This is a genomic window from Streptomyces sp. NPDC005576, assembly GCF_042871745.1.
Taxonomy (GTDB): domain Bacteria; phylum Actinomycetota; class Actinomycetes; order Streptomycetales; family Streptomycetaceae; genus Streptomyces.
The window spans coordinates 151,280-207,699 of record NZ_JBIAJC010000014.1 but is presented as its reverse complement, the minus strand read 5'-3'; the positions used below and the strand labels follow the sequence as shown (position 1 = coordinate 207,699).

Genomic DNA, 56,420 nt, shown 5'->3' with positions numbered 1-56,420 from the left:
CCCGGCCGCTCAGTGCGACAGGGGCGGTGGCCGGTCGGCCCCACTGGGTCGGCGTCTCCGTGAGCGGGCTGGCCTTCCGCATGACGGGAATCGGCTGCACGGCGAGCTTCGGGGGCAACCTGAGCGGTCACTACGAGAACGACACCGGGCGTCTGGTCATCGACGGTTCCACCATGAAGGTGAGCGCCGCCAACTGCCTGGGCCTGCTCCAGGCGGGCGATCCGACCCACCTCGATGCCGGATACGCCATCTCCCCGCACCAGACCATCCAGGTCTCGTAACGGGAGGACACGTACGACAGTGGGGCCACCCTCGATTCGAGGGTGGCCCCACTGTCGTACGTGCATGCGGGGAGGGTCAGGGCTGCCCGGATCGGATCGGACCGGTCCGGACCCGGCCCGGCCCGGCCCGGTCCGGACGAAGGACCTGAGGGCCTTCCGTCCGGTCAGGCCGGGCTCGGGCGACCCGGTGCCCCGATCCGGACGAATGGCCCTACTTCACGGCCGAGTGCCAATACCGGGCGAGGTCCTTGCCGGCGTTCGGCGCGGCGGCGCCCGGGTCGTTGATGGTGACGACGTTCGTCTGCGCGTTGGTCAGCGTCAGGCTGTTGGTGCCCGCGGCGGCGGGCAGGCCCGTCTTGAGGTTGACGGCCCAGTTGAGCAGCCCGAGACCACAGCCGTTGGCGCCGGGGGCGGCGAAGGTGGTGTCCGACTGCGTGGCTCCCGCGAGCTGGATGCGGCCCAGTACGCCCTCGGGGTTGTCGGAGCCGTCTCCGTTGAACTGGAAGGAGCCGACCGTGGGCAGGGTCGCGTTCTTCGGGCGCAGCAGGATGGGGGCGGACGAGCTGCCGATGTAGCACTTGTCGCCGAGCAGCGGGTTGGTCAGGTGGATGCGGACCGGCAGGGTGATGATCGGCGTGGTGGTGCCGAGGCCGGCCAGGAGCTGGAAGTCCGAGGGGTTGTTGACGGACTCGATGGTGGCGGTCACCCGGTTGAGGTTGACGTCGGCGAGGCTGTTGCAGATGCCGGTGATCACGAAGATGTCGCTGGGGCACATCAGGCCGAGGAGGCCTCCGGGAATGTCGGCGGGCGCGGCGACCAGCGCGCCGCCGGCGGGGGAGACCGCCGTCGAGGTGTTGTTGGGGTGGGTCACCACGCCGAGCTGGAGGTCGCTCGCACCGAACGGCACCACGGTGTTGCCGAGCTTGATGGTGCCGCTCGCGGAGTGCGAGGAGACGCAGACCGCGGTGTCCGTGTCGCCGTCGGCGGCCAGCATGGCGGGCGCGTCGACCGGGCAGCGGGTGAAGGACGCCCAGTTGCCGTTGAGGCTCGTGGCGGCCGTGGCGGACCCCATGGACGCGACGGCGCCCAGGGCAGTGAGTCCGGCCAGCAGTCCCATGCGCGTCCGGTTCGATGTGGCTCTCATGTCATCCCCTTTGACGGCAGCCGCCGTACGGACGGCGGCATGCGCGGAGTTGCTCGGAAAGCGCCCCGGAACGGGCGCCGAGAACGGGCGTTGCGTCCGCCGAGGGAAGCGGCTCCGGCGGCGACGAGAATGGCGACGGTGAAATGAGCGCTGAATCGGTTTGCTCTGCTCCCGAGTGGCTCCGCTCTTATCACCGAGCCGTGACGTTACTGGCGGGTCACACCCGTGCACAATGGCAGCGTTTGACAATCCTCGAAGGTGGCCCTGTTCTCGTTCTCAGGTGAGTGCTGATTCGGCCATTCTTGTCAGATGGTGAGTGGGGGGCGTCCCCGGGGAAATACGGAGTCCGGGTCTCCGCTTGTAGGTGCCGGTCGGCCGGCATGAACCGCGCGGTCCGGGTGTGACGTGCGCGGATGTCGTCGGGTGCGGCTCGGTGAGCGGGAGAAACTGTCACCGGCGGACAATCCCGAGGGCGGTTCTGCTCAATTTCTGAGCAGAAATCAAGGGCCTCAGGCTTACCTGGGAAAACTTGGACAGCGTGTATTGCCTGCCAGGTTACTCGCCCGTAGCCTCGCCCCGTGAGCACCCGGCCGACACCGCGGGTCTCCGCCTTCACGTGCGGGATCGGAAAACCGGGGCGGCTCGTCGCAGCGGACTTCCGTCCCGAGAGCCCGCCGTCCCGCCACCCCCTGCGGCCCGGACTCTCACCCCGGGAGCCTCCACGGCTCCGGCCCCACCCGGGTCAGAGCCTCCCGCCTGCACCGACCGTGGTGAGTACGCAACAAAGAACAAGTCAGCCGCCGGAAGTTGTCACTCGATGACAAGTGTGCCGATCTTTGGCCCCTTGGCCGTCCGAGGGCTTGTCCTGGCGGTGCTGGTGAACTTAACGTGCGCCCCGCGGCGCATTTCTGTCACTTCGTGAGTGCATGCAGGAGGTGGGATGGGAATCGAAGTCGTTGTCGAAGGCCTTACCAAGTCTTTCGGCAAACAGAACATCTGGCAGGACGTGTCACTCACGCTTCCCGCCGGTGAGGTCAGCGTCATGCTCGGGCCGTCGGGCACCGGGAAGACCGTGTTCCTGAAATCCATCATCGGGCTTCTCAAGCCCGAACGGGGACGCGTCCTCATCAACGGTGTCGACATGGTGAACAGCCCCGAGCGGGACATCTACGAGACCCGCAAACTCTTCGGTCTCATGTTCCAGGACGGCGCACTCTTCGGCTCGATGTCCCTCTTCGACAACATCGCGTTCCCGCTGCGCGAGCACACGCGCAAGTCGGAGTCCGAGATCCGCCGCATCGTCATGGAGCGCATCGACATCGTCGGCCTCCTCGGGGCCGAGGGCAAGCTGCCCGGGGAGATCTCCGGCGGCATGCGCAAGCGGGCCGGCCTCGCGCGCGCCCTGGTCCTGGACCCGCAGATCATCCTCTGCGACGAGCCGGACTCCGGCCTCGACCCGGTGCGCACCGCCTACCTCTCGCAGTTGCTGATCGACCTCAACGCGCAGATCGACGCGACGATGCTGATCGTGACGCACAACCTCGACATCGCGGCCACCGTCCCCGACAACATGGGGATGCTCTTCAGCCGCAACCTTGTCACCTTCGGTCCGCGTGAGGTCCTGCTCACCAGCGAGCTGCCGGTGGTCTCCCAGTTCCTCGCCGGGCGCCGGCACGGACCCATCGGCATGTCCGAGGAGAAGGACGCCGCCCTGCTCGCCGCGGAAGCCTCCGACGGCCACGGCGGCTACGCGGACCAGGGCCCGCGCGGTGTCGTCCCGCAGCTCGAACCCTCGCCGGGGATGCCCGTACGGCAGGGCGCGCTGCGCCGCCGCGAGCGGGTCGCCGCGATGATGCACCAGCTGCCGGTCGCCGCCCAGCACGCCATCCTGCGCAGCCAGACCCCGGCCGCCGGCGGTGCGCGCCCGTGACCGCCGAGATACCGGTGCGGCCGGCCGAGCCGCCCCAGAAGCCGCCGCCCGCGCCGACGCGTCCCGTACCCGTACAGCGGCAGCCGACCCCGCTGCTCGCCCCGCTGCGGGAGACCGGGAAGCTCTTCGCCCTAGGGATCGCGGTGACCCGGGCGGTCTTCCGGCGGCCCTTCCAGGCGCGGGAGTTCATCGAGCAGTTCTGGTTCATCGCGAGCGTCACCATCCTGCCCGCCGCGCTCGTCTCCATCCCGTTCGGCGCGGTCATCGCCCTCCAGGTCGGCTCGCTCACCCAGCAGCTCGGCGCCCAGTCCTTCACCGGCGGCGCCAGCGTCCTCGCGATCATCCAGCAGGCCAGCCCGCTGATCGTCGCGCTGCTCATCGCGGGCGCCGGCGGCTCCGCCATCTGCGCCGACCTCGGCTCCCGCAAGATCCGCGAGGAACTCGACGCGATGGAGGTCATGGGCGTCTCGCCCGTACAGCGCCTCGTCGTCCCGCGCGTACTGGCGACCATGTTCGTCGCCCTGCTGCTCAACGGCCTGGTCTCCGTCGTCGGCACCCTCGGCGGCTACTTCTTCAACGTGATCATGCAGGACGGCACCCCCGGTGCCTACCTCGCCAGCTTCTCCGCACTCGCCCAGCTCCCCGACCTCTGGATCAGCGAGTTCAAGGCCGTCATCTTCGGCTTCCTCGCCGGCATCGTCGCCGCCTACCGGGGCCTGAACCCGCGCGGCGGCCCCAAGGGCGTCGGCGACGCGGTGAACCAGTCCGTCGTCATCACCTTCATGCTGCTGTTCTTCGTGAACATGGTCCTCACGGCGGTCTACCTCCAGATCGTCCCCGCGAAGGGGGGCTGACCGATGTCCATGCTCAGCTGGCTCGACCGCTCAGGTGATCAACTCACCTTCTACGTACGTGCGCTGATCTGGATCCCGCGCACACTGCGCCGCTACACCAAGGAGGTGCAACGCCTCCTCGCGGAAGTCGCCTTCGGCAGCGGCGGCCTCGGTGTCATCGGCGGCACCATCGGCGTGATGATCGCGATGACGCTCTTCACCGGGACCGTCGTCGGCCTCCAGGGGTACGCCGCCCTCAACCAGATCGGCACCTCCGCCTTCACCGGCTTCATCTCCGCCTACTTCAACACCCGTGAGATCGCGCCCCTGGTGGCCGGACTCGCGCTCTCCGCCACCGTCGGCGCCGGCTTCACCGCCCAGCTCGGCGCGATGCGGATCAACGAGGAGGTCGACGCGCTGGAGGCGATGGGGGTGCGCTCGATGCCCTACCTCGTCACCACCCGGATCATCGCGGGCGTCGTCGCCATCATCCCGCTCTACGCGATCGGGCTGCTCTCCTCGTACGTCGCCTCCCGCTACATCACCGTCCTCTTCAACGGCCAGTCCGAGGGCACCTACGACCACTACTTCAACCTCTTCCTCTCCCCGGACGACGTGCTGCTCTCCGTCCTCAAGGTGCTGATCTTCAGCGTGCTGGTGATCCTCGCCCACTGCTACTACGGCTTCCGCGCCGAAGGCGGCCCCGCCGGGGTCGGCATCGCGGTGGGCCGCTCGGTGCGCAACGCGATCGTGCTGATCAGCGTCACCGACTTCTTCCTCTCGCTCGCCATCTGGGGCGCCACGACGACCGTGAAGGTGGCCGGCTGATGAACGCGCAGACGGTACGCCGCAGAGCCGCCGGGGTCACCTTCCTGCTGGTGCCCGCCGTCCTGGTGTGGGTCTCGGTCTCGGTGTACCAGAAGGACTTCCAGGACGACGCCACCGTGACCGTACGCACCGGCTCGGTCGGCAACGAGATGCACGACAACGCCGACGTGAAGCTGCGCGGCGTCGTCGTCGGCCAGGTCCGCTCCATCGCGGCGGACGGCGACGGAGCCCGGCTCACCCTCGCCATCGACCCGGAGAAGCTCCACCAGGTCCCCGCCGACGTCACCGCCCAGATGCTCCCCACCACGCTCTTCGGCGAACGGTTCGTCGCCCTCGTACCGCCGCCGGTGCCCTCCGGCGAGCCGATGCGAGCCGGGGCGGTGATCCCGCAGGACCGCTCCAGCAACGCCATCGAACTGGAGCAGGTGCTCGACAACGTCCTGCCCCTCCTCACCGCCGTGAAGCCGGAGAAGCTCTCCGCCACCCTCACGGCCGTCTCCCAGGCGCTCGAGGGACGCGGCGAGAAGCTCGGCGACACTCTCGTCACCCTGGACGCCCACCTCAAGAAGCTCAACCCGCAGCTCCCTACGCTCAACCGGGACATCCAGCACCTGGTGAAGGTCAGCTCGGTCTACGCGGACGCGGCGCCGGACGTCGTCGACGCGCTCACCGACTTCACCACCACCAGCGGCACCATCGCCGACCAGCAGGCCGAACTCGCGGGCCTCTACGGCACGACCACCTCCGCGGCCCAGGACGTCACGGCCTTCCTGCGGAAGAACAAGGAGAACCTCATCCGGCTCTCCGCCTCCGGCCGTCCCACCCTGGAAGTCCTCGCGAAGTACGCCGACGAGTACCCCTGCACCCTGCGCACCATGGCCGGCATGGTGCCCGCCATGGACAAGGCGCTCGGCAAGGGCACCGACGAGCCCGGCCTCCACGTCACCCTCAAGACCGTCCCCTCGAAGGGCAAGTACGTCGCCGGCCGGGACACCCCGCGCTACACGGCCACCGGCGGCCCGCACTGCTACACCGTGCCGTACCTGGGAACCACCGCGCCCACCGCCGTCGCCCGGGTGGCCGCCGACGACAGCGGGCCGGCCGCCGCCGACACCACCGGAGCCGCCGGATCCACCGACGCGGCCCCCGGCGAACGCTCCCTGGGCATCGCCAACTCCCCCGAGGAGAGCGAGCTCGTCAACGAACTCGTCGCTCCCACACTGAAAGTCCAGCCGCAGGATCTGCCCGACTGGAGCAGCGTGCTCATCGGTCCGGCCTTCCGCGGTGCGGAGGTGAAGCTCAAGTGAAGCGCCGCTCCCTCGCGGGACCCCTCACGAAATCGATCATCTTCGTCCTCGTGACGACATTGGCGACCACCGTGCTCGCGCTCTCCATCGCCAACACCGGCGTGGGGGACACGACGTCGTACAAGGCCCGGTTCACCGACGCCACCGGACTCGTCGTCGGTGACAGCGTCCGCATCGCCGGGGTCAAGGTCGGCCAGGTCGAGTCCATCGGCGTCGCCGACCGCAGGGTCGCCGAGGTCCGCTTCGCGGTCCGCAAGGGCCGTACGCTCCCCGCCTCGGTCACCGCGTCCATCAAGTACCTCAACATGGTCGGCCAGCGCTACATCGACCTCGACCAGGGTGCCGGGCCCGTCGGCCAGACGTTCGCGGCCGGAGAGACCATCCCGCTCGCCCGCACCACCCCCGCGCTCGACCTGACCCAGCTCTTCAACGGCTTCCAGCCGCTCTTCGAGGGCCTCTCGCCGCCCGACGTCAACGAGCTGGCCGGCTCCATCGTCCAAGTGCTCCAGGGCGAGGGCGGCACCGTCGACAGCATCCTCGAACACGTCGGCTCGCTCACCACGACCGTCGCGGCCAAGGACAAGGTCATCGGCGAGGTGATCAAGAACCTCAACGAGGTACTGAAGACGGTCAACGACCGCGAGGCGGGATTCACCGAACTGGTCGACACCCTGCAGCAGTTGGTCACCGGATTCGCCGGGGACCGCCAGCCGCTCGGCGAAGCCGTCACCGCGATGGGCGCCCTCACCACGGTCACCGCCGACCTGTTCGAGGACGGCCGCAAGCCCCTCAAGGACAGCATCAAGCAGGTCGGCAGGCTCTCCGGCCAACTGGACCAGGCCACACCGGAGATCGAGAACTTCCTGGCGAAGACCCCGGCCAAGATGGAGGCGATCACCCGCCTCACCTCCTACGGATCGTGGATGAACCTCTACCTCTGCGAGGCCAAGGTCTCCGGGGTCACCACCAGCGACGGCAGCGCCCCGCCCACCGGCATCGCAATCACCGAACCGAGGTGCCTGGCGTGAACATCACCCCCATCAGGGAACGCAACCCCGTCGCCGTGTCCGTCGCAGGACTGGTCGTCCTGGGCCTCGTCGGGTTCGCCGCCTTCCACGCCGACGCGCTGCCGCTCATCGGCGGCGGTACGACCTACACGGCCGACTTCTCCGAGTCCGCCGGGCTCACCGACGGTGACGAGGTCCGCATCGCCGGGGTGAAGGTGGGCGAGGTCACCGACGTCGCGCTCGACGGTGCCAAGGTCAAGGTCAGTTTCCGGGTGAAGGACGCCTGGATCGGCGACTCCAGTACCGTCGGCATCGCCATCAAGACGCTGCTCGGCGACAAGTACCTCGCCGTCGACCCGCTGGGGACCACCTCCCAGGACCCGTCCCGGCGCATCGGGGCCGACCGCACCACCTCTCCGTACGACGTCACCCAGGCGTTCAACGGGCTCGGCGAGACCATCGACGAGATCGACACCGACCAGCTCGCCCAGAGCTTCGACGCGATCTCCGACACCTTCAAGGACTCCCCGGCCCACGTCCGCAGCGCCGCCGACGGCCTGTCCGCCCTCTCCCGCACGGTCTCCGCGCGCGACGCCGAACTCGCCACCCTGCTCAAGGCGAGCAAGCAGCTCACCCGGACCCTCTCCACCAAGGAGAGCTCCTTCGAGACGCTGCTGAAGGACGGCAACCTCCTGCTGGGCGAGATCCAGGCCCGCCGGGACTCCATCCACCTGCTGCTCACCGGGACCAAGAACCTCGGTATCCAGCTCACCGGCGTCGTCCAGGACAACAACAAGCAGCTGAAGCCCACCCTGGACGCGCTCGGCAGGGTCACCGCCGTCCTGGTGAAGAACGAGGACAGCCTCAACAAGGTGCTCTCGATGGCCGGCGACTACAACCGGCTCGTCGGCAACACCCTCGGCAACGGCCGCTGGTTCGACAACTACGTCTGCGGGGTCGTGCCCAGGAACTACCTGCCGGCCGACGCGACCCCGACGACCGGATGCATGCCGCCCAAACAGGAAGGGGGCAGCTGAAGATGAGACTCACGCGCGTCATCGGCATCGGCGCGGGACTCGCGGTCGTGGCCGTCGCGGCCACCTCCGGAGTGATGGCCCTCGACCAGGAGGGCGCCACGACCGTCACCGCGTACTTCGACCGGGCCACCGGCGTCTACCCGGGCTCCGACCTGCGCATCCTCGGGGTCAAGGTGGGCACCGTCACCTCCGTCGAACCGCAGGGCAAGGAAGTACGGGTCACCCTCCGCGTCGACAAGGACGTCAAGGTCCCCGAAGGGGCGCACGCGGTGCTCGTCGCCCCCAGCCTCGTCGCCGACCGGTACATCCAGCTCGCGCCCGCCTACGACGGCGGTGCCACCCTCGCCGACGGCGCGGTGCTCCCCGCCGACGGCAACGCCGCGCCCGTCGAGGTCGACCAGCTCTACGCGTCCATCACCGAACTCTCCACCGCGCTCGGCCCGGACGGCGCCAACGCGAACGGAGCGCTGGCCCGGCTCCTGGACACCGGGGCCAAGAACCTCGACGGCAACGGCAAGGCCATCGGCGACTCCATCGCGGAGTTCGGCAAGGCGACGAAGACCCTGGACAAGAGCAGCACGGACCTCTTCGACACCCTGTCCTACCTCCAGTCCTTCACCACCATGCTCAAGGAGAACGACGGCGAAGTGCGTTCGGCGGAGCAGCAGTTGAATTCCGTCACCGGATTCCTCGCCGAGGACAAGGAGAACCTCAGCGCCGCCCTGGCCGAACTGGGCACCGCCCTCGGGCAGGTGAAGACCTTCATCGAGGACAACCGCGAAGCGCTCAAGACCAACGTCGACGCGCTCGTGCCGCTCACCCAGATCCTCGTCGACCAACGGGCCTCGCTCGCCGAGTCGCTGGACACCCTCCCGCTCACGGCCGGCAACCTCGTCAACGCGTACGACCCGGTCAACCGGACCCTCGACGGGCGGGCCGACCTCAACGAGCTGAGCATGAGCGGCTACTTCCCCGACGTGACGGCGTCCGGCACCACGGCGTCCGGCTCCACCACGGCAGGTACCACGACGACCGGCAGCGGCACCGCGACCGGCCTGAGCGGACTCGCCGCGGTGGACGCCACCCGCCAGGAGGAACTGCCCGTACTGCCGCTCCCCGCCGTCGGCACCGTCTACGGCACGCCCGAGAAGGCGGCCACCGGTACCGAAGAGAAGGAGGCCGGCCGATGAGCAGGGCCGCGCACGGCCCCAGGAACAGGGTGATCGCCGGGGCGGCCGGAGTGGCCGCACTGGGCGTCGCCCTCGTACTCGTGGTCACCCAGGTCGACACACCGTCCTTCGACGGGATCGAGCAGCTCCCGCTGCCCGGCGGCGCCGACCTCGGCGACCACCCGTACGAGATCACCGCCGAGTTCGCCGACGTACTCAGCCTCGCCCCCCAGTCCTCCGTCAAGGTCAACGACGTCGCGGTGGGCCGGGTGACCGACATCGCACTCGGCCGGGACGGCTGGACCGCCAAGGTCACCATGCGGATCAACGGGAGCGTCGACCTCCCCGCCAACGCCTTCGCCCGCCTCGAACAGTCCAGCCTCCTCGGCGAGAAGTTCGTCCAGCTCGCCCCGCCCACCGACGGCAGGGCCGAGGGCGCCCTCGCGAACGGCGACCGCATCCCGCTCGTCCGCACCAACCGCAACCCCGAGGTCGAAGAGGTCCTCGGCGCGCTCTCCCTGCTCCTCAACGGTGGCGGCGTGAGCCAGCTCAAGACCATCACCACCGAGCTGAACAAGGCGCTCACCGGGCAGCAGCCGGAGATCCGGTCGATGCTCCAGCGGGTCGACACCCTCGTCACCGACCTCGACGACCACAAGGAGGACATCACCCAGGCCCTCGACGGCGTCAACCGGCTCTCCGCCACCCTCGCCACCCGCAAGCAGGACGTCGGCACCGTCCTCACCGGCCTCAGCCCCGGCCTCAAGGTCCTGGAGGACCAGCGCGGCCAGCTGCTGACCATGCTGCGCTCGCTCGACACCCTCTCCGCCGTCGCCGTCGACACGATCAACAAGAGCAAGGCCGACATGATCGCCGACCTCAAGGCCCTCGCGCCCACCCTCCAGGCGCTCGCCGACTCCGGCGACGCGCTCCCCGACTCCCTCCAGGTGCTCGCCACCTACCCGTTCACGGACGAGGTGCTGCGCGGCGTCAAGGGCGACTACCTCAACGTCTACCTGGACATGACGGCCGCCCCCGGCAGCCAGATCATCCCGCCGTACGACCCCGACGCGCAGACCACCCCGACCACCCCGACGGCAGACCCGGCGTCCCTCGCCTCCCTGCCGCTGCCGCTCCCCTCCGTGACGGTCCCCGCGGCGTCCTCCAGGACGGCCCCCAAGACGTCCTCCGCGGCACCCTCCGAGCCGGGCACGGCGACGCCCTCGACCACGGGGAGCGACCGATGATCACCACGGCCATCCGCCTCAAGAACATCGCCTTCCTCGTGATCGCGGTACTGGTGCTCGCCTTCCTCGGCATCCGCTACGCCGACCTCGGCCGCTACATAGGGCTGCGCGACTACTACACCGTGACCGTGCAACTACCCCAGACCGGCGGGCTGTTCACTCACTCCAACGTCACCTACCGGGGCGTCTCCGTGGGCCGGGTCGGCCCCATCGAGCTGACCGACCAGGGCGTCGAGGCCCAGCTGCGCATCGACAACGACTCCCCGCCGATCCCCGACAGCCTCACCGCCGTGGTCGCCAACCTCTCGGCGGTCGGCGAAGAGTACGTCGACCTGCGCCCCACCCGCTCCACCGGCCCGTTCCTCGACAACGGATCGGTGATCGACCAGGCCGACACCACCATCCCCGCCCCGCCCACCGACGTCCTCGTCAGCGTCAACGACCTGGCGTCCTCGGTGGACCTGGAGTCGTTGCGCACCGTCGTCGACGAGTTCGGCACCGCGCTGGCCGGCCGGGGCGAGGACCTCCAGGTCCTCCTGGACACCGGCAGCGAGTTCGTCGACGCGGCCGACAAGGCACTCCCCGTCAACACCAAGCTGATGCAGGACGGCGAGACGGTGCTGCGCACCCAGGCCGAACAGGGTGAGGCGCTGAAGGGCTTCGCTGACGGCGCGAAGGATCTGGCGGCCGAGCTGAAGGGCTCCGACAGCGACCTGCGCCGGCTGATCGCCGCCACTCCCGGCGCCGCGACCCAGCTCAGCGCGCTCATGCGCGACCTCGACCCGAGCTTCGGCGTGGTGGTCGCGAACCTGCTCACCACCTCCGAAGTCGCCGTCACCCGCCAGCGCGGCATCGAGGAACTGCTCGTCAAGCTGCCGGCCGTGGCCGCCGCCGGGGCGAGTGTCGTCGACGAGGACGGCGCCCGGTTCGGCATGGCCGTCACCTTCTTCGAACCCCTGCCCTGCACCGCCGGATACGGCGACACCGTCCACCGCAACGGCCTCGACACCACCAAGGGCCCCGCGGTCAACACCGGGGCACGCTGCACCGCGTCCCCCGGCACCGGCATCAACGTCCGCGGCTCGGGCAACGCCCCGAAGGGCGGCGCGGTCCCCGACCCGGTGAAGCCGGGCACGACCCTGACCGGTTCCACGGCGGACACGATCCTCCCCGGCGCACTCTTCTCCGGCTCCGTCGCCTCCACCCCTTCCAGCGGGTCGTCCACCACCATGGCCGGGCTGCTCGGACTGGGGGCAGGAGCATGAGCGCGCGGGCGAAGACCCTCACCGGCTGGGCGGTCCTTCTCGCCGCCGTGCTCCTCTGCGCGCTGGGCGGCTGGTCGTACGCCGCGGCACGGGGCGACGGCTCCCTCGCGTACGCCAAGAGCAGGGACGCCGCGCTCGCCGCCGGCCGGAGCCAGCTGGCCCGGCTGAACAGCATGGACGGCACCGACGCCGCCCGGATCGACGCCGGGCTCGACGGCTGGCTGCGGGTCACCGCCGGGCCCCTCCACGACCAGCTGAAGAGCACCCGCGCCACGGACGCCGGCGCGTTCCGGACCGCGGGCACCAGCGCCAAGGGCACGGTCACCGACGCGGCGCTCACCGCCCTGGACGAACGCGGCGGAACGGCGGAACTGATCGCCACCGTCGATGTGCTGGTGACCCCGCGCACCGGCGAGGCCGGCACCGAACGCAAACGGTTCGAGGCCGCCCTGGAGCGCACGGGCGACGGCTGGAAGGTCAGGGCACTCACCGCGATCCCGGTCGGAGCGGCCACATGAGCGCGGCCCGGACGGACGCGGCGACCACGCACGACAGCGGAGAGGCGGCGGCGGTGAGGGTGACCGGCCAGGACGTGGAGGAACGGGAGGAGGGCGCCGCAGAGGCGCCCACCCCCACCGGGGAGAACACGCGCCCGGAGAAAGCGCTCCCGAAGGACGCCCCTGCGGAGGACGGCGCTGCGGAGGAGGCGGCGTCCGGGGTGACCGGCCGCTTCACCCGGTGGCGTCGAGTCCTCGCCGGCGCCCTGGCTCTCCTGCTGATCGCCGCCGGAGCAGCGCTCTTCGTGCGCGGGCAGCAGATCAGGGACACCCCCGCCTCCGCCAACCGGGCGCTGACCGACACGGCCGCGACCGACCGCGTCACCGCCGACGTCAGCAGCGCCCTCACGACGGTCTTCTCGTACGCGCCGGACACCACCGCCGCCACGAAGGCCGCCGCCCGACGGCTGCTGACGGGGCCGGCGCTCAAGCAGTACGCGGCGCTCTTCGGGCAGGTCGAGAAGCAGGCGGCCGACCAGGAGCTGACGCTCACCACCCACGTCGTGCGAGCCGGTGTCACCCGGCTCACCGGCGACAGCGCCCATCTGCTGGTCTTCCTGGACCAGGTGTACGAGCGCGAGGGCAAGGCGGCCACCTCGGCCCCCGCCCAGCTCTCCGTCACCGCCCACCGGCAGCACGGCGTCTGGCAGATCGTCGACATCACCTCCAGGTGACGAGGCACAGCGACACGGTGCCGGCCCGCACGGGGGCCGGCCGGGGAGAGGCAGCGATGGCACGGGCAGGCAGAACGACACATCCGCAGCCGCTGGTGAGGGCGGCGAGTGCGCTGGCCCTCGTGGCGGCGGTCGCCGCGGGCTGGGGCGGCTGGTCCTGGTACACGGCGGCGCACGACGACTCCGCCTCGTACGCGCAGGCCCGCGACGACGCCCTCGCAGCGGGCGAACAGGCCGTGCAGAACATGAACACCCTCGACCACGCCCGGCTCCAGGAAGGGCTGGACAGCTGGGAGGCATCCACGACGGGCGAGCTCCACCAGCAACTCGTCGAAGGGCGCGACGCGTTCGTGAAGCAGATCGACACCGCGAAGACGACGAGCACCGCGAAGGTGCTCTCCGGCGCGGTGACGGAACTGGACGAACGGGCGGGCCGGGCGAGTCTGATGGTGGCCCTGCGCGTCACCGTCACCGCGCCCGAGGGTGACCCGGCGGTGAAGGAGAGCCGGATGCTCGGCCGGCTCACCCGGACCTCCCAGGGGTGGAAGCTCAGCGCCCTGGGCCAGGCGCCCGTCGGCAACACGGCCGGCTGACGCCCCCGCTCCCTCCACCCCGCCCCACCCGAGAGGAACCCCCGGACATGTCGACGACCCGTCACCTCGTGAACCGGCAGCGCAGGCTGGCCACCGTCGCCGCCGACCGTGCCACCCCGACCACAGGCACCTCCCCGACGGCCGGCGATGCGGACACGGATGCCTCCGCTCCCGAAGGCGCGGACGGGGGCGATCCGCGGGACGTCGATCCCGCCGGTGACCCCGAGCCGTCCGGAGCCGCCGACGCGGACGGGCCGTCCCCGGCCGCATCCACCGAACCGGCCGCGGAGCGCCGCACGCGCCGCCGCCTCCGCATCAGCCTCCCGGCCCTCCTGTGCGTACTCACCGTCCTGCTCGGCGTCTTCGCCGCCTGGGCGTTCGCCTCCGCTGCCACTCTGCGCGACGACCCGAGCCGCCGGAACACCGCGCTCACCGACATCGCCCGCACCAGCGAGGTCAAGGGACAGATCACCGAGGCGGTCGGTGCCGTGTTCAGTTACGACTACGCCTCCACCGAGAAGTCCGACCGGGCCGCGAAGACCTATCTGACCGGCAAGGCGGTGCAGCAGCACCAGGACATGCTCGCCGAGGTACGGGAGCAGGCGCCCAAGCAGAAGCTCGTCCTCACCACGACCGTCACCGAGAGCGCGGTCGAACAGCTCGACGGAGACCGGGCGAGGCTCATCGTCTTCGCCGACCAGAGCAACACCCGTACCGGGGCCAAGGAGGAGACCACCTACGCGGCGGCCATGTTCGCGGTGGACGCGGTCCGCAAGAACGGCCGCTGGCGCATCGCGGCCATCGACACCTTCACCCAGTGACCCGGAGAGAGGGACAGATGAGGTTCAACGGCTCCATGCGTCGCGGAATCACCGGCACGGCCACGGCCTTCGCCGCGATGGCCGCGCTCACGGCCTCGCAGGCACCGGGTTTCGCGGGCGCCGCGCACCAGGACGAGGCGAAGAAGACGGCCACCGACGAGGTGGTCTGGACGGAAGTGCCCAACGACGACTCGTACCACACCGAACTGCCGCCCCTGAAGTCGCCGACCCCGCTGACCCTGCCGACGGTGACGGTGCCGGTACCTGGCGGGAAGGAGACCCCCGCCGTCACCGAGGCATGGGCCCAGGCGGGCATACCGTCGACCGTGCTCGCGGCGTACCGCAAGGCCCGGAGCACCGTCGCCCGGACCGACGCTGCCTGCCGGCTTCCGTGGCAACTCCTCGCCGCCATCGGCAAGGTGGAGTCGGGGCACGCCGCCGGCGGGCGGGTGGACAAGGCCGGTACGACGCTCTCCCCGATCCTGGGGCCCGTCCTGAACGGCGCCGGGTTCGCGAACATCCCGGACACCGACCACGGCGCGTACGACGGCGACGCCACCTACGACCGCGCGGTCGGGCCGATGCAGTTCATCCCGTCCACCTGGGCCCACTGGGGCCAGGACGGAAACGGCGACGGCCGCCGGAACCCCAGCAACGTCTACGACGCGGCGCTCGCAGCCGGCCGCTACCTCTGCGCGGGAACCCGGAACCTCTCGACCTCCGCCGACCTCGACCGCGCGATCCTCAGCTACAACCACTCGGACACCTACCTGCGCACGGTGCTCTCCTGGCTGGCGTACTACGACAGCGGGGCCCACCCCGTACCGGACGGTCAGGGCCCGCTGCCCACCACCCCGGGCGCGGGCGGCTCCGACGAACCGTCCGCCCCGGTCGGCGGCCCCGGCAGCTCGGGCGGCTCCATCATCATCGGCCCGCAGCCCTCCGGCACCCCCCGCCCGTCCACCTCGCCCACCCCCTCGCCGTCCGGAACGCCCGACCCGGGCGCCACCCCGGACCCGGGCACCACCCCGGACCCGGGTACCACGCCCGACCCGGGCACCACCCCGGACCCGGGTACCACCCCGGACCCGGGTACCACGCCCGACCCGGGCACCACCCCCGACCCGGGCACCACCCCCGACCCCGGCACCACCCCCGACCCGGAACCGACCGACACCGGCACACCCGGTCCGACGGACCCCAGCACCACCGACCCCACGGACCCGGCCACGACCGAGCCCACCGACCCGGCCACCACGGAGCCGGCACCCGTCTGCACGGACCCGGCCGCCGACCCCGAGGCCACCGGCGACCCGTGCGCCCCCGTGGCGGAGGAGGCCACGGAGTAGGGGCCACCACCCTCCACGCCGGTCCGCGCGCTCGCAGCCGGCGCGCTCCTTACCCGGACCTGTGCCAACTCCACCGAAGGACACGCACCGGATCCGCCCGAGCACGGCGACGCACGGACGATGGGCCCTCGCGGACACTCCCGACCGCGAGGGCCCATCGCTGTCCGGCCCGGCCCGGCCCCGCCCGCGCGGTCCGGGAATGACCGACCCCCGAAAAGCGCTGAAATGTCCGATGGCAGGGTCAGTGGCCCCGCTCGGTAGCCGTGCGCCCGGACACCTCATGGCGCGGGCGTCCGCCTCGGCGCCCCCAGGCTGTCCCGGGTGGAAACGACAGCGAACGGCCAAGAAGTCGGCGAGCCGCAGAGGACCCTGAGCACCCGGCCGCAGGCGGGGCGCGTAGCTTTTACTGATCGATCGAGATGGACGAGTGGAATCTTGGGAGGCTGATGTGGAGCGGAATCGACTGGGGCTCGCCGAAGTTCTGGCACAGGCGGAGGAAGCCGCGCCGGTGGATTCCCTGGACGTCGTCGCGGGCAACCTCCGGGACAGGTTCAACGCGCGCTATGTGTCGTTCCTGTTCGTGGACGTGGTCGGGCGGCGTCTGCTGCGGGTGAACGACACGGACGGCATGCCGCAGGAGCACCGGGCCGAACAGGTGCCTCTGGCCGGCAGTGGCCTCTACGACGAGGTCCTGCGTTCCCAGAAGCTGGTGCGGGCGCCGGAGGGCGGGCTGGGGTGGCGGGTGCTCGCGCCGGTGACCAACCGCGGTGACGCCATAGGCGTGCTGGAGCTGTTCCTCCCGGAGGTATCCGAGGACACGCTGGAGCAGGTCGAGGAGGCCGCGCACGCGCTGGCGTACATCATCGTCACCGACCGTCGCTTCACGGACCTGTACCACTGGGGCAACCGCACCACCACGGTCAGCCTGGCCGCGGAGATCCAGCGCCAGCTCCTGCCGTCGGCCGCCTCGTGCGAGGCCGACGCGTTCACCCTCGCCGGTGCCCTGGTGCCGGCGTCCGACATCGCCGGTGACACCTACGACTACAGCCTCGACAACGGCACCCTGCACGTGTCCGTCACCGACGCGATGGGCCACAACGTCGACGCGGCACTCATGGCGACGCTGCTGGTCAACGCCTCCCGGGGGGCCCGCCGCTCCGGACTGGACCTCGCCGAGCAGGCTCATGAGATCCACCGGTCCCTCCTCGACCACGGGAGGCGGACCTTCGCCACGGGCCAGTTGCTGCGGGTGGCCCTGGACGGGTCCGGAGCACAACTCGTCAACGCCGGTCACCCCCTGCCGTTCCTCCTGCGCGACGGCGAGGTCAGCGAGGTGCCGCTGGCGGTCAACATGCCCTTCGGGGTGGCCATGCAGGGCCCGTACCGCGTGCAGGACGTCGATCTGCGGGCCGGGGACCGTCTCGTGTTCCATACGGACGGCATGCAGGAGCGGGAGGCGGAGACGGTCGACCTGCCCGCTCTGATGCGTGCGACCGCGGACGAGCATCCGCGCGAGGTCGTGCGCGCCATGGTCGCCGCGGTCGCCGAGGCGTACGGCGGCCGTCCTCCGAAGGACGACGCCACCGTCCTGTGCCTGGACTGGCACGGGCCCCCGGCCGCGGGAGCCTGACCGGCCCGGCACATCACCTCCCCAGCCGTGCCCGAGGGGACCTCCGAGAGGTCGGGGCGCCCTCTGCCGGGGCCGCGGGTCACCGCTGCCCGAAACTCCGCACGATTGCCGATCCGGCCTGCCGGTCCGTCCGGATGCAGACAGGCCCGGACGATGTTGACCGGCGGTTCCGCCATCGCCGGCGCGCATCCGGTCAGCAGCCGGTCAGCAGCGCCGTTGGCGTCGACGATGTTCCAGTGGTCGTCCAACGATCGACACGTCGTCCCACGCGTGATCCCGGTAGCGCGGCGCGTAACCCGCCGCCGGCAGGAGGCGTTTGCGGCCCCGCAGCGGAACATTCAGGTTCTCGGAGAGATGCATGATCGTCTCGGGCGTCGGGTGCGCCCCCCGTCTCCACCCGTCTGAGGTGCGGGGTGGAGACCCGCGACCGGCTGGACCACTCCTGCCGACCGTAACGGCGTCGCTCGCGGCAGGTGCGCAACAGGGTTCTGAGCTCGGGGACTTCGGCGGCGATCGTCATGCTCAGAAGCGCAGAAGCCCAGAAACCGGTGTCCGGGGGCACCACGACCTCGGAGGTCATGGACCGTCCACCCGGTCCGGATCAGGATTCCTGGCAACCTGGAACGCGAGCGGTGAGGAGCGGGAGGAGCTGCTCCTCGCGCACGGGTCACCCGAGGTGACCTGCACCGATCCGCTGGACCCGTGCGAGTCCGCCCGGCTCCGCCGGCCGACTCAGGCCGTGCCCGACAGCACCTCGGAGAGGTCGTACCGCACCACTTCCGCCAACTGCCCGTAGGTGCAGCCGGAAGGGGTGCGGTCGGGGCGCCACCGGCGGAACTGCGTGGTGTGGCGGAACCGGTCGCCCTCCATGTGGTCGTACGCCACCTCGCAGACCCGCTCCGGGCGCAGCGGTACCCACGACATGTCCTTCTTCCCCGACCAGCGGCTGGGTGCTCCGGGCAGCCGGGCGCTCTCGTGCGCCTCGGCGTCCGCCCAGGCGCCCCAGGGATGGTCCGCGGCAGTGGTCCGCAACGGCGCCAGTTCGGCAGCGAGTTCGGCCCGTCGCTTCATCGGGAAGGATGCGCAGACGCCGACGTGCTGGAGGGCGCCCCCCTCGTCGTACAGCCCCAGCAGCAGTGAACCGACGACCGGGCCGCTCTTGTGCTCCCGGTAGCCCGCCACCACGCAGTCGGCGGTCCGCTCGTGCTTGATCTTGAACATGGCACGGGTGTCCGGCCGGTAGGGCAGGTCGAGAGGTTTGGCGACGATCCCGTCCAGCCCCGCGCCCTCGTACTGGTGGAACCACCGCTGCGCGACCTCCCGGTCCGTGGTGGCCGGGGCGAGATGGACCGGGGGCACCGCGCCGGCGAGCGCCGCCTCCAGTACCGTCCGCCGGTCCGCCTGCGGGGTGTCCAGCAAGGACGTGTCGTCCAGGGCCAGTACGTCGAAGGCGACCAGGGAGGCGGGGGTCCGTTCGGCGAGCGTCCTCACCCGCGATGCGGCCGGGTGGATGCGCTCGCTGAGCCGGTCGAAGTCCAGGCGCCCGCCGTGCGCGAGGACGATCTCCGCGTCGATCACGCAGCGCGGCGGCAGCGACTGAAGGACCGCCGGGACCAACTCGGGGAAGTACCGGGTCAGCGGCTTGCCGGTACGGCTTCCGATCACCACCTCGTCACCGTCACGGTGCACGATCGCCCGGAAACCGTCCCACTTCGCCTCGTACTGCATGCCGGGCGGGATCGTGGCGACGGATCTGGCGAGCATCGGCTTCACAGGAGGCATCACCGGCAGGTCCATGGTCCGATTCTGCGCGAGGGATCACCGCCCGTCCTTCGATGTGCGGCATTTGCGTACCCCGCCTACGGTGGCCGACATGGGAGCTGCGGTGGAACTCGACGTGGACGGGCGGTCCGTGCGACTGTCCAACCCCGACAAGGTGTACTTCCCGGAGAAGGGCTACACCAAGAGGGACGTGGCGGAGTACTTCCTCGCCGTGGGCGACGGCATCACCCGCGCGCTGCGCGACCGGCCCACCACCCTCCAGCGCTTCGTCGACGGCGTGGAGGGCGAGTTCTTCTACCAGAAGAGGGCGCCGAAGAACGTGCCCGACTGGATTCCCACCACCCGCATCTCCTTCCCCAGCGGCCGGCACGCCGACGAGATCTGCCCCGCCGGACTCCCGGCGGTGCTCTGGGCGGCCAACCTCGGCACCCTCACCTTCCACCCCTGGCCGGTACGGAGCACCGACACCGACCGCCCCGACGAACTGCGCATCGACCTCGACCCGCAACCCGGCACGGACTACGCCGACGCGGTCGAGGCCGCCCACGAACTCCGCTCCGTCCTGGAGGACCACGGGCTGCGCGGCTGGCCCAAGACCTCCGGCGGACGCGGCATCCACGTCTTCGTCCCGCTGGTGCCCGAGTGGACCTTCACCGAGGTCCGGCGGTCCGCCATCGCGGTGGGGCGGGAACTGGAGCGGCGGATGCCGGACCGGGTCACCACCGCCTGGTGGAAGGAGGAACGCGGCGAACGGATCTTCGTCGACTACAACCAGACCGCCCGCGACCGGACCATCGCCTCCGCCTACTCCGTACGCCCCTTCCCGCACGCCCCCGTCTCCGCCCCACTGCGCTGGGAGGAGATCGATGACGCGGAGCCCCGCGACTTCGACATCAGAACCCTCCCTCAGCGGTACGCGAAGGTGGGCGACGTCCACGCCGACATGGACCAGCACGCCTTCCGCCTCGACCTCCTGCTGGAGCTCGCCGCACGCGACGAACGGGAACACGGGCACGGCGACCTGCCCTATCCGCCGGAGTACCCCAAGATGCCCGGCGAACCCAAGCGCGTGCAGCCCAGCCGCGCCCGGCCCGAACGGCCGGACCGGCCCGGCCGGCCCGCGGACGAGCCGGGCGACGAGCGGGCGGCCGACGCGTGAGCGGCGAGCGGACACCGCCGGGAGACGGGATGGACGGCGCGCGGGACGTCCCGGAACCGGAGCCCGTCGCCGACCACCCGCCGGACCGCGCCCCGCACGGCGCCCACGGCAGGCCCTCCACCCCGCGCGACAAGTGGCACGCCTTCAAGGAGTCGCCGTACTTCCCCGCGACCGTGCTGGTGTTCATCCTCGCCGCCGCCGCGGGCCTCTTCGCCGGCTCGTACACCTACACCATGGCCAACCCCACCCCGCACCGGGTTCCGGCGGCGGTGGTCGGCGAACCCGCCTCGCCGCGGGGCGTCGCGTTCGTGGCAGGGATGGAGAAGGCCCTGGACTCCGCGCTGATCCTGCACGAGTACGGCACCCGGGCCGAAGCCGGCCAGGCGCTGGAGGAGCAGCGGGTCTTCGCCGTCCTGCGCGCCGGCAACGACCGGGTGCACCTCGACGTCGCGGGCGCCTCCGGCGCCACCGTGGCTCAACTCCTCACCGAGGCGGGGGAGAAGGTGGGCAAGGCGGTCGGGGTGCCGGTCACCGTCCGGGACGTCAAACCGCTGCAGAAGGGCGACCCGCGCGGACTCGCCCTCTTCTACATCTCGCTCGCCGCCGTCATCCTCGGCTTCGTCGGTGCCATCCAATTGAGCGTCCACGCCCGCACCCTGCTCCCGCTGGAACGCATCCTGTTCACCGTCGCCTACTCGCTGCTCGGCGGGTTCGCCATCGCCGCCATCGTGGACTGGGGACTCGGGGCACTGGACCTGCCGTTCTTCCAGTCCTGGCTGATCCTCGCGTTCACGTTGTTCACCTGCGGCATGGTCTTCACCATGTTCAACACCCTCATCGGACGCTGGGCGATGCTCCCGACGTGGGGCGTCATGGTGCTGCTCGGCAACCCGTCGTCCGGCGGCGCCGTCTCGTGGCCGCTGCTGCCGTCACTGCTCGGGCACATCGGGCGCTGGCTTCCCCCAGGTGCCTCGGTCAACGCCCAGCACACCGCCGTCTACTACCCGGGCCACCAGTACGCCTTTCCCTACCTGGTGCTCGGCGCCTGGGCCCTGGTCTCCTGCGCCGTGTTCTGGACCTGGCGCCACCGCCACCCCGGCGGCCGGCCGAAGCCCGCCGAACACGCGGCGCCGTCCGGCTGAAGACCCGGCGCCCCGGCCTCGGTTCAGTCGGACGCGGGGAGGGCCGAGAGTCGCGACTGCTCCTCCTCCACGATGAGCCTGGCCAGCGCCCCGTCCGACACGTCCACCGCCTCGGGCACCGCTTCGGCGACGTCGCTGCGCCGGGCGTACGCGTCGAACGCCCGGTCCTTGCGGGCGAGGAGCGCCATCATCCGCTGGTCGACGCTGTCCGCCGTGAGCAGCCGGTGCACCTGGACGGTACGTATCTGGCCCATCCGGTGCGCGCGGGCCACCGCCTGGTGCTCCAGCGTGGGCTTGATCTGCGGTTCGCAGAGGATGACCACGGAGGCGGCCTGCATGTTCAGTCCGGTGCCGCCCGCCTGGATCTGGCTCAGCAGCACCGCGTGGCCTCGCACCGCCCCGAAGGTGTCCACCAGCTCCTGGCGGCGGGCCGCCGGGACATTTCCGGCCACCGGTCCGAACACCCCGTCGCCGAGGGCCGCGCGTACGGTCGCCAGCACCTCGTGGAAGTACGAGAACACCACCACCTTGTGCCCGTTCCCGGCGGCCTCGGAGACGAGCTCCCGCAGCCGGGCCAGCTTCGCCGACGCCTCCGGCACCGCGTACGCCGCCCGGCGCATCCGCATGAAGTGGCCGTCGTCCACCGCCGCACGGTAGGCGCGCAGGTCCGCCTCGCTGAACTCCACCCACTCGTCCGCCCGCACCAGCGCGGGCAGTTCGGTGAGGACGTCCTCCTGGTTGCGCCGCAGATAGGCGGGGGCCACCGCGCGGCGGAAGGCGTGCGAGCCGGCGGCGCCGTGCGTGGTGTCGACCGTCGGCACGAGCTCCGGACGGAGCAGCCGGACCAGACTGCGGAACTCCGCCACCCGGTTCTCCATCGGCGTGCCGGTGAGGAAGAGGACGTGCTCGGCGCGGTCCACCCAGCCGGCCACCGCCCGTGACCTGCGGGTGTCGGGGTTCTTCACGTAGTGCGCCTCGTCCACGACGAGCATGGCCGGCCGCACCGCCGTGCCCGTCTCCGGCAGGGCGTGGAGCGCGTCGAAGGTGGTGAGCGCGACCCCGCCCGAGTGCTGCCACTCCGCGAACGCCTCGCTCCGGTCGGGGCCGTGGACCGGCAGCACGCTCAGCGTGGAGCGGGCGCGGATCTCACGCGTCCAGTTGATGAGGACGCTCACCGGGCAGACCACCAGGAAGTGGCTCTCACCGGCCGCCGCCAGGTGCGCGAGCGCCGCGATGGCCTGCACCGTCTTGCCCAGCCCCATCTCGTCGCCGAGCACCACCCGCTTCTGGGCGAGCGCGAACCGGGCCCCGAACGACTGGTAGCCGCGCAGCGACACCCGCAACCGCGTGTCGTCGAGCCGCACTCCGCGCACCCGGTCCGCGATCGTGGCCGGCAGGAACCCCTCGGCGGCGTCCCGGTCGGGGCCGGTGCCCGACAACTCGGCCAGCAGGCCGTAGTACTCGGCCGACCGCAGCTCGAAATCGACCCAGGCCGCCGCCTCCGGCTCCGGGGCCCGCAGCAGATCGACGCACACCTGGCCGAAAAGGAGCGGGAGCCGCTCCTCCTCGGCCCGGGCCAGCACCGTACGCACGGTCTCCACCGCCGCCGCGACCCGGCCGCGCGCCTCCCGGCCGAGAAAGAGGGGGCGCAGCCGCCCTCTGGCCGGCGCCGCCGCGGCCAGGGGCTCCGCCAGCCGCCCGATCAGGCGCAGCGCCGCCTCGCGGGCCCGCCGCGCGTCGGGGCCCGCTTCGACCAGTCGGTGCAGGGCGACCACGACGGCGGTGGTGGCGGCGTCCGGCGCGTCGGCGTCGAGGCGCACGGCGACCGTGTCGCGGACCGCGTGGGCGAGCCGCTCCGCCGCGGCCAGTGCCTGGTCGGCGGTGTGCGCCCCGACCCCGGGCAGCCGCCGGAGTTCGTACCGGGTCGCCGCGTGCACCGCGCCGACCGTGCGGAACCCGGCCTGTTCGAAGGCGGTGATGCGCAGCCGCCCCTCCGTCACGTCCCGGAGCCGGGCGACCGGGATCGCGTCCAGTTCCCGGCGCGTCAGGGAGTGGACGAGCGGGTCGAGGACGGAGCGTACGGACTCCAGTGCGCGGTCGTGGTCGGCGGGGACCGCGCGGGCCGCCGCCAGCAGCGCGTCCGCGTCCGCCAGCAGCGGCCGGACCGCCCTCCTGGTGTCCGCCCCGGTGCCCGTCGCGTCGCCGTCCTGTGGCATGTACGTCCCTCTGTCCCACCGCCCCGCCCGTCGCACAGAACCCAGGGTGTCGACGGGGCCCCATGATCCCACGGCCGGATGGCGGGAGGGCCGCACCGCTCCGCCGGCCTGCGACGCCCGGCCACCGGTGGCAGACTCGAATGGCCAGGGCTTCCCTGCGCGAGAGCACGTACACGTCCTGTACTCACGTCCACGTCCTGTACGCACGAGTCAAGCGGGGCACCCACGCGCCCGCTGGAGGAGCGCAGCGCCATGCTCGACCCGACCTTCCTCCCCGGCGCCCCCAACTGGATCGACCTCGGCACGCCCGACCTGGACGGGGCCACCGCCTTCTACCGCGGGCTCTTCGGATGGGACCTGGTCTCCGCCGGTCCCGAGACCGGCGGCTACGGGATGTACACGCTGGACGGCCGGACCGTCGCGGGGGCGATGACCGTCACCGACGAGCAGGCCAAGCCGACGTGGTCGGTGTACTTCCACTCGCCCGACGTGGACGCGACCGCCCGCGCGGTCCGAGCCGGGGGCGGGAACGTGCCGTTCGCGCCCATGGACGTGCTGGAGCACGGACGGATGGGAGGTTTCACCGATCCGGCGGGCGCCTACTTCGGCAGCTGGCAGCCCAAGCAGAACCCCGGACTCGGCGCGACCCAGGTGGTGGGCACGCTCATCTGGTGCGAGCTCTACACCCCGGACGTGGCGAGGGCGAAGTCGTTCTACGGAAGCGTCTTCGGCTGGGACACCGAGGCCACCGAGTTTCCCGGCGGCACCTACACGATGGTCCGGCCGGCCGGCACGGAGGGCGACGAGGCGTTCTTCGGCGGACTCGTCGCCCTGGACGAGGTGCCCAGTGAGGCACGGTCGGGGCCGCACTGGCTGCCGTACTTCACGGTGGACGACGTCGACGCGGTACTGGGCGACGCCGTCCGTCTCGGCGGGACCGTCACCCTGGGGCCGACGGAGGTGGAGCAGGTGGGAGTGACGGCGAACATCGACGACCCGTACGGGGCCTCCTTCGCCGTCATCAAGCCCGCCCCGATGGACTGAACACGGACGGAACACCCGCTTCCGCACCGGACGTGGCCGTGGCCGGAAGTGGGGCGTTCAACGGATGTTTATTGACGGACGGCATGCTGGGCGCATGCTGATGAACACCACCACCGAGGACGCGCTCGCCTGGCAGGAGTCGGCCCTGTGCGCCCAGACCGGTCCCGAGTTCTTCTTCCCCGCGCCCGGCAGCTCGACCCGCGACGCGAAGCGGCTCTGCTTCGCCTGCGAGGGCCGGGTGGCGTGCCTGGAGTACGCCCTCGCCCATGACGAGCGTTTCGGCGTCTGGGGAGGACTGTCGGAGAACGAGCGCGACCGGATGCGCCGCGACGGCCGGGACAGCGCCTGACCGGAGCGGCCCGGCCGGCGCCGTCGCGTGCTCAGGAGCCCGGGATGCGTAAGGTCCTTCCGTGCACCCGCCACTCCAGGGGTGCGGTCAGCCTGAAACCGACCTCGACCGCCGGGGCGGCTGGACCGCCGCCACGACCCCCGAGGTGGCCGCCGCCCCGAACCGGACCTTCACCATGCTGGCCACCGACGACACCGCGGACGACGCCGGCGCCGACCGCGACCGGCCGGGCCGCCGGCGCCTCGTCCACAGGGTGCGGGCGCTCGCCGGCGGACCCGTGCGGCCGACCGCGGCGGAGCTCACCGTGCTCGCCGGTGCGGCGGACCGCCTCGCCGGACACCGCGACACCGTGCCGCAGGCCGCTGCCTTGCTGGTCAGGGCCGAGGAGTGGACCGCACCGGAGTGAGCCCCGGCGCGGGGGAGTGCAACGGCAGAGCGAACCGGGCGCGACCGGCGCGCGCCTCAGCGTCCGCGCGCCCCAGTCGAGCGCCTCAGCGTCCGCGCGCCGCCACGCGGGCCTTGCGGGCCGCGAGCTTCTCGTCGAACTTCGACGCCTCGCTGTCGAGGCCGCTCATGTACAGGCCGAGCTCCTCCTGCGCCTGGAGCCCCTCCGGGCCGAGCCCGTCGATGTCCAGGACCTTCAGGTAGCGCAGCACGGGCTGGATCACGTCGTCGTGGTGGATGCGCATGTTGTAGATCTCGCCGATCGCCATCTGCGCGGCGGCGCGTTCGAAGCCGGGCATGCCGTGTCCGGGCATGCGGAAGTTGACGACCACGTCCCGGACGGCCTGCATGGTGAGGTCCGGGGCCAGCTCGAAGGCTGCGCCCAGGAGGTTCCGGTAGAAGACCATGTGCAGGTTCTCGTCGGTGGCGATGCGCGCCAGCATCCGGTCGCAGACCGGGTCGCCCGACTGGTGGCCCGTGTTGCGGTGCGAGACGCGGGTGGCCAGCTCCTGGAAGGCGACGTACGCGACGGAGTGCAGCATCGAGTGCCGGTTGTCGGACTCGAATCCCTCCGCCATGTGCACCATGCGGAACTGCTCCAGCTTGTCCGGGTCGACCGCGCGCGAGGTGAGCAGGTAGTCGCGCATCACGATGCCGTGGCGGCCCTCCTCGGCGGTCCAGCGGTGCACCCAGGTGCCCCAGGCGCCGTCGCGGCCGAAGAGCGAGGCGATCTCGTGGTGGTAGCTGGGGAGGTTGTCCTCGGTCAGCAGGTTCACCACGAGGGCGATCTTGCCGATGTCCGTGACCTTGGACTGGTCCGGCGCCCACGCCTCGCCGTCGTCGAAGACGCCCGGGAAGTTCCGGCCGTCGGAGAACGGCACGTACTCGTGGGGCATCCAGTCCTTGGCGACCTTGAGATGCCGGTTGAGTTCCTTCTCCACCACCTCTTCCAGCGCGTACAGCAACTGGGCGTCGGTCCAGGCCTTCGAACCGCCGGGGTGGGGAGAGGTGATCGTCACGGGGAGCTCCTGGGGACGGGAGATTTTACGGGGTATTTTACCTACGGACTCGTAGGTTACGTGTCCGTAGGTTAAGTGCAGGTAAGCCCTGCGCCAAGCCCGGACGGAGCCGAAGCCGCAGTACGGGGCGGTGCGGGCGGGCTCCGGGCTGACCGCCCGGGGGCGGTCGTGCGTCGGCCGCAGCGGGTCGTGCACATGCTGCGCTCAGTGACTGTCGCCCAAGAGCTCCGCCAGATCCCGGTCGAGGTCCAGGAAACGGTGCTCGTCGCCCTCCGGCACCAAATCCTGTACGCGCCCGAGGAATCGGCGCAACTCCGAGGTGCGGACGTGCACCATCGCGACCCCCTCCGCGGCATGGAACTCGAGCGCGGTCCGCTCCTCGGAGAAGGGCCGCACCCGTACGTCTCCGACGCCGACGGGCTCGTCCACACCCCGGGCCAGCAGATCCCGGGAGAACTCCCAGGAAACCTCCGTGCCCTCCAGCGTGGCCCGGGCGGGGAACGCGATCCGGACGGCGTACGGATTCTCACGGTCGTACCGCAGGGTGGCGGCCAGCGTCACCATCCGTGGAACGGCCGCGACCATCCGGGCCTGCACGGGCTGCTCGATAAGGCTGGACAAAACCTGCTCCCTCGCACGGCTGGACGAACGGGCTCCGGCACTGGAGTAGACGACGGAACGCCGTGATCCGTGCACCGGCCCGGGGCGTGAGCTGTGTCACCGCGGGTTCCCCCGGTGCTGATCAACTGCCCGGGAAGCGCCCGTCCATCCCGGCGGGCGGCCCGGGACGGCCAGGCAGCGAAGGTGCAGGAGCGGACCGCGCCGGGCCCGGCGCGGCCGGCCGTACGGACGCCGGCCCCCCGACGGGCCGACGAACCGCCCACCGGCGGAGAGTCGTGACATCGCGGTACACCTCGGGCGGAAAGCCCTCAGCAAGGGGCCGCCATGATCCGCCGGAACACGCGGTGCCCCGCCGGCCCCGGATCCGTGCCCATCCGGACGATCAGCACACGTCGAGCAACCCGTGCTCCCGTACGACCTCCAGCGACAGGGTGCGGTAGCCGACGGTCTCGAAGAGCACGGTCAGACTCCGGTCCTCCTCGCTCATCACCGAGCCCTCGCCCCAGTGCTGGTGCCGGACCCGGGTACCGGGACGGTAGGGATGCTCGCCGTCGGACAGCGCCTCGTCGGAGGGCGCGGGTATCCGCCCTCCCGTCCCGGCGAGAACCGCCGGACCGGGTACCGCGCCCTCCCGGGACAGCTCGGCCGCCTCGCACAGGTCGCAGGAGCCGCACCCCTCGGTCTCGCTCCGCACCTGCCCGAAGTAGCCGAGGAGGAAGCGGCGCCGGCAGCCGGTGGTCTCCGCGTAGCCGCGCATCATGTCCACCCGGGAGCGTTCCAGCTGCTGGTGGGCGTCGCCCAGTTCGACCGCCCGCTGCGCGGCGCGGGACGCGTCGATGTCCGGGGCCGGTTCCACGTCGCCCCGACCGGTGGTGCGTACCGCGTCGACCTGCTCCAGGAGGTTGACGACCGCCGTCAGCCGGCTCGCCGTCAGATTCGTCTCCTCCCGCAGCTCGCTGGGGCGTACGGGACCGTCGTGCTCAGCCAGCGTGCGTGCCACCTGGGTGACGGTGTCCGGGTCGGGGCGGCCCGCCGCGAAGAAACGCTGCATACCGAGGTCCTGCGGCCGGTACGCGAGGATCGCGCGGGAGGGTTCGCCGTCCCGCCCGGCCCGGCCTATCTCCTGGTAGTAGGCGTCCAGGGACCCGGGGACGGAGGCGTGGAGCACGAAGCGCACGTCCGGCTTGTCGATACCCATCCCGAAGGCGGACGTCGCGACCACCACGTCCAGCTCGCCCGCGAGGAAGCGGTCGTGCACGTCGCCGCGCTCCTGCGCGGGAAGTCCCGCGTGGTACGCCGCCACGTCCAGGCCCAGCAGGCTCAGTTCGTTCGCGTACTTCTCCGCCTCACGCCGCGTCGCCGCGTACACGAGGCCCGGTTTGGGCTCGGCCGCGGCGCGCTCGACCACCGCCCGCGCCTTGACCGCCGCGTCCCGGAAGGGGATCACCTCCAAATGGATGTTCGGGCGGTCGAAGCCGGTGACGACCTCCTGCACGTCCCGCATCCCCAGGTGCGAAACGATGTCGGCCCGTACCGGAGCGGCGGCGCTCGCCGTCAGGGCCAGCACCGGAGGGCGTCCGATCCGTTCGAGCACCTGGCCGAGGCGCAGGTAGTCGGGCCGGAAGTCGTGGCCCCAGGAGGACACGCACTGCGCCTCGTCGACGACGAAGAGCGCGGGCTCGGCGGCCGCCAGCTGCTCGACCACCTCGTCCTTCGCCAACTGCTCGGGCGCGAGGAAGAGGAAGTCGACGTCGCCCTCGCTGATCCGGTCCCACACTGCCGCGTTCTCGTTGCCGCTCTGCGTCGAGTTCACCGCGGCGGCGTCCGTACCCTCGCGCCGCAGCAACCCCTGGACCTGATCGCGCTGGAGCGCGATGAGCGGCGACACCACGACGGTCGGACCCGACAGCAGCACCCCCGGAACCTGGTACACGGCCGATTTCCCGGCGCCCGTGGGCATCACCACCAGCGTGTCGCGCCGCTCCATCACGGCCTCCATCGCCAACATCTGCTCGGGCCGCAACCGCTCCCAGCCGAACACGTCCCGCGCGACGTCCTGAAGACGACGCGAAGAAGCAGCCACCATGACACTCCTCGACAGCGAGCCGGGCGGAACCCGCGAACCGGGAGCCCTTGTGGCGCTCCTCGTACCCCGGTAAACGCTCGGTAGTGCATGTGAAGGCGGCGGGCCGGTCAGCACGTGGTCAGCAGCGGGTTCCGGCCCGGGACAGCCCCTAGACTCGCCCGTCATGACGCCGTTCTCCGTACCCGCCGACGCCGCCGGGGCCCGCGCCGTCCAGGACCGCCTCCGCGACCGGGTGGTGGCCGAGGACTCCGGACCGCCTCCCGGCTCGGGCCACGTCACCGGGGTGGACGTCGCCTATGACGACGAGCGGGACCTCGTGGTGGCGGCGGCCGTGGTGCTGGACGCCGCGACCCTCGACGTGGTCGCCGAGACCACCGCGGTGGGCCGGGTCACCTTCCCGTACGTCCCCGGGCTCCTCGCCTTCCGGGAGATCCCCACGGTGCTCGCCGCCCTGGAGTCGCTGACGGCCGACCCCGGCCTCGTCGTCTGTGACGGGTACGGGCTGGCGCACCCCCGCCGGTTCGGGCTCGCCAGCCACCTCGGAGTGCTGACCGGACTGCCCGTCATCGGTGTGGCGAAGAACCCGTTCACCTTCGCGTACGAGCAGCCCGGCCCGCGGCGCGGCGACTCCTCCCCGCTGCTGGACGGGACGGAGGAGGTGGGCCGGGCCCTGCGCACCAGGGACGACACCAAGCCGGTCTTCGTCTCCGTGGGGCACCGCACCACACTGGACACCGCCTGCGCCCATGCCCTGGCGCTGACCAGGGGGTTCCGCCAGCCCGAGACCACCCGCAGGGCCGACGCGCTCTGTCGCCGCGCGCTGCGGGAAGCGACCGGCTGACCGTCCACCGGCGTTCCCCGGCTCAGCGCCGGGCCGCCACCCGGAAAACCATTCCCGATGCCCGCAGCCGCTCCAGCAGGGCATCGCCCATGGCCACCGCCGTCGTCACCTGGCCCGAGGTCTCCGGCAGATCGTCCAGGGCGAGAGCGAGCGCGGCCTCGCCCAGCATCCGCGCCGTCTCGTCGTACCCCGGATCGCCGCCGGAGACCTCGGTGAAGACCTGCCGGCCCCCACCTTCCCCGACGAACCGGACGGTGAACCGGCTCCGCCTCCTGCGCTCTTCGTCCGGCCCCTGTCCCGAGGCGTAACGGCTCGTCAGCCAATCGCGAGCGGCCGGAAGTTGGGCTGCCGCGACCAGGGCCGTCAGGGCCGCCGTGCCGCCCAGAGCGATCGGCAGGTGCTTCACCGAGGCGAAGTGGCGGTAGCGGAAGTCGGGGCCGTAGCGCTCCAGCGCGCGCGCCGAACGGCCCACGATCTGCGGGTCCACGGTCGGCAGCGGCAGGGCCCAGGTGCCGGTCCGCGGGTTGAAGTGCGGTGCCCCCAGGGGGGTTCGTACACGGCGGCCGGTGAGCACCGGCTCGCGCTCCCGGCGTTCCCGGGCGACGGCCAGCATCTGCGGACCCCGGCCCATCGCGGTGAGCGCCGAGGCGAACGTACCGCCGGAGAAGACGGCGTGGGTGCGCACGAACGCGTCCACCGTCAGCGGGGCGTCCGCGGGCAGCTGCTGGACGGTGAAGTAGGCGCCGAGGTCGTGGGGTACGGAGTCAAAGCCGCAGGCGTGCACCAGGCGCGCGCCCGTCTCCCTGGCCCGCGCGTCGTGGTCGAGGTAGGTCCGGTCGATGAACTCGGCCTCGCCGGTGAGGTCCAGGTAGTCCGTGCCCTCGTCGGCGCAGGCCGCGACGAGCGCGTTCCCGTACGAGAGGAAGGGGCCGACCGTGGTCGCCACCACCCGTGCGGACCGGGCGAGTTCCCGCAGTGCGGAGGGGTCTTCGGCGTCGGCGACGAGCGTCGCCGGTTCCGGGCCCGCTCCGGCGAGTCCTTCGCGCAGCCGCTCCAGCTTCTCCCGGCTGCGCCCGGCCAGCGCCCAGCGCAGCCCTTCGGGGGCGTGCGCCGCCAGGTACGCGGCGGTCAGGGTGCCGACGAAACCGGTGGCGCCGTACAGGACGACGTCGTAGGGGCGTTCCGATCCGTGGTGCCTCTTCATGCGTGCCTCCGCTGGGGCCTGCTCCGGGTGGGTGGCCGTCGAGGGTAGACCCGCGAGCGGGAAAGGTGAACCGCACCGGGCGCGCGTCGGCGGGTGACGCGTGGCACTCGGCCCCGAATGGGGTGTGACGGTGCACCATGGGACGCGTCGGTCCGCCGCACACCGCCCAGGTGGTGCGGCCGGACACCACCTAAGCGCTCGCTCGGCCAAAAGCCTTGTGCGGAGCGGCGGTCGTTCTTAGCATCGTCGATGTTACATCGGTTGTGTCACACCGCTGGGGGCTTGATGACTGCGACGGGGAACGGCCCCCTCTCGGGGGTGCGGGTGGTCGAATTGGCGGGCATCGGCCCCGGACCGTTCGCCGCGATGACGCTGGCCGACCTCGGCGCGGACGTGGTCCGGGTGGACCGGCCCGGGGGCGCGGCGCTCGGCATCGACCCGGCCCGCGACCTGACCAACCGGAACAAGCGCTCCGTCCTGCTCGACCTCAAGACTGAGGCGGGAGAGCGGGCCGTCCTGGCCCTCGCCGAACGCGCCGACATCCTGATCGAGGGGTACCGCCCCGGGGTCGCCGAGCGGCTCGGAGTGGGTCCGGACGCCTGCCTCGGCCGCAACCCCCGGCTCGTCTACGGGCGGATGACCGGCTGGGGCCAGGACGGCCCCCTCGCCGGGCGCGCCGGGCACGACGTCTCCTACCTCGCGCCCACCGGCACCCTCTCCATGATCGGCCGTCCCGGCGAACCACCGCTCGTGCCGGCCAACCTGCTCGGCGACTACGCGGGTGGCTCCCTCTACCTCGTGATCGGCGTACTGGCCGCCCTCCAGCACGCCCGTACCCCCGGCGGGAGCGGCCAGGTCGTGGACGCGGCGATCGTGGACGGCGCCGCCCACCTCGCCACGATGATCCACGGCATGCTCGCGGCCGGTGCCTGGCAGGACCGGCGCGGCTCCAACCTCCTCGACGGCGGTTGCCCCTTCTACGGCACGTACGCGACCTCCGACGGCGAGGCCATGGCGGTCGGGCCGCTGGAACAGCGGTTCTACGAGGAGTTCGTGGCCCTCCTCGGCGTCGCAGGGGCGCTGCCCGATCGCGCGGACCTCGCCCGGTGGGAGGAACTGCGCACCGCGGTGGCGGACCGCTTCCGTACCCGTACCCGCGCGGAGTGGACCGAGGTGTTCGAGGGCACCGACGCCTGCGTCGCCCCCGTCCTGTCCCTGCGCGAGGCGCCCGCGCACCCGCATCTCGCCGCGCGCGCCACCTTCGTGGAGCACGCCGGGATCACCCAGCCCGCCCCCGCCCCGCGCTTCTCCGCCACCCCCACCGCTGTACGGACCGCTCCCGCCCTGCCGGGCACCGGCACCGAGTCGGTGGCGGCGGACTGGGACGTGCCCGAACTGCTCGGCCATCCGTCGAAGGGGGCCGCCGGATGAGCAGGCGGCCCCCCGGCGCCCGCCCTGGAGACGGCGGCCACCGCATCGCGCCCGGCCGCGCCCTCAGGCACGGGGGTCCGCGTACGACGGCCACCGGCACCGTGCCGGAGCGGCCGCTCCGCACCCACCCGAAGCCACGCCAGGAGGCCCGGTGAAACGGCAGATCTTCGCCGCCGAACACGACGCGTTCCGTGAGACCGTCCGCACCTTCCTCGCCAAGGAGGTCCTCCCGCACTACGAACAGTGGGAGCGGGACGGCATCGTCTCGCGCGAGGCGTGGCGCGCGGCGGGCAGGCAAGGGCTGCTCGGGCTCGCGGTCCCCGAGGAGTTCGGCGGGGGCGGCAACGACGACTTCCGCTACAGCGCCGTACTGGCCGAGGAGTTCACCCGGGCGGGTGTCAGCGGCCTCGCACTCGGCCTGCACAACGACATAGTCGGGCCCTACCTCAGCGGGCTCTCCACCCCGGAGCAGAAGCGGCGCTGGCTGCCGGGGTTCTGCTCGGGCGAGATCGTCACCGCCATCGCCATGACCGAACCGGGGGCAGGCTCCGACCTCCAGGGCATCCGCACGACCGCCGAGGACCGGGGCGACCACTGGCTGCTCAACGGGTCCAAGACCTTCATCTCCAACGGAATCCTCGCCGACCTGGTGGTCGTCGTCGCCCGCACCTCTCCGGAGGGAGGCGCCAAGGGGCTCTCGCTGCTGGTGGTCGAACGCGGTGCGGCGGGCTTCGAACGCGGCCGCAACCTGGAGAAGATCGGCCAGAAGTCCCAGGACACCGCCGAACTCTTCTTCCGCGACGTCCGGGTCCCCAAGGAGAACCTCCTCGGCGAACTCGACGGCGGATTCATCCACCTGATGACCAACCTGGCCCAGGAGCGCATGGGCATCGCGGTCGCCGGCATCGCCGCCGCCGAGCACCTGCTGGAGATCACCACCCGGTACGTCAAGGAGCGCGAGGCGTTCGGCCGGCCGCTCGCCAAGCTCCAGCACGTCCGCTTCGAGATCGCCGAGATGGCCACCGAGTGCGCCGTCACCCGCACCTTCCTCGACCGGTGCATCGTCGAACACGCGGAGGGCACGCTCGACGCGGTGCACGCCTCGATGGCCAAGTGGTGGGCGACCGAGCTCCAGAAGCGGGTGGCCGACCGCTGCCTGCAACTGCACGGCGGCTACGGCTACATGGCTGAGTTCCCGGTGGCCAGGGCCTTCACCGACGGACGCATCCAGACGATCTACGGCGGGACGACCGAGATCATGAAGGAGATCATCGGCCGCTCCCTCCTCTCCTGAGCGCCCCACCTCCCCAGAGCCGACAACCCGAAAGCCCGCCCCCCCCGAAAGGCAGTCGTCTTGAGTACCGAAGCATTCGTCTACGACGCGATCCGCACCCCGCGCGGTCGTGGCAAGGCCAACGGGGCCCTGCACGGAACCAAGCCGATCGACCTGGTCGTCGGCCTCATCCACGAGATCCGCGCCCGCTTCCCCGGACTCGACCCGGCGGCCATCGACGACATCGTCCTCGGTGTCGTCAGCCCGCTCGGCGACCAGGGCTCCGACATCGCACGGATCGCCGCCATCGCGGCGGGACTTCCGGACTCCGTCGCCGGCGTCCAGGAGAACCGCTTCTGCGCCTCCGGCCTCGAAGCCGTCAACCTTGCCGCGGCGAAGGTCCGTTCGGGCTGGGAGGACCTCGTACTCGCCGGTGGCGTCGAGTCCATGTCCCGCGTCCCCATGGGCTCGGACGGCGGCGCCTGGGCGATGGACCCGATGACCAGCTTCGAGACCGGCTTCGCCCCGCAGGGCATCGGCGCCGACCTCATCGCCACCGTCGAGGGGTTCTCCCGCCGCGACGTCGACGAGTACGCGGCCCTCTCCCAGGAGCGGGCCGCCGAGGCGTGGAAGGAAGGCCGCTTCGCCCGTTCCGTGGTCCCCGTCAAGGACCGCAACGGACTCGTGGTGCTCGACCACGACGAGCACCTGCGCCCCGGCACGACCGCGGACTCGCTCGCCTCCCTCAAGCCCTCCTTCGCCACCATCGGCGAGATGGGCGGTTTCGACGCGGTGGCCCTGCAGAAGTACCACTGGGTCGAGAAGATCGACCACGTCCACCACGCCGGCAACTCCTCCGGGATCGTGGACGGCGCCGCCCTCGTCGCGATCGGCTCCCGGGAGATCGGCGAACGCTACGGCCTCACCCCGCGTGCCCGGATCGTCTCCGCCGCCGTCTCCGGCTCCGAGCCCACCATCATGCTGACCGGCCCCGCCCCCGCCTCCCGCAAGGCGCTCGCCAAGGCCGGGCTGACCATCGACGACATCGACCTCATCGAGATCAACGAAGCCTTCGCCGGAGTGGTGCTGCGCTTCGTCCGGGACATGGGCGTCGGCCTCGACAAGGTCAACGTCAACGGCGGCGCCATCGCGCTCGGCCACCCCCTCGGCGCCACCGGCGCGATGATCCTCGGCACCGTCATCGACGAACTGGAACGGCGCGACCTGCGGTACGGACTCGTCACGCTCTGCGTGGGCGGCGGCATGGGAGTCGCCACCGTCGTCGAACGCGTCTGACCGACCCCGTCCCCCGCCACGCCTGCCTTCCTGCCTATGGAGAAGAACCCCATGACCGAGAGCACGACCATCCGCTGGGAAGAGGACGGGACCGGCGTCGTCACCCTCGTCCTCGACGACCCCGACCAGTCCGCCAACACGATGAACCAGGCATTCACCCGGTCCGTCGCCGCCGTCGCCGACCGCGCCGAGGCCGAGAAGGAGAACATCCGCGGCATCATCGTCACCTCCGCGAAGAAGACCTTCTTCGCCGGGGGAGACCTCAAGGAGATGATCAAGGCACGGCCCGAGGACGCCCAGGCCGTCTTCGACACCGGGATGGCCATCAAGCGCTCCCTGCGCCGCATCGAGACCCTCGGCATCCCCGTGGTCGCCGCCATCAACGGCGCGGCGCTCGGCGGCGGTTACGAGATCGCGCTCGCCTGCCACCACCGCATCGCGCTGGACGCGCCCGGCTCCCGCATCGGCCTCCCCGAGGTCACCCTCGGCCTGCTCCCGGCCGGCGGCGGCGTCACCCGTACCGTACGTCTGATGGGCATCGCCGACGCTCTCCTCAAGGTGCTCCTCCAGGGCACCCAGTACACCCCGGCCCGCGCCCTGGAGAACGGTCTCGTACACGAAGTGGCCGCCACCCGCGAGGAGATGCTGGAGAAGGCCCGCGCGTTCATCGACGCGCACCCCGAGTCCCAGCAGCCCTGGGACGTGAAGGGGTACCGGATTCCCGGCGGCACCCCGTCCAACCCCAGGTTCGCCGCCAACCTCCCGGCCTTCCCCGCCAACCTCAAGAAGCAGATCGCCGGGGCCCCGATGCACGCCCCCCGCAACATCCTGGCGGCGGCCGTCGAGGGCTCGCAGGTCGACTTCGAGACCGCGCAGACCATCGAGGCCCGGTACTTCACCGAGCTGGTCACCGGCCAGGTCGCGAAGAACATGATCCAGGCGTTCTTCTTCGACCTCCAGGCCGTCAACTCCGGCGCCAGCAGGCCCGAGGGGGTCGAGCGGCGCACGGTGCGCAAGGTCGCCGTGCTCGGGGCCGGAATGATGGGCGCCGGCATCGCGTACTCCTGCGCCCGGGCCGGAATCGACGTCGTCCTCAAGGACGTCACCACCGAGGCCGCCGCGAAGGGCAAGGCGTACAGCGAGAAGCTGCTCGCCAAGGCGCTTGCCCGGGGACGTACGACGGAGGCGGCCCGCGACGAACTGCTCGCCCGGATCACTCCGACCGGAGACCCCGCCGACCTGGCCGGCTGCGACGCCGTCATCGAGGCCGTCTTCGAGGACACCTCCCTCAAGCACAAGGTGTTCCAGGAGATCCAGGACATCGTCGCGCCCGACGCGTTGCTCTGTTCCAACACGTCCACGCTCCCCATCACCGTTCTCGCCGAGGGCGTCACCCGCCCCGCCGACTTCGTCGGACTGCACTTCTTCTCACCGGTCGACAAGATGCCGCTGGTCGAGATCATCAAGGGTTCGGCCACCGGCGACGAGGCCCTGGCCCGCGCCTTCGACCTGGTCCGCCAGATCAAGAAGACCCCGATCGTGGTCAACGACTCGCGCGGCTTCTTCACCTCGCGGGTCATCGGCCACTTCATCAACGAGGGCGTGGCGATGGTCGGCGAGGGCATCGAACCCTCCTCCGTCGAGCAGGCCGCGGCCCAGGCGGGTTACCCGGCCAAGGTTCTCTCCCTGATGGACGAGCTGACCCTCACCCTGCCCCGCAAGATCCGCAACGAGACCCGGCGCGCGATCGAGGAATCGGGCGGCACCTGGACCCCGCACCCCTCGGACACGGTGGTGGACCGGATGGTCGAGGAGTTCGGACGGCCCGGACGCAGCGGGGGAGCGGGCTTCTACGAGTACGACGAGTCCGGCCGGCGCGGCGCGCTCTGGCCCGGTCTGCGCGAACACTTCGGCACGTCCGGCGCCGCGATCCCGTTCGAGGACATGAAGGAGCGGATGCTCTTCGCCGAGGCCCTGGACAGCGTCCGGTGCCTGGAGGAGAACGTCCTCGTCTCGGTCGCCGACGCCAACATCGGCTCCATCATGGGCATCGGCTTCCCGCCGTGGACCGGCGGCGTCCTCAATTACGTCAACGGGTACGAGGGCGGGCTGCCCGGCTTCGTGGCCCGGGCCCGCGAACTCGCCGAACGGTACGGGGACCGCTTCCTGCCGCCCGCCCGGCTGGTGGAGATGGCGGAGCGGGGCGAGACCTTCCACGACTGATCCCGGCAGTACGCCACCCGTCACCCCGACCGAGGGGCCCATCCGCGCGGTGGGCTCCTCCGGGCACCTGGATGCCCCGTCACGGAGCCTGGAACGCCGCGCGCAGTTCGGCGGTCAGCGACCGCTGGAACGCGGTCACCAGAGCCTGCATCACCAGCGGCTGCATGTGCGCCGAGAGCGACTTCATCGCGGCCACGTGCTCCGGGTCCGCCTCCCGCTCCCGGTACGGACTCCACACCTCGTCACGGAAGATGCGGGTCAACTCGGTCGCCGCCGACCGGGTGTGCTCGATCAGGATCGTGCGCGCGCTGAGGATCGTCTCGTGCGCGATCGGTACGTCCAGCAGCTCCACCCCCAGCCTGAGCAGACCCGGATCGACCCGGTGGACGCCCTCGGGGGTGTCCACCGTCGTGTCGGGGTCCCCCTCCAGCAGTACCCCCATCGCCGCCAGCCGGTCGAGATCCTGCTCCGTGAGGGGCCGGCCCGCCCGCCGCTCCAGCTCCGCGCCGGTGATCTCCTCGACGCCGTCCGGAGCCCAGGAAGCCACCAGCGCCCGGTGGATCGCCAGATCGTTCGCGCTGAGACCCTCCGGCAACTGCTCCAGATACCGTTCGATCGCGGCCAGCGTCATTCCCTGTCGCTGCAGTTCCTCGATCAGCGCAAGCCGCGACAGATGGCCGGGCCCGTAGTGCCCGACCCGGCGCGGGCCGATGACCGGGGGCGGCAGCAGCCCTCGAGTGCTGTAGAACCGCACGGTGCGCACGGTCACCCCTGCCCGGGCCGCCAGCTCGTCGACGGTGAGGGTCGGCTCCTCGGGCGCGGTCGCCATGTCTGCTCCTCGATGCCCGGAGATGGCCGGATCGGACCTGATCGCCCCGGTGCGGCGATCACGTGCAACAGTATTGCTGTCTCACCACTGTGGTGAAAGCCTCGAAGGCCCACTGTCGGTGCCCGCCCCTACCGTGGACACCATGCCGGAGATCACCTACCTCAAGGGCGACGCCACCGCCCCGCAGGCCGAGGGCGCCAAGCTGATCGTCCACGTCTGCAACGACCTGGGCGGCTGGGGCAAGGGCTTCGTGCTGGCCTCTCCCGCCGCTGGCCCGAACCCGAGGCCGCTTACCGCCGCTGGCACCGGGAGCGCGCCGGGAACGATTTCGGCCTCGGTGCCGTCCAGTTCGTCCAGGTCGGCCCTTTCGTGTGGGTGGCCAACCTGGTGGGCCAGCGAGGGATGCGCCGGGGGAGCGGTGGCGTACCCGTGCGGTACGAGGCGATCGACGCGGGCCTGGAGGCGGTGGCCGTACGCGCCGTCGAGCTGGGCGCGTCCGTGCACATGCCGAGGATCGGCTGCGGGCTCGCCGGCGGCACCTGGTCCCGGGTGGAACCCCTGATCGAGCGGCGACTGGTGAGCCGTGACGTCCCGGTGACGGTCTACGACTTCGGGTGACCGTGAGGCAGGTGCGCTCCGGCTGGGCACGAGCCGTCGGCGGCGCGTCCCGGGGCCGTACCGCTACGGCGCGACGAGGCATGTTCCTTGTAGCGCCGCCGGTTAAGGTGGCGCGGGTGGGGCGACACGGGAGGGCGCGATGACGGCACCGGCCGGCGGCGAGGCACTGGACGAGGCGTCGATGGCGAGGGCGCTCGAAGAGGTCCCGGCGTACGACGCGCTGAGCGAGCAGATCCTCGACGCGGCCCGTGAGCAGTTCATGACCTTCGGGCTGCGCCGCTCGACCGTCGACGACGTGGCCAGGCGGGCCAAGGTCTCCCGGGTCACGGTCTACCGCCGCATCGGCAACAAGGAGGCCCTGGTCTCCGCGTGCCTGCTCCGCGAGTACCGCCGTTTCGTGGGCGAGGTGGACGAAGCGGTGGCCGCGCTGCCGACGGTGGAGGACCGGCTGGTGGCGGGCTTCGTCGCGGTGCTCCGGCACGTCCGTGAACACCCGCTCATCGGGGGCCTGTTGAAGCTGGAACCGGAGGTCATGCTGCCGTTTCTCACGGTGGACGGCGGCCCGGCGCTCCTCGCCATGCGCGACTTCCTGACCGACCGCCTCCGGCGCGCCCAGCGGTTGGAGGGCCGGCCGGAGACGGATTCGGCGCCGGTCGCGGAGGTGATGGTGCGCATCACCGTCTCCTTCCTCCTCAACCCGCTGAGCTGCTTCGAGCTCGACGACGACGAGCAGGTGGCGGCCTTCGCCCGGCGCTGTCTCGTCCCCCTCCTCACGGCCGGCTGAGCCCCTCGGGCCGGCGCACCGCGGGCCGGGGCCCGGAGCGACGGTCGGGGGCGACGCGCGCAGGCGCCTGCGCGGCCTCCGGCATCTCGTCCGGCAGCGGTTCGACCGGGCGGTGCTGCGCCCAGTGCGGCCCCAGGTCGTCGAGCCGGTAGCCGAAGGGGTAACTGCGCGGCCGGGGCCGCGACGGCAGCCATCCGGGCCGGGCGGGCAGCAGTCGTACGCCGTGCGAGCGGGCCCGTACCGAGCGTACCGCCAAGGTCCTCAGCCATCGGGGCTGCGGGGTGAAGCCCAGGGCGCGCAGCAGGGGTTCGTCCAGGAGCGCCAGGGCGAAACGGGCGGCCGGCGGGCGCAGCGGGGACGGATACCGGCTGATCATCGTCCGTAAGGTGGCGGTGGCGACCCGGCGGTTCGCCGGGGCCGGGGCGAACATCTCCGCCTCGTACGCGTCGAGCAGCTCCTCGAACCCCTGGTACGTGGTGGGGACCGATTCGATGCCCATCATCCGGCCCATCTTCCGGCCGACTTCGGCGAGTGCCTGCACCTCCTGCCGGCACAGCGGGCGCCAGCCGAACCGGTCGATCCAGCGCTTGGGGCCGACGACCGTGGTGGCCAGGACGTAGAGGTAGTCCTCGTTGGGGATGCGGTAGCGGCCGTGGATGCGGTTGAGATGGCGCGCGGCGGCCCGCCCGCGTTCCGAGTCAAAGCCGTCGGCGGCCATCTCGTAGCCGATCAGCACCGTGTCGTCGTAGCGCTTCTGCCCGTTCCGCTCGAACTCCTGCGTGCGGTCCAGCAGTACGGAGATGCGCGGGACCCCGAAGTCGCGGAGGAACGCGACGCTCACGCCCTGCCGGTAGTCCCAGGGGAATTCGTACTGGGACATCAGCCGGAGGATCTCGGCGCAGTCCCGTACGGGGTCCATCCGGCGGATCGCCTTCAGGCGGCTGTAACGGCCCATGATGTGCACCCTCCTGCGGATGTGTGCGGTTCACCGTGCCGACCCCGTGTCCGCGACTGCCGCCATCGGACCGTTCAACCTCATCTCCCGGCACGGCAGTTGACATGACGGGGACGCTCGGAGTCAATGTTACAAATACTATTGACTTGTTTCATCGAGGCGTCAACGGATCGGGACGAATCCGCGGCGGGGGTCCGGCTGTGCCCTGCCGGGACGCTCGCTCGCATACTGGAAGCCCCAGGCGGTGTCCGGCGGATCATGGCCGGGTTCGCGACGCCCGGCGCGACCTTGATCCACCGGAGACCACCGCACGCGCGGGCCCCCTGCGGGGTGTGTCCGCCCATCCGCCGATCGCCGGGAGCAGCCGTATGAGAGTTCAGGGAACCGGGCGGACGGACCCCGCACCGCCCCCGCCCGGCGGGGTGCTGTGGAGCCTCGCCGGTGACGTCCGGGGCCTGCTGATGCTGCCCGCCGCCCTCACCCTCCAGGTCGCCCACCCCGCCGTCGGCGCGGGCGTCGACGAGCACTCCGTGTTCCGCACCGACCCCTGGGGGCGGGGCGAGCGGTCCCTGCGCTCCCTCCAGCTCTGGGTCTACGGAGGCGAGGAGGGTGTGGCGGAGGGCCGCAGACTGCGTGCGATGCACCGGACCATCCAGGGCACCGACTCCCGGGGGCGCCGCTACCACGCCCTCACCCCGGCGAACTACGCCTGGGTGCACGCCACCGGCTTTCCGGTCTACCAGCACGCGTCCCGCTACCTCGTGCGCCCGCTCACCGACGCCCAGGAGCGCGCGCTGTACCGGGAATGGCTCCAGGTCGGCCGAGTCCTCGGCATCCACGACCGGGACATGCCCCCGACGATCGAGGAGTTCTGGCCCTACTACCGCAAGGTGCTCGCAGAGGAGCTGGAACGCAACGCGGTCGTCGAGGAACTGGTCGCCACCGACCGGCCCGTACCGCCGCCCGACCGGGGGCCGCTGCTCCTGCGGCTGGTCGCGCGCCTGCTGTGGCCGGTGATCCTCCCCCCGCTCGCCCGCTTCCGCTCCTTCCTGACGGTCGGCCTGATGCCACCCGACGCCCGTGCCGCGATCGGGCTGGAGTGGACACCGGCTCAGGAGCGGCGGCTGCGGCGCTTCGGCGCGGTGGTGCGCCGCGTGGTGCCGGCCCTTCCCGGGCGGCTGCGCTATCTCCCCATGGCCCGCGACGCACGTCGCGCCGCTCGCGCCGCCCGCGCCGCTCATACGGCGGCAGGTGGCGGGGACGGTGGCGGGTAGGGCCGGACGAGGAGAGGAATCCGGGCCAGGAGAGAGGGGGGACCGCCGGGCGCGCAGGGGTCCCGCACCGCTCACGTCGCGTGTGGTACTGCCTACGGGGAGCGATGTCCGGACTCCCGAAAGGTGACACACGTGCCACAGGACGACCAGAGGCCGGAGAGCCCGCCCGTCACGGCGGACCTTTCCGAAGACCCGCACCACGGGCGGAAGCCCGCCACCGACCGGGTGGTCTTCGGAGTCACCGCCGTCCTCACGCTCGCCTTCGTGCTCTGGGGCTCGATCGCCACCGACTCGCTGGAGAGCGTCTCCACCGATCTGCTCGAAGGACTCATTCACAACGGCGGCTGGGCCTTCATGCTCGCCGCATCCGGGTTCGTGGTCTTCGCGCTGTGGCTGGCGATCAGCCGCTACGGAAGGATCTCGCTCGGCCAGGAGGGGGAGGAACCCGAGTTCCGGACCGTCTCCTGGGTCGCGATGATGTTCAGCGCCGGCATGGGCATCGGTCTGATGTTCTACGGAGTGAGCGAACCCCTGGCCCACTTCACCAACCCGCCGCCCGGTACCCGCCCCGCCGACCAGGCCGAGGCGATGGAGACCGCGATGGCCACCACCCTCTTCCACTGGACCCTCCACCCCTGGGCGATCTACGCCGTCGTCGGGCTCGCCATCGCGTACAGCACCTACCGCAGGCGCCGTCGGCAGACGATCAGCGCCGTGTTCGAGCCGCTCATCGGAGCGCGCCACTCGGGGGGCGGTTTCGGCAGGGTCATCGACATCCTCGCGATCTTCGCGACCCTCTTCGGCTCCGCCGCCTCCCTCGGTCTGGGCGCGCTCCAGATCGGCAGCGGCTTCCACGAGCTGAACTGGCGCGAGAAGACGGGTACCGGCCTGCTGGTCGCCATCATCGCCGTGCTCACCGTGGCCTTCGTCGCCTCGGCCGTCTCCGGGGTGGAGAGGGGCATCCAGTGGCTCTCCAACATCAACATGGTGCTCGCGCTGATCCTCGCCGTCTTCGTGTTCGTCGCAGGTCCCACGATCATCGTGCTCGACCTGCTGCCCACCTCCATCGCCGAGTACTTCCGCGAACTGCCCCAGCTCGCCGGCCGTACCGAGGCCACCGGTGAGGGCGAGGTCGCCGACTGGCTGAGCTCCTGGACGGTCTTCTACTGGGCGTGGTGGATCTCCTGGACACCCTTCGTCGGCATGTTCATCGCCCGCATCAGCCGGGGCCGCACCATCCGGCAGTTCATCGGCGGGGTCATCCTCGTGCCGAGCACCGTCAGCCTCGTCTGGTTCGCGATCTTCGGCGGCTCCGCGATCCGGCTCGAGGCCGCCGGCCGGCTCGGCGGTGCCGAAACCCCCGAAGCCCAGCTCTTCGGCGTGCTCCAGGAGTTTCCGGTCGCCACCCTGATGAGCGTGCTGGTGATGATCCTGGTCGGGATCTTCTTCGTCTCCGGCGCCGACGCCGCCTCCATCGTGATGGGCACCCTCTCGCAGAAGGGCGTGCTGGAACCGCGCAAGTGGGTGGTCGTCTTCTGGGGCGTCGTCACCGGTGCGGTGGCCGCCGTCATGCTGCTCATCGGCGACGGCGAGGGCGACGCGCTGGCCGGACTGCAGAACCTGACCATCCTGGTCGCCGCGCCCTTCACGATCGTGATGGTCGGCATGTGCGTCTCCCTCCTGCGGGACCTCCGCCAGGACCCGCTCATCGTCCGGCACGAATTCGGCGTCGAGGCGGTCGAGAGCGCGGTCATCCAGGGGCACGCCAAGTACGACGGCGACTTCGAGATCCGGATCGGCCCCGGGAGCGAGGTCACCGAGGACCACCGCCACCCGCACGAGGACCGGGGCCCCGCCTCCCCACCGACGGCAGACTGAACGAGCGGCGGTACGGGCGGTCCGGCACACGGTGGTCCGGCACAGGGCGGTGCCGGACCACTGCGGGGGCGGGGCGGCGCGGCGCGAGTGACCGTACGCGGGGCAGCCGGTCCCGCGTGGCGCGTGGCGCGTGGCGCGCCGGGCGGGGAGTGACCGCGCCGCCACCGTGCCCCGCTCAGCCCACCAGCCGGGCCGCCTCCCGTGCGCAGCCCCAGGCGACCGTGACCCCGGCGCCGCCGTGCCCGTAGTTGTGGACCACCCGGCCGCCGCCCGGCAGGTCCTCGGCCTCGATCCGTACCCCCGCCTCCCGCGCCGGTCGCAGCCCCACGCGGTGCCCGAGGATCCGGGCCCCCGCGATCTCGGGCCGTATCCGCGCGCACCGCGCGACGATGCCGGCAGCAATGCGCGGATCGGGCTCCATGGACCAGTCGTCGTCCTGTGCCGTCCCGCCCAGCACCAGCCCGTACGGCTGGGGGAACAGGTAGGTCGTCCAGCCCGTCGCCGGATCGGGGGCGGCGGACCACTCGGTGATTCCCGGGTTCTCCACCAGGACGAGCTGGCCGCGCACCGGACGCATCCCGTCGTCCGACGCCAGCGCCGCGGCGCCCAGCCCGGCGCAGTCGACCACCACCTCCGCCTCGGCCGCTGCCTCCGCGAACCCGTGCACCGTACGCCGCCCGACCGTGCCGCCGGCCGCCAGCAGCCGCCGCTCCAACCAGGCCAGGTGGTCGGGCATGCTGATCAGCGGCAGCGTCACCCGCAGCCCCTCGGCCACCTCCACCGCGTCCGGCAGCCGCGCCGCCCAGGGGCCCAGCCCGGCCAGGCGCTCGCCCAGGTGGAGCCCGGCCACCCTTCGCACCCCGGTCTCCTCCGGATCGGCCGCCAGCTCCTCGTGGACGGCCAGCGTCTCCAGGGCCCAGTCGCCCACGGACCGGGCCGGCTCGATCCGGTACGGCCACCACAGGGCCCCCGCCACCGCCGAGGTCGTGTCCCCGGCCGCGTCCCGCGACCAGACCCGCACCCGGTGACCGCGTTCCGCGAGCACCACCGCCGTGGTCAGCCCGCTGACCCCGCCGCCCACCACGATCACGTCCGGCATACCGCCACCCCCGTCGCTTCCGTCACAGACCCGCAGCTGCACCTGTACCTGTACCTGCCACCCGCACCCTTTCACCCCGGAGCGTGGGTCGGCAGGCCCGGCCCGGTCAGTGGCCGCCCCGCGGCGGCTCGCAGTCGGTGCCGTCGGGCAGCTGCCGAAGGCGTCCGCCGTGGTGGAGTCGCGGCTCATCGTCCCCTGCGCGCACCAGGGGGTGCGCGCCGGTCGAGGGCGGCCCGGTTGACCGGCGGGCCGCCCGGAACGCTTAGGATCGGCACCCTGATGACTGCCACTCTCGTCGCCAAGGACCTCGCCGCCGGACACGGCGACCGCACGCTCTTCGCCGGGCTCGACCTCGTCGTCGCCCCCGGGGACGTGATCGGTCTCGTCGGAGTCAACGGGGCCGGTAAATCGTCCCTGCTCCGGCTGCTCGCGGGGCTCGACCAGCCCGAGGAGGGGGAGCTGCGGCTCTCGCCCCCCACCGCCACCGTCGGCCACCTCCCCCAGGAGCCCGAGCGGCGCCCCGGCGAGACCGTGCGGGAGTTCCTCGCCCGGCGCACCGGCGTCGCCGACGCCCAGGCGACGATGGACGCCGCGACCCAGGCCCTCATGGACGGTGCGCCCGGTTCCGACGACGCGTACTCCGAATCGCTGGAACGCTGGCTCGACCTCGGCGGCGCCGACCTCGACGAGCGGGCCGAGGAGGTGGCCGCCGACCTCGGACTCACCGTCGGCCTCGACCTGCCGATGACCGCGCTCTCCGGCGGGCAGGCGGCACGCGCCGGGCTCGCCTCGCTGTTGCTCTCCCGGTACGACGTCTTCCTCCTGGACGAGCCCACCAACGACCTCGACCTCAACGGTCTGGAGCGCCTCGAACGCTTCGTCTCCGGCCTGCGCGCAGGGACCGTCGTCATCAGCCACGACCGCGAGTTCCTCACCCGGACGGTCACCAAGGTCCTCGAACTCGACCTCGCCCAGCAGCAGATCAACCTCTACGGCGGCGGCTACGCCTCCTACCTGGAGGAGCGGGAGCGGGCCCGGACGCACGCCCGTGAGGAGTTCGACGAGTACGCCGACAAGAAGTCGGCCCTCGAGGGCCGCGCCCAGATGCAGCGGGGCTGGATGGACAAGGGCGTGAAGAACGCCCGGCGCAAGGCCACCGACTCCGACAAGCTGGGCCGCAAGTTCCGCAGTGAGGCGAGCGAGAAGCAGGCCGCGAAGGCCCGGCAGACACAGCGCATGATCGAACGCCTGGACGTCGTCGAGGAGCCGCGCAAGGAGTGGGAACTCCGGATGGAGATCGCCACCGCGCCGCGCTCCGGCTCGGTCGTCGCCACCCTGCGCGAAGCCCGGGTGGTACGGGGCGACTTCGCCTTCGGACCCGTCTCGCTCCAGATCGACTGGGCCGACCGGGTCGCCATCACCGGAGCCAATGGTGCGGGCAAGTCCACTTTGCTCGCAGCGCTGTTGGGTCGGCTGCCGGTCGACTCCGGTTCCGCCGTGCTCGGTTCGGGCGTCGTGGTGGGCGAGGTCGACCAGGCGCGCAAGCTCTTCCTCGGCGACGAGACCCTGCTGGCTGCCTTCTGTGCGGCCGTCCCGGACACCGAACCGGCCGAAGTGCGTACCCTGCTGGCCAAGTTCGGGTTGCGCGCCGACCACGTGATGCGCCCCGCGACCACCCTGTCGCCCGGCGAGCGGACCCGCGCGGCACTCGCCCTGCTCCAGGGCAAGGGCGTCAACCTGCTGGTGCTGGACGAACCCACGAACCATCTGGACCTGGTCGCCATCGAGCAGCTGGAGTCGGCGCTCGACTCGTACAACGGCACGCTTGTGCTGGTCACTCACGACCGGCGGATGCTGGAGGCGGTCCGTACGACCCGGCGCGTCGAGGTCGCGGACGGGCGGATCACGGAGTTCTGACGCGCCTCCGCACACGGGCCTCCGCACGCGGGCGGATCACAGGGCGCCGACGGCCCGCACGCGGGTGGGCGGGCAGGGCCGCGGAGGGCCGCGGAGAGGGTCGGCGGCCCACGGAACGCGGGACGGGCCGACCCCGGGGGGCCGGCCCGTCCCGCGTCTTCCGTCGGCCGTCAGCGCTTCCCGCCGCCCCGGCCCTGGTCCGTGAGACCGGCGCGCCGCAGCGCGTCCGCCATCGCACTGTTGGCGGGGGCGGGCGCGGCGGTGGGCCGGGCGCCGCCCGTACCGCTGCCGCGCCGCTCACCGCCCTGCCGGCGCCCTCCGCCGTCCGACTGGCGCTGGCGCGGGGGCCTGCCGCCCTGGCCCGGTGCCGCGTCCCGCTCGCGCCGGCCGCCGCCCTGGCCGGTGGCCGCCTCGTCGTCCAGTCGCAGGGTCAACGAGATCCGCTTGCGCGGGACGTCGACGTCCATGACCTTGACCTTCACGATGTCCCCGGGCTTCACCACGTCGCGCGGGTCCTTCACGAAGGTCCTCGACATCGCCGACACGTGGACCAGACCGTCCTGGTGGACGCCGATGTCGACGAAAGCGCCGAAGGCGGCGACATTGGTGACCACGCCCTCCAGGACCATCCCGGACTCCAGGTCACCGATCTTCTCGACGCCCTCCTTGAAGGTGGCCGTCTTGAAGGCCGGACGGGGGTCCCGGCCCGGCTTCTCCAACTCCTTCAGGATGTCGGTCACCGTCGGCAGGCCGAAGGTCTCGTCCACGAACGCGTCGGCCCGGAGCGACCGCAGCACCTCGGTGTTGCCGATGAGGGACGCGACCTCGGTACCCGCCGTCTTCACCATCCGGCGCACCACCGGGTACGCCTCCGGGTGCACGCTCGATCCGTCCAGCGGGTCGTCGCCGCCCCGGATGCGGAGGAAGCCCGCGCACTGCTCGTACGCCTTCGGGCCGAGCCGGGCCACGTCCTTGAGCGCCTTGCGGGAGCGGAAGGGGCCGTGCGTGTCCCGGTGCGCCACGATGTTCTCCGCGAGCCCGGAGCTGATCCCCGAAACCCGCGAAAGAAGTGGTGTGGAGGCCGTGTTGACGTCGACGCCGACCCCGTTCACACAGTCCTCGACGACCGCGTCGAGGGAGCGGGAGAGCTTCACCTCGGACAGGTCGTGCTGATACTGGCCGACGCCGATCGACTTGGGGTCGATCTTCACCAGCTCGGCCAGCGGGTCCTGCAGGCGGCGGGCGATCGACACCGCGCCCCGCAACGACACGTCCATGTCGGGGAGTTCCTGCGAGGCGAAGGCCGAGGCGGAGTACACCGAGGCGCCCGCCTCCGAGACCATCACCTTGGTGAGCTTCAACTCCGGTTGCCTGTCGCAGAGTTCACCGGCCAGCTTGTCCGTCTCCCGGGATGCGGTGCCGTTGCCGATCGCGATCAGATCCACGGAGTGCGTGCGGCAGAGCCGCTCCAGCTTCGTCAGCGACTCCTCCCACCGGTTCGCCGGGACGTGCGGGTGGATGACGTCGGTCGCGACCACCTTGCCGGTCGCGTCGACCACCGCCACCTTCACGCCGGTACGGAAACCGGGGTCGAGGCCCAGCGTCGTCCGGGTGCCCGCCGGAGCGGCCAGCAGCAGATCGCGGAGGTTGGAGGCGAAGACGCGTACCGCCTCGTCCTCCGCCGCCGTGCGCAGTCGCAGCCGGAGGTCGATGCCGAGGTGCACCAGGATGCGGGTGCGCCAGGCCCAGCGGACCGTGTCGCCGAGCCACTTGTCACCCGGCCGCCCCCGGTCCGCGATGCCGAAGCGGCGCGCGACCATGTTCTCGTAGCCGGAGGGGCCGGGCTCCTGGGAGGGCTCCTCCGGCTCCAGCACCAGGTCGAGCACGTCCTCCTTCTCGCCCCGGAGCATGGCGAGAATCCGGTGGGAGGGCAGAGCGGTGAAGGGCTCGGTGAAGTCGAAGTAGTCGGCGAACTTCGCTCCCTCCTCCTCCTTCCCCGCCCGCACCTTCGCCGCGAGCCGGCCGCGCGTCCACATCCGCTCGCGCAGCTCGCCGGTCAGGTCGGCGTCCTCGGAGAAGCGCTCGGTGAGGATCGACCGGGCGCCCTCCAGCGCCGCCGCGCCGTCCGCGACCCCCTTCTCCGCGTCCACGAACGCCGCCGCGGCGGTGAGCGGGTCGACGGAAGGGTCACCGAGCAGCCTGTCGGCCAGCGGCTCCAGACCCGCCTCGCGGGCGATCTGCGCCTTCGTCCGCCGCTTCGGCTTGAACGGGAGGTAGATGTCCTCCAGCCGCGACTTGGTGTCCGCCGCCCGGATGCGGGCCTCCAGGGCCTCGTCGAGCTTGCCCTGCTCGGCGACGGATTCGAGGATCGCGGCCCGGCGGTCCTCCAGCTCCCGCAGATAGCGCAACCGCTCTTCGAGCGTGCGCAGCTGCGCGTCGTCGAGCATCTCCGTCGCTTCCTTGCGGTAGCGCGCGATGAACGGGACGGTCGACCCGCCGTCGAGCAAGGCGACGGCTGCCGTCACCTGTCGCTCACGTACGCCGAGTTCCTCGGCGATCCTGCCTTCGATGGACGTCGTCACGGTGTTCCCGGCTCGCCTTCTCGTACTGACTGTGCTGCTGGCTCTGCTGACGGCCCGCCCGCCGTGCGGAGCGGGCTCCGTACCGCGGGCGGGCGTCATGCGGGGTGGTCCCCTTCGCCTGCATTGTGCCGGGTGGCCGGGGGCCCTGTCGCGCGACCTCCGGGAAGACGGGCGGCAACCAGGAGACGTACGCGGCCCTGCCCGCCCCGGGGCTCAGCCCTTGCCGACGAGATCGCCGGGGAACGCCCCGGCCGCGGCGGCGGTGAAGAGGAAGCCGCGTGCCAGCTCGGTCAGCCGGGCCACCCCGTCCGCGCCGAGGTGCTCGTACGGCGCTGCGTCCAGCCGGTCGGTCGTCTCCTCCAGCTCCGCCCGCAGGGCGGTCCCCGCCTCCGTCAGGGAGCCCTCGTCGTCCAGCAGCCCCCGCCCGCGCAGCCGGCCCGAGGCCGCGTCCCAGTCCTCGCGGTGCCAGCCCCGGGTGCCGATTACCCAGCGCGGGGACATGCCCTTTCCGGTCGCCGTGTGGCTGACCAGCGCTTCGACGGGGTCGAGGCCGGCGGCGAGCAGTGCGGCGAGGTGCCCGTCGCCGCGGTGCTCGCGCAGCAGCGCGGCGGCGTGCCAGAAGGCGAGGTGCGGCTCGTCGGGGACGGGCAGATCGGCGTTGGCGGCGTAGAGCGGCCGGGCGTGGCGGGTGCACGCCTCGGCGGCCCGCAGGGCCAGCCCGGCGGCCTCCGCCATCGTGGGTGAGCCGATGATCTCCTCGCCGAGCAGCCGGCGCAGGGTGGCGTCGGCCGCGCGGAGCCTGGCGGCGAGTACCGCCTCGGGAGAGGCGACCGACCAGACGGCCGGCAGATGGCGGGCCACCAGCTCGTGGTTGAAGTTGTAGAAGGTCGACGTCACCGCGCCGGCCCCGACCGCGCCGAGCGCGGCGCCCCGGGCGGCGAAGTACGCGGCCCGCGCGTCGTCGATCCCGAGCGCGCCGAGTTCGTCGGTGAGATCGGGGGAGAAGAAGAGCGTCGAATGGAGCGGGTTGACCGCGTTGTGGCAACGGCGGCCGGCGCGGGGCGGCAGAGTACTCATGAGCCGCACATTACCGACTGGTCAGTATGGAGGGAACCCCCGGTCCTCGCCGCGGGCGCTCACGGCGTTGGCCGGGCGGTGGTCCAGGTGAAGCGCGGCGGCCGCCGCTCCAGGAAGGCGCGTACGCCCTCCGCCGTGTCCTCGCTCGTCCGGGCCTGCGCGGCCCAGTACGCGTCCCGGTCGGTGCGGCCCGTGACGAACTCCTTCGCCGCCGCCTGGGTCAGCTGGGACCGCGACGCGAGGACGCGGCAGAACTCCGCCACCCGGCCGGCCAGCTCCGCGGGCGGGAGCACCTCGTCGACCAGCCCCGTGCGCAGGGCCCGCTCGGCGCCGATCAGCTCTCCGGAGAAGAGGAGGTACTTCGCGGTCGCCGGTCCCACCAGCCCGACGAGCCGCCGGGTCGAGGAGGCCGAGTAGACGATCCCCAGCTTGGCCGGGGTGACGCCGAACCGCGCGCCCTCCTCGGCGAACCGGAGGTCGCAGGCGGCCGCCAGCTGGCTGCCGCCCCCCACGCAGAAGCCGCGAACCGCTGCGAGCGTCGGCCGGGGGAACGCGGCCAGCGCCTCCTCGGCTTCCACCGTGAGTTCCGAGGTCAGCTTCCCGGGCTCCTGGAGGGAGGAGATGTCCGCCCCCGCGCAGAAGGTGTCACCCGCGCCCGTGAGTACCAGCACCCGTACCGAGACATCGGCCGCCAGCCCTGCCAGCAGGAGGGGCAGATCCCGCCACATCGGGGCCGTCATGGCGTTCCGTTTCGCGGGATTGCTGATGACGACGGTCGCCACCCCGTCCGCGACGGTGTGCTCCAGCTGTGGTTCGGTGCGGTCCATGGGCCGGATGCTATCCGTACGGTTCGCTCCTATGATCCGACAAGGGGACCACCCGTCGCGAGGAGCTGTCGATGGCCGATTCCCGGGACCGGCGCAGAAAGCTCGACCGCAGTTTCGGCACGCTGGTCGTGCTCGGTACCCTGCTCGTCGCCGCAGGCGTCGTCGGTCTCATCCACACCGGCGTCGCCACCCTCACCACGATGCTGCTCTTCGGCTGGCTCCTGCTGATCGGTGGTCTGGTCGGCCTGGCCCACGCGGTCCAGTCCCGGGGCAGCAGATTCTTCTGGCTCGCCCTCGTGGTCGCCGCATTGAACATCGCGGCCGGGGTGGTCGTGATCCACGACCCGCGCGGCAGCGCCGAGGCACTCACCATGTTCGCCGCGCTGCTCTTCCTCACCGGCGGGCTGTTCCGGCTCGTCGGCTCCGTGGTGGTGCGCGGGCCGCAGTTCGGCTGGACGTTGCTGCAGGGTGCCTTCGGCCTGCTGCTGGGCCTGCTGGTGCTCTTCGACTGGCCGCACAGCAGCAGGTACGTCCTCGGGCTCTTCTTCTCGCTCTCGCTGCTCTTCGACGGCCTGGGCCTGATCGCGATCGGCGTCGGTGGCCGGCAGGTCGTCGGGCTGGTCACCGAGCAGATGGCCGCGGACGGCGACGGCGGAGGAAGCAGGCCGAATATTGCCCCAGAAGGTGGCCAGAAGTAGTCCACATGCGACGCCACCATACGGAGCCGGTCAGAACGAGTCGATAGGTGCCCACTTCCTGTCAGTGGCAGGACCGGAGCTCCGAGGTTCTCGACACTCGTCAGTCAACGGACACAGTGGTCAGCGATACGCGAACCGAAAGCGGGTGCCGGATCATGGAGAGCCGCGGGAGTGTTCCGGCCCATCCCGTGCCGTACGAAGGGGTGTGGCGCTTCACCGCCCCCGCCGTCGACGTCTCGGTTCCGCAGGCCCGCCACGCGGTACGTGACCTGATCGCGAGGCAGGGCGTACCCGTGCAGGACGACATCCTCCAGGGGCTGCTGCTGATCGTCTCGGAGCTGGCGACCAACGCGGTCAAGCACGCGGCCCTCCTCTCGCCCGAACTGGCGGTGGAGGTGGCCATCGGGGTGGACTGGATCAGGGTGTCGGTCGAGGACAACCACCCTTACCGCCCCACCGCTCTGGAGACCGACCACGCCCAGACGGGCGGCCGGGGGCTCCTGCTCGTGAAGGAGGTCACCGCCGAGGCGGGCGGTACCTGCGACGTGGAGCACACCGCGACCGGCGGGAAGATCATCTGGGCGGTACTCCCGCTGCAGTCCCTCTGACGGCACGACCGTCCCGGTGCGGCAGGACCGCCGGAGCGGCCCGCCGGTCGTGCCGGCGCCCCCTCCCGCGCGCCGTCACCAGCCGGCGGAGGGGCCCGTCAGCTCACGGATCGCCGGTCGCGCCGCGTCGAGAACGGTCATGAACCACGCGGAGAACGGCCCCTCGGCGTGCCGCTCGGTGAGTTCCGCGGCGGTCACGAACACCGTCTCGCCGACCTCCTCCGGGTCGGGCCGGGGGACGTCCTGGGCCAGGCCGACGTACAGGTGGTTGAACTCCTGCTCCACCAGGCCCGACGCGGGGTCGGGGTGGTTGTAGCGCACGGTCCCGGCCGCCGCCATCAGGGAGGGCGAGATGCCCAGCTCCTCGTGCGTGCGCCGGGCGGCGGCGGCGAAGGGGGCCTCGCCCGGGTAGGGGTGGCCGCAGCAGGTGTTCGACCACACGCCGGGGGAGTGGTACTTGCCGAGCGCACGGCGCTGGAGCAACAGGCGTCCCCGCTCGTCGAAGAGGAAGACCGAGAAGGCACGGTGCAGCCGGCCGGGCGCCTGGTGGGCGGCGAGCTTCTCCGCGGTGCCGATGGTGGTGCCGCTCTCGTCGACCAGTTCGAGCATGATCGCTTCTGCGGAGCCGTTCGACGAGCTGTGCGTCGCGGTGGCTGGTGTGGTCGGCATACCCATCCTTCGCTTTGGTCCCCGGCCTTGTGCGCCCGGGCCCCTGGAGTCCGGTCAAGTCTGCCCCACAAATGCCGCTTGTCCGTACTTCGGGTCCGGGCATGTCAGCCTCAGGGCGGCCCGGGCGGACGCGCGGGGCGTCCCCTGGTCACCCCGTCGTCACCTGCAGAGCCTTGCCTCGTGGACGGCGTGTCCGCTCGGTTCCAGTTGGAAGGTGCAGTGCTCCACGTCGAAGTGGTCGCCGACGCAGCCCTGGAGGTCGTGGAGGAGTTTCTCGTGTCCGATGGAGTCCAGCATCTCCTGATGGACGACGACGTGGGCCGAGAGCACCGGCATGCCGGAGGTGATCGTCCAGGCGTGCAGGTCGTGGACGTCGAGTACCCCGGGCAGGGCGGTGATGTGGGCGCGCACCTCGGCCATGTCCACCCCCTTGGGTGCGGACTCCAGCAGCACGTTGACGGTCTCGCGGAGCAGTTTCACCGTGCGGGGCACGATCATCAGTCCGATCACCAGGGAGGCGATCGGGTCGGCCGCCTGCCAGCCGGTGGTCAGGATGACGCCCGCGGCGACGAGGACGGTGACCGAGCCGAGGGTGTCCGCGAGCACCTCGAGATAGGCGCCACGGACGTTGAGGCTGTCCTTCTGCCCGCCGATCAGCAGGGTCAGCGAGACCAGATTGGCGACGAGGCCCACGGTGGCGAAGGCGATGGCCAGGCCACCGCGGGTGTCCGCCGGAGTGATGAAGCGGTTGACCGCCTCGAAGACCAGGAAGCCGCCGACGCCCAGCAGCAGGAGGCAGTTCGCCAGTGCCGCCAGGATCTCGGCGCGGGCGAACCCGAAGGTGCGGTTCGGTCCCGCCGGCCGGTTGGCGAAGTGGATGGCCAGCAGGGCCATGCCGAGTCCCAGGCCGTCCGTCGCCATGTGGGCGGCGTCCGCGATCAGGGCGAGCGAATCGGCGAGCAGGCCGCCGACGATCTCCATGACCATCACGCCGAGAGTGATGCCCAGGGCGATCCTGAGCCGTCCCAGGTACGCGGCCGACGCCGTCGCGGGTGTGCCGTGCGTATGACCGTGGTCGTGGCCGGCCCCCATGCGCATGCCTCCAGACGGTGGTAAGGCTCGGACCTCGCCGCCCGATGAGGCCCAGTGAACTACGGGCCGGGGGTATCGGGCAACACGGTGTTGAACACCGTTGTCATCTGCTCTGACCTGCACAAATGTGCGAAGGGTTACTGAGGGCGGTCCGGCAATTCGTCGCGCACCCGCCGGCAATCGCCGGACGGCTCTTAGCGGTGACCCGCCTCCGGGTGGTGCAGCAGCCAGCCCTCCCAGGCGGACTCCACCATCTCGCGCGTCCCCCGCCGCGCCGACCAGCCGAGCTCCTCGGCGATCCGCTCCGCCGACGCCACCGACTTCGCCGCGTCCCCCGCACGGGGGGCCTCCACGACCGGCTCCGAACGGTTCCCGGTCACCTCGGCCACCAGGGAAGCCAACTCGCGCACCGAGACGCCCTCGCCGCGTCCGACGTTCACCGTCAGGTCGCCGGGAACGGCCCGCTCGGCCAGGTGGCGTGCGACCGCCAGGTGCGCCTCGGCGAGGTCGGCGACATGGATGTAGTCCCGGACGCAGGTGCCGTCCGGGGTGGGGTACCCGGCGCCGAAGATACGGGGCGCCTCGCCGCGCGTCAGCCGGTCGAAGAACATCGGGATCACGTTGAAAACGCCGGTGTCCGCGAGGGCCGGCTCGGCGGCGCCCGCCACGTTGAAGTAGCGCAGACAGGCCGTGGACATCCCGTGGGCGCGGCCCGTGGCCCGTACCAGCCACTCGCCGGCGAGCTTGGTCTCGCCGTACGGGCTGATCGGCGCGCAGGGGGTGTCCTCGGTGACCACCTCGGCCTCGGGTACGCCGTACACGGCGGCGGAGGAGGAGAAGACGAAGGAGCGCACGCCCGCCGCGGCGGAGGCCTCCAGCAGGAAGCCCAGCCCGGCGACGTTCTCCCGGTAGTACAGGAGCGGCCGCTCGACCGATTCGTCCACCCGCTTCTTTCCCGCCAGGTGCACCACGCCCGTGACCGCGTGGGCGGCCAGCAGCCGGTCCACCAGCGCGCGGTCCGAGGACGATCCCCGTACCAATTCGATGTCCGCCGGGAGCCGCGCGGCCACGCCCGTGGAGAGGTCGTCGAGTACGACGGCCTTCTCGCCGGAAGCAACCATGGCCTTCGCCACATGCGCCCCGATGTATCCCGCACCGCCAGTGATCAGCCACGTCATGCCGATCAGCCTAAACGGTGTCCCGCCGCCCCCGGTCGGCGTCCGCCACAGGACGAGCCGTCCGACGGCGGGCAGGTCCCGCGGTTCCGGTGGCGGTTCCGGTGGCGGTTCCGTACCGCGGTTTGTCGTGCGGGGGCCCGATCAAGGAAGATGATCACTAAGCGGCGAACAAGGTGCGGGAATGGCCCGAACGGAGCATAAACGGGCAGTGAACTCAACCTTCCGTTCATCCGATAGCCTCTGCCGATGTGCCGCAGCCCCGCGGGCCCCACGGGCCCGCAGGCCGGTTGAGGGCCGCCCCGCGTGCCCGCCCATGCCCGGATCCAAGGAGTGAGTTCGTCTGTCGACCGCCATTCTCACCGGTGTCCCGGTACCCGGGTCGTCGATCGAGGACGACCTGCGCGCCCTCGGCTTCGACGTCCGGTCGGCCGCCGACGCCGGTGAAGCCGCCGCACTCCTCAGGGACGTCCCCGCGGGCCACCGCGTCGCCCTCGTGGACCCCCGCTTCGTCGGCCACGTCCACGCCCTGCGCC

49 protein-coding genes and 2 pseudogenes (2 of these 51 running past the window's edge) are annotated in these 56,420 nt (G+C 71.6%); 34 read left to right on the top strand and 17 right to left on the bottom strand.

Annotated features, from left to right (window positions below):
• On the top strand, positions 1–281 hold the 3' end of the coding sequence (locus ACFYPN_RS25195; RefSeq protein ID WP_358763979.1) for a hypothetical protein. 307 nt of this gene lie to the left of the window's left edge; 281 of the gene's 588 nt are visible here — the last part of the coding sequence; its start codon lies off the left edge, out of view; its stop codon occupies positions 279–281.
• A 211-nt stretch (positions 282–492) separates the two neighbouring features.
• Here ACFYPN_RS25195 and ACFYPN_RS25190 read toward each other — a convergent pair whose 3' ends face one another.
• Positions 493–1,425, bottom strand: coding sequence for a hypothetical protein (locus tag ACFYPN_RS25190; RefSeq protein WP_358763659.1), 933 nt, complete (start codon positions 1,423–1,425; stop codon positions 493–495).
• A gap of 940 nt (positions 1,426–2,365) precedes the next feature.
• Here ACFYPN_RS25190 and ACFYPN_RS25185 point away from each other — a divergent pair.
• The 15 genes from ACFYPN_RS25185 to ACFYPN_RS25115 all read left to right on the top strand — a co-directional run bounded on the left by ACFYPN_RS25185 (position 2,366) and on the right by ACFYPN_RS25115 (position 17,672).
• Entirely contained in the window at positions 2,366–3,355 is a 990-nt protein-coding gene (locus ACFYPN_RS25185) for an ATP-binding cassette domain-containing protein (protein ID WP_358763660.1), read from the top strand.
• A complete protein-coding gene (locus tag ACFYPN_RS25180) occupies positions 3,352–4,209 on the top strand; it encodes an ABC transporter permease (RefSeq protein ID WP_358763662.1) in 858 nt (285 codons plus the stop codon). Before ACFYPN_RS25185 ends, ACFYPN_RS25180 begins: the two co-directional genes overlap by 4 nt.
• Positions 4,210–4,212: 3 nt before the next feature.
• On the top strand, positions 4,213–5,016 hold the full coding sequence (locus ACFYPN_RS25175; RefSeq protein ID WP_275490995.1) for an ABC transporter permease: 804 nt from the start codon (positions 4,213–4,215) through the stop codon (positions 5,014–5,016).
• Positions 5,016–6,323 carry an MCE family protein gene (locus tag ACFYPN_RS25170; RefSeq protein ID WP_389301190.1) on the top strand — a complete coding sequence of 436 codons (1,308 nt, stop codon included), beginning with the start codon at positions 5,016–5,018 and terminating at the stop codon, positions 6,321–6,323. Before ACFYPN_RS25175 ends, ACFYPN_RS25170 begins: the two co-directional genes overlap by 1 nt.
• Entirely contained in the window at positions 6,320–7,351 is a 1,032-nt protein-coding gene (locus ACFYPN_RS25165) for an MCE family protein (protein WP_358763667.1), read from the top strand. Before ACFYPN_RS25170 ends, ACFYPN_RS25165 begins: the two co-directional genes overlap by 4 nt.
• Complete coding sequence (locus ACFYPN_RS25160) at positions 7,348–8,367, top strand: MCE family protein (protein ID WP_389301188.1); 1,020 nt, start codon at positions 7,348–7,350, stop codon at positions 8,365–8,367. The genes ACFYPN_RS25165 and ACFYPN_RS25160 overlap by 4 nt, the downstream gene beginning before the upstream one ends.
• A 2-nt stretch (positions 8,368–8,369) precedes the next feature.
• A complete protein-coding gene (locus ACFYPN_RS25155) occupies positions 8,370–9,557 on the top strand; it encodes an MCE family protein (RefSeq protein ID WP_389301185.1) in 1,188 nt (395 codons plus the stop codon).
• Positions 9,554–10,783 carry an MCE family protein gene (locus tag ACFYPN_RS25150; protein ID WP_389301183.1) on the top strand — a complete coding sequence of 410 codons (1,230 nt, stop codon included), beginning with the start codon at positions 9,554–9,556 and terminating at the stop codon, positions 10,781–10,783. Before ACFYPN_RS25155 ends, ACFYPN_RS25150 begins: the two co-directional genes overlap by 4 nt.
• The gene (locus ACFYPN_RS25145) at positions 10,780–12,048 is read left to right on the top strand and encodes an MCE family protein (protein ID WP_389301180.1); all 1,269 of its coding nucleotides are present in this window, start codon (positions 10,780–10,782) and stop codon (positions 12,046–12,048) included. Before ACFYPN_RS25150 ends, ACFYPN_RS25145 begins: the two co-directional genes overlap by 4 nt.
• The gene (locus tag ACFYPN_RS25140) at positions 12,045–12,566 is read left to right on the top strand and encodes a hypothetical protein (RefSeq protein ID WP_389301178.1); all 522 of its coding nucleotides are present in this window, start codon (positions 12,045–12,047) and stop codon (positions 12,564–12,566) included. The genes ACFYPN_RS25145 and ACFYPN_RS25140 overlap by 4 nt, the downstream gene beginning before the upstream one ends.
• Positions 12,563–13,279: a hypothetical protein gene (locus ACFYPN_RS25135; RefSeq protein WP_389301175.1), complete on the top strand. Its 717-nt coding sequence runs from the start codon at positions 12,563–12,565 to the stop codon at positions 13,277–13,279. Before ACFYPN_RS25140 ends, ACFYPN_RS25135 begins: the two co-directional genes overlap by 4 nt.
• A 56-nt stretch (positions 13,280–13,335) precedes the next feature.
• A complete protein-coding gene (locus ACFYPN_RS25130) occupies positions 13,336–13,872 on the top strand; it encodes a hypothetical protein (protein WP_358763679.1) in 537 nt (178 codons plus the stop codon).
• Between the two features lie 47 nt (positions 13,873–13,919).
• Positions 13,920–14,693, top strand: a complete 774-nt coding sequence (locus ACFYPN_RS25125; RefSeq protein ID WP_389301173.1) for a hypothetical protein — start codon at positions 13,920–13,922, stop codon at positions 14,691–14,693.
• 17 nt (positions 14,694–14,710) lie between these two features.
• The gene (locus tag ACFYPN_RS25120) at positions 14,711–16,042 is read left to right on the top strand and encodes a lytic murein transglycosylase (RefSeq protein WP_389301170.1); all 1,332 of its coding nucleotides are present in this window, start codon (positions 14,711–14,713) and stop codon (positions 16,040–16,042) included.
• Positions 16,043–16,490: 448 nt separating this feature from the next.
• Complete coding sequence (locus ACFYPN_RS25115) at positions 16,491–17,672, top strand: PP2C family protein-serine/threonine phosphatase (protein WP_358763685.1); 1,182 nt, start codon at positions 16,491–16,493, stop codon at positions 17,670–17,672.
• 140 nt (positions 17,673–17,812) lie between these two features.
• Here ACFYPN_RS25115 and ACFYPN_RS25110 read toward each other — a convergent pair.
• A pseudogene (locus tag ACFYPN_RS25110) lies at positions 17,813–18,010 on the bottom strand (hypothetical protein); the annotation flags it as partial.
• Between the two features lie 394 nt (positions 18,011–18,404).
• Positions 18,405–19,469: an ATP-dependent DNA ligase gene (locus ACFYPN_RS25105; protein WP_389301167.1), complete on the bottom strand. Its 1,065-nt coding sequence runs from the start codon at positions 19,467–19,469 to the stop codon at positions 18,405–18,407.
• Between the two features lie 76 nt (positions 19,470–19,545).
• Between ACFYPN_RS25105 and ligD the strand changes: the two genes are divergently transcribed.
• Together ligD and ACFYPN_RS25095 are read left to right on the top strand one after the other, a co-directional pair.
• On the top strand, positions 19,546–20,613 hold the full coding sequence (ligD, locus tag ACFYPN_RS25100; RefSeq protein ID WP_358763691.1) for a non-homologous end-joining DNA ligase: 1,068 nt from the start codon (positions 19,546–19,548) through the stop codon (positions 20,611–20,613).
• 29 nt (positions 20,614–20,642) lie between these two features.
• Positions 20,643–21,755, top strand: coding sequence for an ABC transporter permease (locus ACFYPN_RS25095; RefSeq protein ID WP_358763693.1), 1,113 nt, complete (start codon positions 20,643–20,645; stop codon positions 21,753–21,755).
• 23 nt (positions 21,756–21,778) lie between these two features.
• Here the strand turns inward: ACFYPN_RS25095 and ACFYPN_RS25090 are convergent, their stop codons facing one another.
• Positions 21,779–23,971 carry a DEAD/DEAH box helicase gene (locus ACFYPN_RS25090; protein WP_389301164.1) on the bottom strand — a complete coding sequence of 731 codons (2,193 nt, stop codon included), beginning with the start codon at positions 23,969–23,971 and terminating at the stop codon, positions 21,779–21,781.
• 252 nt (positions 23,972–24,223) lie between these two features.
• Here ACFYPN_RS25090 and ACFYPN_RS25085 point away from each other — a divergent pair, with 252 nt between their 5' ends.
• From ACFYPN_RS25085 to ACFYPN_RS25075, 3 genes are all read left to right on the top strand, one after another.
• On the top strand, positions 24,224–25,015 hold the full coding sequence (locus tag ACFYPN_RS25085; RefSeq protein WP_358763697.1) for a VOC family protein: 792 nt from the start codon (positions 24,224–24,226) through the stop codon (positions 25,013–25,015).
• A gap of 94 nt (positions 25,016–25,109) precedes the next feature.
• The gene (locus ACFYPN_RS25080; protein WP_358763699.1) at positions 25,110–25,364 is read left to right on the top strand and encodes a WhiB family transcriptional regulator; all 255 of its coding nucleotides are present in this window, start codon (positions 25,110–25,112) and stop codon (positions 25,362–25,364) included.
• A 61-nt stretch (positions 25,365–25,425) separates the two neighbouring features.
• Entirely contained in the window at positions 25,426–25,770 is a 345-nt protein-coding gene (locus ACFYPN_RS25075) for a hypothetical protein (RefSeq protein ID WP_389301160.1), read from the top strand.
• Positions 25,771–25,855: 85 nt separating this feature from the next.
• Here the strand turns inward: ACFYPN_RS25075 and ACFYPN_RS25070 are convergent, their stop codons facing one another.
• The 3 genes from ACFYPN_RS25070 to ACFYPN_RS25060 all read right to left on the bottom strand — a co-directional run bounded on the left by ACFYPN_RS25070 (position 25,856) and on the right by ACFYPN_RS25060 (position 29,534).
• Positions 25,856–26,827, bottom strand: a complete 972-nt coding sequence (locus ACFYPN_RS25070; RefSeq protein WP_358763702.1) for an acyl-ACP desaturase — start codon at positions 26,825–26,827, stop codon at positions 25,856–25,858.
• A 204-nt stretch (positions 26,828–27,031) separates the two neighbouring features.
• Entirely contained in the window at positions 27,032–27,448 is a 417-nt protein-coding gene (locus ACFYPN_RS25065) for an SsgA family sporulation/cell division regulator (RefSeq protein WP_358763704.1), read from the bottom strand.
• A 382-nt stretch (positions 27,449–27,830) separates the two neighbouring features.
• A complete protein-coding gene (locus ACFYPN_RS25060) occupies positions 27,831–29,534 on the bottom strand; it encodes a RecQ family ATP-dependent DNA helicase (protein ID WP_389301156.1) in 1,704 nt (567 codons plus the stop codon).
• 163 nt (positions 29,535–29,697) lie between these two features.
• Between ACFYPN_RS25060 and ACFYPN_RS25055 the strand changes: the two genes are divergently transcribed.
• Positions 29,698–30,375 (top strand): endonuclease V, encoded by a 678-nt coding sequence (locus tag ACFYPN_RS25055; RefSeq protein WP_358763708.1) that lies wholly within the window; start codon positions 29,698–29,700, stop codon positions 30,373–30,375.
• A gap of 22 nt (positions 30,376–30,397) precedes the next feature.
• Here ACFYPN_RS25055 and ACFYPN_RS25050 read toward each other — a convergent pair whose 3' ends face one another.
• Positions 30,398–31,579 (bottom strand): saccharopine dehydrogenase NADP-binding domain-containing protein, encoded by a 1,182-nt coding sequence (locus ACFYPN_RS25050; RefSeq protein WP_358763710.1) that lies wholly within the window; start codon positions 31,577–31,579, stop codon positions 30,398–30,400.
• Between the two features lie 285 nt (positions 31,580–31,864).
• On the opposite strand from ACFYPN_RS25050, the gene ACFYPN_RS25045 reads away from it, so the two are divergent.
• The 4 genes from ACFYPN_RS25045 (at position 31,865) to ACFYPN_RS25030 (ending at position 37,802) form a co-directional block, all read left to right on the top strand.
• The gene (locus ACFYPN_RS25045) at positions 31,865–33,010 is read left to right on the top strand and encodes a CaiB/BaiF CoA-transferase family protein (RefSeq protein ID WP_358763712.1); all 1,146 of its coding nucleotides are present in this window, start codon (positions 31,865–31,867) and stop codon (positions 33,008–33,010) included.
• Between the two features lie 151 nt (positions 33,011–33,161).
• The gene (locus ACFYPN_RS25040) at positions 33,162–34,304 is read left to right on the top strand and encodes an acyl-CoA dehydrogenase family protein (RefSeq protein WP_358763714.1); all 1,143 of its coding nucleotides are present in this window, start codon (positions 33,162–33,164) and stop codon (positions 34,302–34,304) included.
• A 60-nt stretch (positions 34,305–34,364) separates the two neighbouring features.
• Positions 34,365–35,579 carry an acetyl-CoA C-acetyltransferase gene (locus tag ACFYPN_RS25035; protein WP_358763715.1) on the top strand — a complete coding sequence of 405 codons (1,215 nt, stop codon included), beginning with the start codon at positions 34,365–34,367 and terminating at the stop codon, positions 35,577–35,579.
• Between the two features lie 51 nt (positions 35,580–35,630).
• Positions 35,631–37,802, top strand: coding sequence for a 3-hydroxyacyl-CoA dehydrogenase NAD-binding domain-containing protein (locus ACFYPN_RS25030; RefSeq protein ID WP_358763717.1), 2,172 nt, complete (start codon positions 35,631–35,633; stop codon positions 37,800–37,802).
• 79 nt (positions 37,803–37,881) lie between these two features.
• Here the strand turns inward: ACFYPN_RS25030 and ACFYPN_RS25025 are convergent, their stop codons facing one another.
• Positions 37,882–38,631 (bottom strand): MerR family transcriptional regulator, encoded by a 750-nt coding sequence (locus ACFYPN_RS25025; protein WP_358763719.1) that lies wholly within the window; start codon positions 38,629–38,631, stop codon positions 37,882–37,884.
• A 142-nt stretch (positions 38,632–38,773) separates the two neighbouring features.
• Between ACFYPN_RS25025 and ACFYPN_RS25020 the strand changes: the two are divergent.
• Positions 38,774–39,249: pseudogene (locus ACFYPN_RS25020) on the top strand (macro domain-containing protein).
• 181 nt (positions 39,250–39,430) lie between these two features.
• Positions 39,431–40,033, top strand: coding sequence for a TetR family transcriptional regulator (locus ACFYPN_RS25015; RefSeq protein WP_358763732.1), 603 nt, complete (start codon positions 39,431–39,433; stop codon positions 40,031–40,033).
• Here ACFYPN_RS25015 and ACFYPN_RS25010 read toward each other — a convergent pair.
• Positions 40,020–40,988, bottom strand: a complete 969-nt coding sequence (locus ACFYPN_RS25010) for an oxygenase MpaB family protein (RefSeq protein WP_358763723.1) — start codon at positions 40,986–40,988, stop codon at positions 40,020–40,022. The genes ACFYPN_RS25015 and ACFYPN_RS25010 overlap by 14 nt on opposite strands.
• A gap of 368 nt (positions 40,989–41,356) precedes the next feature.
• Between ACFYPN_RS25010 and ACFYPN_RS25005 the strand changes: the two genes are divergently transcribed.
• Together ACFYPN_RS25005 and ACFYPN_RS25000 are read left to right on the top strand one after the other, a co-directional pair.
• The gene (locus tag ACFYPN_RS25005) at positions 41,357–42,262 is read left to right on the top strand and encodes an oxygenase MpaB family protein (protein ID WP_389301151.1); all 906 of its coding nucleotides are present in this window, start codon (positions 41,357–41,359) and stop codon (positions 42,260–42,262) included.
• Between the two features lie 132 nt (positions 42,263–42,394).
• Positions 42,395–44,140 (top strand): BCCT family transporter, encoded by a 1,746-nt coding sequence (locus ACFYPN_RS25000; RefSeq protein ID WP_358763726.1) that lies wholly within the window; start codon positions 42,395–42,397, stop codon positions 44,138–44,140.
• Between the two features lie 175 nt (positions 44,141–44,315).
• Here ACFYPN_RS25000 and ACFYPN_RS24995 read toward each other — a convergent pair whose 3' ends face one another.
• Positions 44,316–45,239, bottom strand: a complete 924-nt coding sequence (locus ACFYPN_RS24995; protein WP_358763728.1) for an FAD-dependent oxidoreductase — start codon at positions 45,237–45,239, stop codon at positions 44,316–44,318.
• A 279-nt stretch (positions 45,240–45,518) separates the two neighbouring features.
• Here ACFYPN_RS24995 and ACFYPN_RS24990 point away from each other — a divergent pair, with 279 nt between their 5' ends.
• On the top strand, positions 45,519–47,156 hold the full coding sequence (locus tag ACFYPN_RS24990) for an ABC-F family ATP-binding cassette domain-containing protein (protein ID WP_389301148.1): 1,638 nt from the start codon (positions 45,519–45,521) through the stop codon (positions 47,154–47,156).
• Positions 47,157–47,326: 170 nt separating this feature from the next.
• Here ACFYPN_RS24990 and ACFYPN_RS24985 read toward each other — a convergent pair whose 3' ends face one another.
• From ACFYPN_RS24985 to ACFYPN_RS24975, 3 genes are all read right to left on the bottom strand, one after another.
• Positions 47,327–49,738, bottom strand: coding sequence for a Tex family protein (locus ACFYPN_RS24985; RefSeq protein ID WP_389301145.1), 2,412 nt, complete (start codon positions 49,736–49,738; stop codon positions 47,327–47,329).
• Positions 49,739–49,951: 213 nt separating this feature from the next.
• Positions 49,952–50,815: a hypothetical protein gene (locus ACFYPN_RS24980; protein ID WP_389301143.1), complete on the bottom strand. Its 864-nt coding sequence runs from the start codon at positions 50,813–50,815 to the stop codon at positions 49,952–49,954.
• A gap of 59 nt (positions 50,816–50,874) precedes the next feature.
• Positions 50,875–51,642 (bottom strand): enoyl-CoA hydratase/isomerase family protein, encoded by a 768-nt coding sequence (locus ACFYPN_RS24975; protein WP_389301140.1) that lies wholly within the window; start codon positions 51,640–51,642, stop codon positions 50,875–50,877.
• Between the two features lie 71 nt (positions 51,643–51,713).
• On the opposite strand from ACFYPN_RS24975, the gene ACFYPN_RS24970 reads away from it, so the two are divergent.
• Together ACFYPN_RS24970 and ACFYPN_RS24965 are read left to right on the top strand one after the other, a co-directional pair.
• Complete coding sequence (locus ACFYPN_RS24970) at positions 51,714–52,340, top strand: HdeD family acid-resistance protein (protein WP_389301137.1); 627 nt, start codon at positions 51,714–51,716, stop codon at positions 52,338–52,340.
• Positions 52,341–52,495: 155 nt separating this feature from the next.
• A complete protein-coding gene (locus tag ACFYPN_RS24965; RefSeq protein WP_389301134.1) occupies positions 52,496–52,948 on the top strand; it encodes an ATP-binding protein in 453 nt (150 codons plus the stop codon).
• Positions 52,949–53,023: 75 nt separating this feature from the next.
• Here ACFYPN_RS24965 and idi read toward each other — a convergent pair whose 3' ends face one another.
• The 3 genes from idi to galE form a co-directional block, all read right to left on the bottom strand.
• Entirely contained in the window at positions 53,024–53,617 is a 594-nt protein-coding gene (gene idi, locus ACFYPN_RS24960; protein ID WP_389301131.1) for an isopentenyl-diphosphate Delta-isomerase, read from the bottom strand.
• A gap of 159 nt (positions 53,618–53,776) precedes the next feature.
• Positions 53,777–54,709: a cation diffusion facilitator family transporter gene (locus ACFYPN_RS24955; RefSeq protein WP_389301254.1), complete on the bottom strand. Its 933-nt coding sequence runs from the start codon at positions 54,707–54,709 to the stop codon at positions 53,777–53,779.
• 194 nt (positions 54,710–54,903) lie between these two features.
• Positions 54,904–55,887 carry a UDP-glucose 4-epimerase GalE gene (gene galE, locus ACFYPN_RS24950; RefSeq protein WP_389301127.1) on the bottom strand — a complete coding sequence of 328 codons (984 nt, stop codon included), beginning with the start codon at positions 55,885–55,887 and terminating at the stop codon, positions 54,904–54,906.
• Positions 55,888–56,284: 397 nt separating this feature from the next.
• On the opposite strand from galE, the gene ACFYPN_RS24945 reads away from it, so the two are divergent.
• Positions 56,285–56,420: the start of a DUF5941 domain-containing protein gene (locus ACFYPN_RS24945; RefSeq protein WP_389301252.1), read on the top strand. The gene runs 1,646 nt beyond the window's last position; 136 of the gene's 1,782 nt are visible here — the first part of the coding sequence; the start codon lies at positions 56,285–56,287; its stop codon lies beyond the right edge, outside the window.

What these genes read in the sequence shown, in the direction of transcription:
- ACFYPN_RS25190 (WP_358763659.1), bottom strand. Translation starts at nt 1,425, where the DNA reads ATGAGAGCCACATCGAACCGGACGCGCATGGGACTGCTGGCCGGACTC.
- ACFYPN_RS25185 (WP_358763660.1), top strand. Translation starts at nt 2,366, where the DNA reads ATGGGAATCGAAGTCGTTGTCGAAGGCCTTACCAAGTCTTTCGGCAAA.
- ACFYPN_RS25175 (WP_275490995.1), top strand. Translation starts at nt 4,213, where the DNA reads ATGTCCATGCTCAGCTGGCTCGACCGCTCAGGTGATCAACTCACCTTC.
- ACFYPN_RS25170 (WP_389301190.1), top strand. Translation starts at nt 5,016, where the DNA reads ATGAACGCGCAGACGGTACGCCGCAGAGCCGCCGGGGTCACCTTCCTG.
- ACFYPN_RS25155 (WP_389301185.1), top strand. Translation starts at nt 8,370, where the DNA reads ATGAGACTCACGCGCGTCATCGGCATCGGCGCGGGACTCGCGGTCGTG.
- ACFYPN_RS25150 (WP_389301183.1), top strand. Translation starts at nt 9,554, where the DNA reads ATGAGCAGGGCCGCGCACGGCCCCAGGAACAGGGTGATCGCCGGGGCG.
- ACFYPN_RS25145 (WP_389301180.1), top strand. Translation starts at nt 10,780, where the DNA reads ATGATCACCACGGCCATCCGCCTCAAGAACATCGCCTTCCTCGTGATC.
- ACFYPN_RS25140 (WP_389301178.1), top strand. Translation starts at nt 12,045, where the DNA reads ATGAGCGCGCGGGCGAAGACCCTCACCGGCTGGGCGGTCCTTCTCGCC.
- ACFYPN_RS25135 (WP_389301175.1), top strand. Translation starts at nt 12,563, where the DNA reads ATGAGCGCGGCCCGGACGGACGCGGCGACCACGCACGACAGCGGAGAG.
- ACFYPN_RS25130 (WP_358763679.1), top strand. Translation starts at nt 13,336, where the DNA reads ATGGCACGGGCAGGCAGAACGACACATCCGCAGCCGCTGGTGAGGGCG.
- ACFYPN_RS25125 (WP_389301173.1), top strand. Translation starts at nt 13,920, where the DNA reads ATGTCGACGACCCGTCACCTCGTGAACCGGCAGCGCAGGCTGGCCACC.
- ACFYPN_RS25120 (WP_389301170.1), top strand. Translation starts at nt 14,711, where the DNA reads ATGAGGTTCAACGGCTCCATGCGTCGCGGAATCACCGGCACGGCCACG.
- ACFYPN_RS25105 (WP_389301167.1), bottom strand. Translation starts at nt 19,469, where the DNA reads ATGGACCTGCCGGTGATGCCTCCTGTGAAGCCGATGCTCGCCAGATCC.
- ligD (WP_358763691.1), top strand. Translation starts at nt 19,546, where the DNA reads ATGGGAGCTGCGGTGGAACTCGACGTGGACGGGCGGTCCGTGCGACTG.
- ACFYPN_RS25095 (WP_358763693.1), top strand. Translation starts at nt 20,643, where the DNA reads ATGGACGGCGCGCGGGACGTCCCGGAACCGGAGCCCGTCGCCGACCAC.
- ACFYPN_RS25090 (WP_389301164.1), bottom strand. Translation starts at nt 23,971, where the DNA reads ATGCCACAGGACGGCGACGCGACGGGCACCGGGGCGGACACCAGGAGG.
- ACFYPN_RS25085 (WP_358763697.1), top strand. Translation starts at nt 24,224, where the DNA reads ATGCTCGACCCGACCTTCCTCCCCGGCGCCCCCAACTGGATCGACCTC.
- ACFYPN_RS25080 (WP_358763699.1), top strand. Translation starts at nt 25,110, where the DNA reads ATGCTGATGAACACCACCACCGAGGACGCGCTCGCCTGGCAGGAGTCG.
- ACFYPN_RS25060 (WP_389301156.1), bottom strand. Translation starts at nt 29,534, where the DNA reads ATGGTGGCTGCTTCTTCGCGTCGTCTTCAGGACGTCGCGCGGGACGTG.
- ACFYPN_RS25055 (WP_358763708.1), top strand. Translation starts at nt 29,698, where the DNA reads ATGACGCCGTTCTCCGTACCCGCCGACGCCGCCGGGGCCCGCGCCGTC.
- ACFYPN_RS25050 (WP_358763710.1), bottom strand. Translation starts at nt 31,579, where the DNA reads ATGAAGAGGCACCACGGATCGGAACGCCCCTACGACGTCGTCCTGTAC.
- ACFYPN_RS25045 (WP_358763712.1), top strand. Translation starts at nt 31,865, where the DNA reads ATGACTGCGACGGGGAACGGCCCCCTCTCGGGGGTGCGGGTGGTCGAA.
- ACFYPN_RS25030 (WP_358763717.1), top strand. Translation starts at nt 35,631, where the DNA reads ATGACCGAGAGCACGACCATCCGCTGGGAAGAGGACGGGACCGGCGTC.
- ACFYPN_RS25025 (WP_358763719.1), bottom strand. Translation starts at nt 38,631, where the DNA reads ATGGCGACCGCGCCCGAGGAGCCGACCCTCACCGTCGACGAGCTGGCG.
- ACFYPN_RS25015 (WP_358763732.1), top strand. Translation starts at nt 39,431, where the DNA reads ATGGCGAGGGCGCTCGAAGAGGTCCCGGCGTACGACGCGCTGAGCGAG.
- ACFYPN_RS25010 (WP_358763723.1), bottom strand. Translation starts at nt 40,988, where the DNA reads ATGGGCCGTTACAGCCGCCTGAAGGCGATCCGCCGGATGGACCCCGTA.
- ACFYPN_RS25005 (WP_389301151.1), top strand. Translation starts at nt 41,357, where the DNA reads ATGAGAGTTCAGGGAACCGGGCGGACGGACCCCGCACCGCCCCCGCCC.
- ACFYPN_RS24995 (WP_358763728.1), bottom strand. Translation starts at nt 45,239, where the DNA reads ATGCCGGACGTGATCGTGGTGGGCGGCGGGGTCAGCGGGCTGACCACG.
- ACFYPN_RS24990 (WP_389301148.1), top strand. Translation starts at nt 45,519, where the DNA reads ATGACTGCCACTCTCGTCGCCAAGGACCTCGCCGCCGGACACGGCGAC.
- ACFYPN_RS24980 (WP_389301143.1), bottom strand. Translation starts at nt 50,815, where the DNA reads ATGAGTACTCTGCCGCCCCGCGCCGGCCGCCGTTGCCACAACGCGGTC.
- ACFYPN_RS24975 (WP_389301140.1), bottom strand. Translation starts at nt 51,642, where the DNA reads ATGGACCGCACCGAACCACAGCTGGAGCACACCGTCGCGGACGGGGTG.
- ACFYPN_RS24970 (WP_389301137.1), top strand. Translation starts at nt 51,714, where the DNA reads ATGGCCGATTCCCGGGACCGGCGCAGAAAGCTCGACCGCAGTTTCGGC.
- ACFYPN_RS24965 (WP_389301134.1), top strand. Translation starts at nt 52,496, where the DNA reads ATGGAGAGCCGCGGGAGTGTTCCGGCCCATCCCGTGCCGTACGAAGGG.
- idi (WP_389301131.1), bottom strand. Translation starts at nt 53,617, where the DNA reads ATGCCGACCACACCAGCCACCGCGACGCACAGCTCGTCGAACGGCTCC.
- ACFYPN_RS24955 (WP_389301254.1), bottom strand. Translation starts at nt 54,709, where the DNA reads ATGGGGGCCGGCCACGACCACGGTCATACGCACGGCACACCCGCGACG.
- galE (WP_389301127.1), bottom strand. Translation starts at nt 55,887, where the DNA reads ATGACGTGGCTGATCACTGGCGGTGCGGGATACATCGGGGCGCATGTG.